Origin of the sequence: Peribacillus sp. Hz7, assembly GCF_042136355.1 — a bacterium.
Lineage (GTDB): Bacteria > Bacillota > Bacilli > Bacillales > DSM-1321 > Peribacillus > Peribacillus asahii_A.
This window is the reverse complement of the sequence record NZ_JBHHJV010000018.1, coordinates 1-56,901: the sequence shown is the minus strand read 5'-3', so window position 1 is coordinate 56,901 and position 56,901 is coordinate 1. Positions and strand designations below refer to the sequence as shown.

Below are 56,901 nucleotides of genomic sequence, written 5' to 3'. Positions count from 1 at the left end.
AGCTCATTATTGTGGTTGGGGCCAACCCAGCAGAATCTCACCCTGTGTTAGCTACTCGTATCAAACGTGCTCATAAATTGCATGGACAGAAATTAATTGTCGCAGACTTAAGGGAGCATGAATTAGCGCAACGAGCTGATTTCCTTGTTCATCCAAAACCAAGCACGGATTTAATTTGGCTTTCTGCAGTGACGAAGTACATTCTTGATCAAGGCTGGGAAGATAAAGAATTTTTAAAAAATCGGGTGAACGGTTTTGATTCATACGTTGCAAGTCTTGAAAAATATACGTTACCTTACGCCGCAGAGAAAACAGGATTAACAGAAGATGAATTAATTAAACTAGCTACGATGATTCATGAAGCGAAATCCGCTTGCATTCTATGGGCAATGGGTGTCACACAGCATAAAGGTGCTACAGATACAAGCACAGCGATCTCTAATTTACTCCTGATTACAGGAAACTATGGCCGTACTGGTACGGGTGCCTACCCATTAAGAGGACATAACAATGTACAAGGAGCATGTGATTTTGGAACGATGCCAGCTTGGATGCCTGGTTATGAACCTGTTCAAGACAAAGAAGTACGAGAGCGTTATGAAACGGCTTGGGGTGTGAAGCTTCCTGAAGAACCAGGTATGGATAATCACCATATGGTAGAAGGAATGGATAAAGGAAAACTCAAAGCCCTTTACTTATTTGGTGAAGATATGTCTCTTGTTGATGCAAATTCCAATCATGTTAATGCGGCATTTGAACGATTAGAGTTTTTTGTTGTACAAGATGTTTTCTTTAGCAAAACAGCTCAGTTTGCTGATGTAGTATTACCTGCAGCACCAAGTCTTGAAAAGGACGGAACGTTTACTAACACTGAGCGAAGAATTCAGCGCTTTCATAAGGTCTTTGAGCCGCTAGGTGATTCAAAGCCTGACTGGGAAATCTTCCAGGAAGTAGCCAACCGTTTTGGAGCCAACTGGAATTATAAACACCCTAGCGAAATAATGGCTGAGGCAGCAAGTCTTGCCCCATTGTTTGCCGGTGTCAGCTATGAACGTTTGGAGGAATGGAATAGTCAAGTTTGGCCAGTATTAAAAGATGGAACAAGCACTCCACTTTTATATAAAAACCGCTTCGCACTACCTGATGGCAAAGCAAGATTAGTACCTGTTGAATGGACGCCGCCATTTGTAGCAGGAGAAGAATTTGATCTACATTTAAACAACGGCCGTTTACTAGAACATTTCCATGAAGGAAACATGACCTATCGATCTGAAGGCTTAACACATAAGGTTCCACATCCTTGGTTAGAGGTTTCATTAGAACTCGCAAAAGAACGGAACTTAGAAGATGGTACTTTAGTTGAACTCACTTCTCCATATGGACAAGTTCAAGTAAGAGTGATCGTCACAGATCGAGTAAAAGGAAACGAACTTTACTTGACTATGAATACGAGGGAAGATACAGAAGCAGTAAACAGATTGACAAGCAGTTATCACGATACAATCACCCATACTCCTGCCTATAAAGAAGCAGGTGTGAAAATGGAAGTGATTGAACCAAAAGGCGAATCTCCATTGCCGAGACATAATCATCGCTTTGGAAATAGAGTACCGCAGCTAAGCGTCAGAGTAGAAGATAAATGGAGACGTTCAGATTTCACTTCAATCCCAGAACTCATTCAATTAAGGGGGGACGAATATGGCGAAAGCAATCACGCAAATTAAAAAAGAGGTACCCAATCAAGAGCTCGAGCAGTCACAGGCGGTTTCTGAAATCATTCAGGAACTGGCCGCTAATAAAGAAGCCATTTTACAAACCATTAGCATCATAAAAGGTCTGCATGAGACAAAGGTTTTGGAAGCTGTCACTTCTATGATTGAGCAGAGAACAGAAATTGGGGCAATTGCTATTCAACAAATTAACCAGCCTTCTATGCACAATGTTATCAAAAACGGAATGAGTGCTTTTTCCTTTTTAGGGTCATTGCAGCCAGAACAGCTGAACACTCTTCTAGATGGATTCGGCCACGGGGTCAAGAATCTTTCTAACACTGAACAAGATGCTGAAAAACAAAGTCTTTGGAAATTAAGAAAGAGACTTGGCAGCCCCGAAATACGCATAGCCATGACAACGATGTTTGATTTTATGGATGGAATGGGAGAAGCGCTTTTACGGAACAAGCGAGGCAATTCATAAAGGAAGGATGATTATCTTGGAAACCAGTATTGTAACAGTTCAAAACATGGTTAACCAGCAAGATGCCGATAAGGTTCTTCAAGCTATCGAGGATGTATGGGGAATAAGTAAGGCTGAAATCAAACTTTCTAAGAAACAAGCCATCTTCACATATGACGAGAGGATGGCCGCACAACAAGATTTTGAACAAGCCATTAAGGAGTTAGGATTTAACATCACTCATTAACGTTTTCTTGATAAGGAGGAGCACCTATGAAAATGTGTGAAGTATGCGGTTCAAAAGAAGAAATCGAGAATAAAGAAGAGATAGCAATGGAGTCCGTTAGCCTTCATGTCTGTGAAAGTTGCCGAGAAGACCGGAAATGGCATACATTCGACAACTTCTCATAATATCGCTTCTTACATTCAATCTCTCAACTGAGGTTGGAAAACATGAACACCGGTTACTCGTATTCAGCAGACGTATTTCAACGAAAATCGGCTGTAAGATGATACTATCAAATCACCCCTGATGAACTGACATTACGTCTAGCGAAACAGGTAGAGCTTCCTACTTAAGTTTTAGCGGTAATAAGACATTAAAATGGGTATAGACTAGAAATCATCTAACAGGACTTATAGACAGGCTGGTTCAACTTTTTATTGAATCAGCCTGTTTGTATTTTGTGATATAGCGGAAACGCTTGATGATTCCTAGTGCCCTATTTTACTTTTATATGGATGTCATCGCACTTAGAAGCTACCAAACGCCCTCCTCCCTTTTTTCAATTCCTGCACAAAACAAATTAATCCTCTAGATGTATATCTAGCACACGCAACAAATATATTAAAAGAGCTGAGTATAGAACATCTAAATTGATATATAGCTATACGTTTCTTCATAAGCATTTTAAAAGCATAAAAAAGACCCCCAAGCCAAAAGCTTGAGAGCCTTGAAACGTAAAATTAACGTTTTGAGAACTGAGGAGCACGACGTGCACCTTTAAGACCGTATTTTTTACGTTCTTTCATACGTGGGTCACGTGTTAATAATCCAGCAGATTTAAGAGCTGGACGGAATTCTGGATCTACTTGAAGCAATGCACGAGCGATACCGTGACGGATTGCGCCAGCTTGACCAGTGTATCCTCCACCACTAACGTTTACAAGAACGTCGTAGCTTCCAGTAGTTTCAGTAGCAACTAGTGGTTGGTTAACAACTAAACGTAGTGCTGCGAATGGGATGTATTCATTAATGTCACGACCGTTGATTACGATGCGACCTTCGCCTGGTACTAAACGTACACGAGCAACTGAGCTCTTACGGCGACCAGTACCATAATATTGAACTTGTGCCAAGATAGTAACCTCCTTAATAATTATCCGCGTAATTCATATACTTCTGGTTGTTGAGCAGCATGTTTGTGCTCTGGACCAGCGTATACGTGTAATTTTTTGAATTGTTGACGACCAAGAGAATTCTTTGGAAGCATACCTTTGATTGCTAATTCAAGCATTTTCTCTGGGTAGTTTGTACGCATCTCAAGAGCAGTTCTTGTTTTAAGACCGCCTGGGTGCATACTGTGACGGTAATAAATTTTGTCAGTTAATTTTTTACCAGTCAATTCGATTTTTTCTACATTGATTAGAATTACATGATCACCAGTATCAACGTTTGGTGTAAATGTTGGTTTGTGTTTACCACGTAGAATGGAAGCTACTTCTGCAGCTAGACGACCTAAAGTTTGACCTTCAGCATCGATCACATACCATTTACGTTCCACTTCGTTAGCTTTCGCCATAAATGTCGTACGCATGGTTATCCTCCTAAAAACAGTTAAATTTTTAATATTTATCTTCATCACAATAAACTTCCGGGGCTTATCGCGGGATTAAAATACATACCATATTATATTAAACTCTTCCATAAGCCTTGTCAAGCGAATGTTACACCAGGGCTAGTTGTCTTGGTGAATAACAAATCCCTTTATGAAGCCATTTCTAGAAGAAATCATCAAAATTAGGAAAAAAAATTAATTTTCGGGATAGTATACTTCCCATAAATATAGCCCATGACCTGGTGCTGTCTTCCCCGCAGCCTGACGATCACACTTGGCTAAAATGTGCGGCAAATCAGTCGCCTTCTTCTTGCCGCTTCCGACCTCAAGCAATGTGCCAACAAGAATTCGAACCATATTATATAAAAATCCCGTGCCGAAAAAGCGAAACACCAGCGAATCGCCTTGCTCCTTCACTTCAATCTCATGAATCGTTCGAACTTTATCGACAACACTCGTATTCGAGGCACAAAAACTCGTAAAATCATGGGTACCTACTAGATATGAAGCAGCTTCTCTCATTGCCTCCAAATCCAATGGATGTGGATAATGATACGCATAGTGACGTTGAAATGGATCACGCAGCGGACTGCGTTCCACCCTATAACGGTATTCCTTGCCGATTGGATTAAATCGTGCATGAAAGTCATCAGCGACCTGCTCAACCGCTAATACGACGATATCGCCCGGTAATAAGGCATTGAGCGCCTTCTGCCAATTTTCAGCAGGCAAAGCATTCGTAGAGTCAAAGTGAATAACCTGCCCCTTGGCGTGCACCCCAGCATCTGTTCTTCCTGATGCCGTTACTTTTACATGGGTACCCTTATGCATTTTCCCAAGTGCAGCCTCAAGCTCACTTTGAACCGTTCGTTTTTCCGGCTGCACCTGATATCCTGCAAACGCTGTACCATCATACGAAATAATACATTTATATCTTGGCATTATTTTTCCCTCTTATGAACGTAATAGAACTAATACACCCGTTAAAATGACAAGCCCAATCATACACAAACTATCTATCATACCCCAGTGAAGCTGACGATATTTCGTTCGCCCTTCTCCGCCTTGGTAGCCGCGTGCTTCCATCGCTGTTGCCAATTCCTCAGCCCGCTTAAAAGCACTAACAAACAAGGGTACTAACAGAGGAACAATCGCTTTAATACGATTCTTAATCGGCCCAGAAGAAAAATCGACTCCCCTAGCAATTTGTGCTTTCATAATTTTATCCGTTTCTTCCATCAAAGTTGGAATAAAGCGGAGAGCAATGGACATCATTAACGCCAACTCATGCACAGGTACCTTCCACTGTTTCAATGGATTTAACAATTCCTCCATTCCATCTGTAATCGAAATAGGAGTAGTCGTTAACGTTAATAAAGACGTTACCAAAATTAAAAATGTAAAACGTAAAGAGATAAATATCCCTTGTCGCAAGCCGCCTTCATAAATTTCCAGCCAGCCCAGTTGATACAGCACTTCGCCTTCTTTTGTAAACAAGATATGAACTAGAAACGTAAAGATAATTAATAACAAAACCGGCTTTAACCCACTAATTAAGAAACGAATCTTAATTTTTGAGAGTAAGATAATCCCTAGCGTAACTAAACCAAGAAGGCTATATGTTACTAGATTATTAGCCAAAAAAACGATACATACAAAAAAGAAAACGAGCAAGAGCTTTGCACGCGGGTCCATTCTATGCATCACAGAGTTCGCCGGAACATAACGCCCGAAAATCATTTTATCTAGCATTAGCGGTTCCCTCTTTTCATTGCTTTATCTATTTCAATTGCTAAATCATCAATATTTAAACAAGGCTTATCAAAACGAACACCGAGCTCTTTTTGCAGCTTCAATTGAAAGCGCACCGTATCAGGCACATCTAAGCCTAATTCAAGCAATTGCACAGGATCTGAAAAAATTTCTTGTGGGGAGCCTTTTTTAAAGACAGACCCTTGATGCATAATAACGATTTCATCGGCATACTTCGCCGCATCTTCCATACTATGTGTTACAAGTATCGTCGAAATGCCTCGCTTTTTATGCAAGTCATAAAACATGTCCATAATTTCTTTGCGACCACGCGGATCAAGCCCTGCCGTTGGCTCATCTAAAACGAGTACATCCGGTTCCATCGCAAGCACACCTGCAATGGCCACCCGCCTCATTTGTCCTCCTGATAAATCAAACGGTGACTTCTCTAAGATATCTTCTGCTAAGCCTACATGCTGAATCGCCTTTCGGGCAAGTACTTTGGCATCCGCTTCCGACACCCCAAAATTCATCGGTCCAAAACAAATATCCTTCTCCACCGTTTCATCAAACAATTGATGCTCAGGAAATTGAAACACAATCCCTACTTTTTGACGAATCGAACGTAATTGCTTCTCTTTACGCCCCGCTTCAATGGTTCGATCCCCAATGATAATCCGCCCTTTAGTAGGCTTTAATAGCGCATTCAAATGCTGAAGAAGCGTTGATTTTCCGGAACCAGTATGTCCAATAATAGCCGTATATGAGCCGGAATCAATAGAAAGATTCACATCATGCAAAGCAAGATGCTCAAACGGAGTATTCGCTTGATAGCGATATTCTACATCTTCGAGTGTAATTCGCATAAATCCTTCACCAACTCTTCCTCTGTCAAATGCCCATATTCAATCGCTACGCCATTCTTTTGTAGAGCTTTGCTTAGTTTAATAGAAAACGGAATATCAAGTCCTAGCTCAATAAGCTCTTTTTCCATTTTAAAAATATCACTAGGCGTGCCTTCTCGATATAATTGTCCTTTATTCATGACAATTATACGATCCGCTTTCGCAGCCTCCTCTAGATCATGCGTAATGGAAATAACAGTAAGTTCCTTCTCCTGCATCAATTCCCTCACTGTCTCCAATACTTCTTCACGCCCTCTTGGATCAAGCATCGAAGTCGCTTCATCCAAAATAATAATATTGGGCTGCAGTGCTACCACTCCTGCAATCGCGATTCTTTGCTTCTGTCCGCCAGAAAGATGGTGCGGCTCTTGATTGAGAAATTTACTCATTTTCACCTTCGATAACGCGTTTTGTACACGCTCCACCATCACTTCTTGGGGGACACCGACATTTTCTAAACCAAAAGCCACATCATCTTGAACAGTGGTACCTACAAACTGATTATCAGGATTTTGAAACACCATGCCGATTTGCCGACGCACATCCCACACTGTTTCTTCTGTTAACACTTTATCATTCACTGTAATTGTCCCAGTCTGTGCAAATTGAAGGCCGTTTAATAATTTTGCTAATGTTGACTTTCCGGATCCGTTATGACCAACAATCGCCAACCATTCGCCCTCATATATATCAAACGATACATCATTTAAAGCAAAGTTCTTTTGTCCCTCATATTTGAACTTAATATTCTCTAAGGAAACCAGTTTCTTTCTCATTGTGGCCCTCCTTCCCCTCAAACTACGTCTACACTTAGCTCAACTCAATTACAAATAAAAAGTATTAATTTTGAATATAAAAAAACGCTGCACCCCTTCCACCGAAATATCTTTCGGTAAATTAAGAGCAGCTTGGTTTTACAATCTATTTCGACAAATAGATTAATCTTATATACACTTTATTGATTAAAGTGGGAAGGGGTGCTTGAGCTAGACGAGAAGGCTCCTGTAAAGCAGGTACACCAGCCATCGTAACACTCAATGCGTATTTCATATATAAAGCAACATTGCATCATTCAACTCGTAAAGAAAATAGACAACATCCCCATTATCTTTACGGAGCTAAACACGAGTATAAATCAAAAAGAACTTAAATTTTTATATATAAAAAGAAAAAGGGCAAAGAACAAGTGAGTTTATTCATCATCTGTCCTGCCCTTTTTCATCGAAAGTTATTAAACTAATTCAATAACCACGACTGGTGCACCGTCACCGCGGCGTGGACCCATTTTTAAAATACGAGTGTAGCCACCTTGGCGTTCTTCATAACGTGGAGCGATGTCTGCGAATAATTTTTGAACAGCATCTTGTCCTTTTTCGGCATCAGCTACTTCATTACGAATAAATGCTGAAGCTTGACGACGTGCATGTAAGTCACCACGTTTACCAAGAGTGATCATTTTTTCTACAACAGAACGTAATTCTTTTGCACGTGCTTCTGTAGTTTCAATGCGCTCATGGATGATAAGATCCGTAGCTAAATCACGAAGTAATGCTTTACGTTGTGCGCTAGTGCGCCCTAACTTTCTGTAACCCATTAGAGATTCCCTCCTTTGTTGAAATTCTATATTATGTCATGTAATAGATATTAGTCGTCTTTACGAAGACCTAAACCTAATTCTTCTAGTTTCGCTTTCACTTCTTCAAGTGATTTACGACCCAAGTTACGAACCTTCATCATATCTTCTTCCGTTTTATGAGCAAGCTCTTGAACGGTATTGATTCCAGCACGTTTTAAACAGTTGTAAGAACGAACAGAAAGATCTAATTCCTCGATTGTCATCTCCAGAACTTTTTCTTTTTGATCTTCTTCTTTTTCAACCATGATTTCAGCATTTTGTGCTTCGTCTGTCAAACCAACAAAGATATTTAAATGCTCCGTTAAAATTTTTGCTCCAAGGGCAATCGCTTCCTGAGGTCCTGTACTGCCATCTGTCCAAACATCCAACGTTAGTTTATCAAAATTAGATAATTGTCCAACGCGTGTGTTTTCTACTTGATAAGAAACACGGGAAACAGGAGTGTAGATTGAATCAATTGGAATTACACCAATTGGTTGATCTTCTCTCTTATTTTGAACAGCCGGAGTATAACCACGACCACGTTTCGCTGTTAGGCGCATACGCATATGACCGTTTTTACCGATTGTTGCGATATATAAATCCGGGTTAAGAATTTCTACATCACTATCATGGGTAATATCAGCCGCTGTAATGACACCTTCACCTTGAACATCAATTTCAAGCGTCTTTTCTTCATCGGAGTAAATCTTTAGAGCAAGCTTTTTCACATTTAGAATGATAGAAGTCACATCTTCTACGACGCCTTCAATTGTTGAGAACTCATGCAAAACTCCATCAATTTGTATAGCTGTGACAGCAGCACCTGGGAGTGAGGATAATAGAATACGACGTAAGGAGTTACCCAAAGTTGTACCATACCCACGCTCTAGTGGCTCTACGACGAATTTACCGTATTTGGTATCGTCGTTGATTTCAACCGTTTCGATTTTTGGTTTTTCTATTTCGATCATTAATAAACCCTCCTTCAAAACGTCAAAACCCCGGCTAGTGGGATTAATCACTATAACCGAAATTCCCCATGTATACGTTCCCGCTGTGCGCAACAACTGAAAATTTAATAATTCTGTAAGAACGCAAACCTAGTATTATATCCCATTATAGACAGGAATACAAAATCTATACAGAAAGATTAAACACGGCGACGTTTTGGTGGACGGCATCCGTTATGTGGAACTGGAGTTACGTCTTTGATAGCTGTTACTTCTAGACCAGCAGCTTGAAGTGCACGAATAGCAGCTTCACGTCCAGCACCAGGTCCTTTAACAGTAACTTCTAGAGTTTTCATACCATGTTCGATTGATGTTTTAGCAGCTGTTTCAGCAGCCATTTGTGCAGCAAATGGAGTAGATTTACGTGAACCACGGAATCCTAAAGCTCCTGCACTTGACCAAGAAATAGCGTTACCATGAGAATCAGTAATCGTAACGATAGTGTTGTTGAAAGTAGAGCGAATATGCGCAATACCAGTTTCTATATTCTTTTTCACACGACGTTTACGTGTATTAGTTTTACGTGCCATGAAAAGTAACCTCCTTTTCTAATTATTTTTTCTTGTTAGCTACTGTACGACGAGGTCCTTTACGCGTACGAGCATTATTTTTAGTGTTTTGTCCACGAACAGGAAGACCACGACGGTGGCGAAGACCACGGTACGCGCCGATTTCCATTAGACGCTTGATGTTAAGAGAGATTTCACGACGAAGGTCGCCTTCTACTTTTAACTTGTCAATGATGTCACGAATTTTGTTTAATTCGTCTTCTGTTAAGTCACGAACGCGAGTATCTTCAGAAACACCTGCTTCTGCAAGAACTTTGATCGCAGTTTGTTTACCAATACCATAAATATATGTTAATGAGATAACAATACGTTTGTCACGGGGAATATCTACTCCAGCAATACGTGCCATGCTTGAGTGCACCTCCTTCTAATTAGCCTTGTTTTTGTTTATGTTTAGGGTTTTCGCAAATAACCATTACTTTACCTTTTCTGCGGATAACTTTACATTTCTCACAGATTGGTTTGACTGATGGTCTAACTTTCATTGCTATCTAACCTCCTTATACAGATCGGAGCGTAACCAGATTTATTTAAATCGGTATGTGATTCTGCCGCGAGTTAGATCATACGGGGAAAGCTCAACCGTAACTTTATCTCCAGGCAAAATACGAATAAAGTGCATACGAATTTTACCGGATACATGAGCTAAAACAGTATGACCATTTTCTAATTCTACCTTAAACATTGCATTTGGCAAAGTCTCTTGTACTGTGCCTTCTACTTCAATTACATCGTCTTTCGCCATTAAAGTGATTCTCCCTTCTCTATGGGTGAACTCTAAAAGAGTACACATCTTTCCGTCAACCGTTACTACAGTCCAATCATCCTCTAAAGTCAGTGCATATCTGCATATAGTATTCACTTATTACAACAGCGTTTACCAAACCAGGCTTTAACTGAGGACCTTTATCAGGTGGACCGAAATGAGGAACTTAACTATGGGTCCTCATGTAAGTCTTGACCGATTCCGTGGAAGCCATACTCTCTAAACTCAAGAGAAATAGTGAACCACGACATAGGTTTGAATAGCATGGGAGATATTTGAAAGACGCACGCCTGGCAAGCTTCTTTCAACCCTCTATATAATGACTCTTTAAACCCTTTAGAGTCGCTCTAGTTTCTTCAGTAATTTTGTAGATTTTGAAAAAATCAAAAGCTAGATATTTTGAAGTACTGCGTTGACGCCCGCGAAATTCATTATACCTTTTATCGAAAAAAATTGCATACTTTTTCGCAAATTCCACAAGATTTGTAGAATCAGATGGCTAATCCTTCAAGAAGTGCATCAACATCTTCAAATACCTTATTAATATCTTGCTGGCCGTTAATGTTTTGCAAGTATCCTTTTTCCCCGTAGAAATCAAGGAGTGGCTGCGTTTGTTTCAAATTCACATCTAAGCGATTTTGAACCGTTTCTGCATTATCGTCAGCACGTTGGTAAAGTTCTCCGCCACAGCGATCGCATGTGTCTTCTTTTGCTGGAGGATTAAAAACAAGGTGATATGTCGAACCACAAGATTTACAAATGCGGCGACCTGTTAATCTTTCCATCAAAATCTCTTTATCCACGTCAATATTAATAACAAAATTGATTTGACGATCTAAATCTGTAAGAATATTTTCTAATGCTTCAGCTTGAGCCACAGTACGTGGAAAACCATCAAGCAAGAAACCTTTCTTACAATCATCTTTACTTAATCTTTCACGGACAATCCCGATTGTAACTTCATCTGGTACAAGCGCACCTTGATCCATGAATGATTTTGCTTGTATACCAAGCTTTGTTCCATCTTTGATAGCTGTTCGGAACATATCTCCAGTAGAGATATGAGGGATGTTATATTTTTCTACAATCTTTTCAGCTTGAGTACCTTTACCAGCGCCTGGAAGTCCCATTAATACTAGATTCATTTGTATTCCCCCTCAAACTCTATAATGGGCATTGGGAACAATCCGTTCCCAAAACTCATTACTTTATAAAACCTTTATAATGGCGTTTCACTAATTGCGCTTCAAGTTGTTTCATCGTATCAAGAGCTACCCCAACCACGATAAGAAGACTTGTTCCACCAATCTGTGCAGATTGAGGAAGATCAGCAATTTTAATGAAGAATACCGGTAAAACGGCAATGACTGCTAAAAATATAGAGCCAACAAACGTTAAACGATATAATACGCTCGTTAAATAATCTTGTGTATTCTGACCAGGACGAATCCCAGGTACATATCCACCTTGCTTTTTCAAATTATCAGCCATTTGTTCAGGATTAACCTGAATAAAGGCATAAAAATAAGCAAAAGCAATAATAAGAGCCACATAAATAATCATACCGATTGGTTCCGTATAATTAAATGACTTTTGAATCCATTCTGTTACACTATTCTGTTCAAAGAATGTAACAATGGTTGTAGGTGTAATAAGAAATGCCATCGCAAAGATTACCGGAATAACCCCTGCAGCATTCACCTTTAATGGTAGGTGAGTAGATTGCCCACCCATTTGTGTACGACCTGCCGCAGCGCGCTTCGCATATTGGATCGGAATTTTACGTAGTGCTTGTTGAATAAAGATAACAGCCACTATGATTGCTAATACTGCTAAAGCTATAAGAACCATGGTTACGATTCGTAAGAAAAGTTGTTCTCCAGCATCTTCAAACTGCTGAGCATAAATTTGATTAATTGTCGTAGGAAAACTCGCGACAATCCCAGCAAAGATAATGATAGAAATACCGTTACCTACACCTTTAGACGTGATCAGCTCTCCTAACCACAAAAGAAAAGCCGTACCCGCGGTTAAAACAGTCGCAATAAGCAAATACGTTCCAATGCTAGGGTCTTCTACTAAACCACTATACATACTATTGAATCCATAAGACATTCCTAATGCCTGAATAAATCCAAGAATAATGGTAAAGTAACGAGTGAATTGAGCTAGTTTACGACGACCAGCTTCCCCTTGCTTAGACCATTCAGTAAACTTTGGAACAACGTCCATTTGAAGCAACTGAACAATAATAGATGCCGTAATATACGGCATAATACCCATCGCTAAGATGGAGAAATTTTGCAAGGCACCGCCGCCAAAGGTATTTAATAAACCAATGACGCCTAACTCTTCCTGCGCTGTGAAAACATCGGCATTCACATTCGGTACAGGAATAAATGTACCGATGCGATAGACGATTAGCATTAGCAGGGTAAAGAAAATTTTATTTCTTATTTCACCCACACGCATAAAATTGGAGATCGTACGAAACATCAGATCACCTCTGCAGTACCGCCAGCAGCTTCGATAGCTTCTTTAGCAGCTGAAGAGAATTTGTTAGCTTTAACAGTAAGCTTTTTCTCGATGTTCCCTTTTGCAAGAATTTTGATTCCTGCTTTTTCTTTACTTACAATACCTGTCTCGATTAATAGAGCAGGTGTTACTTCTGTACCGTCTTCGAAACGATTCAACGTATCAAGATTCACGATAGCATAGTCTTTACGGTTGATGTTTGTAAATCCACGTTTTGGTAAACGTCTGAATAATGGTGTTTGACCACCTTCAAATCCAAGACGAACGCCACCGCCTGAACGAGCGTTTTGTCCTTTATGACCTTTACCAGCAGTTTTACCGTTACCAGATCCGATACCGCGACCTTTACGTTTACGTTCTTTACGAGCACCTTCTGCAGGTTTTAACTCATGAAGTTTCATTGTTGGCACCTCCTTGTTATGAGTTATGTTTTTATTGTTCCTTTACAGTAACAAGATGAGCAACTTTGGTAATCATACCGCGAATCGCAGGGTTATCATCATGAACAACTGTTTGATGCATTTTACGTAAACCCAGTGTGTTAACTGTAACGCGTTGATCTTCAGGGCGACCAATCAAGCTACGAGTAAGGGTAATTTCTAATTTAGCCATTTGAATTCCCCCCTTATCCTAACAGTTCTTCTACTGATTTACCACGTAACTTAGCTACGTCCTCAGCACGTTTCAATTGCTTTAATCCTTCGATTGTTGCACGAACCATGTTAATTGGTGTACTTGTACCTAGAGATTTAGAAAGAATATCTTGGATACCACCTAATTCTAAGACTGCACGAACTGGTCCACCAGCGATAACTCCAGTACCGGCAGAAGCAGGTTTTAATAATACGTGACCTGCACCGAAACGTCCGTTAACAAGGTGCGGAATAGTTGTTCCAACCATTGGTAACGTAATTAAGTTTTTCTTAGCATCCTCGATAGCTTTGCGGATCGCATCTGGAACTTCTTGAGCTTTACCAGTACCGAATCCAACGTGACCGTTTTTATCACCAACAACTACAAGTGCAGTGAAACGGAAACGACGTCCGCCTTTTACAACTTTAGCTACACGGTTAACGGTAACTACGCGTTCTTCAAGTTCTAATTTATTAGGATCAATACGACGCATCTGTTTTGTCCCTCCTTATCCATTAAAATTCTAAGCCGTTTTCACGAGCAGCGTCAGCTAATGCTTTTACGCGGCCATGGAAAAGGTAACCCCCGCGGTCAAATACCACAGTTGTATAACCTTTTTCTACAGCACGTTTCGCAATAAGTTCGCCAACTTTTTGAGCTGCTTCAGCATTGCTAGTAGCTTCTGTACCGATCTCTTTATCAAGAGTAGAAGCACTTGCTAGAGTTACGCCTTTTACATCGTCAATTAATTGTGCGTAAATGTGTTTGTTTGAACGGAACACATTTAAACGAGGACGAGCTTCCGTACCAGAAAGTTTCGCACGGACACGCGCGTGTCTTTTCTGACGAGTAGCGTTTTTATCAAGCTTCGTAATCATTTACGTCACTCCTTTCGTTTACTTATGCGACATTACTTACCAGTTTTACCTTCTTTACGACGAACATATTCACCTTCGTAACGAATACCTTTACCTTTATAAGGCTCTGGCGGGCGAACATCACGGATATCAGCTGCAAGAGCGCCTACACGTTCTTTGCTAATACCTTTAACAATAATCTTTGTATTTGAAGGAACTTCAATTTCAAGTCCTTGTTCAGCTTCAAATTCAACAGGGTGAGAGTACCCAACATTAAGAACTAGCTTGCTACCTTGCTTTTGAGCACGGTAACCAACCCCGATAAGTTCTAATGATTTTTCGAATCCTTTAGAAACACCTTCAACCATGTTTGAAAGTACAGCACGAGTTGTACCATGGATAGTACGGTGCTCTTTTGAATCAGAAGGACGTGTTACTGTAACTACGTTCTCTTCTTGAGCGATTGTAAGATCCGCATGAAATGATCTAGATAATTCACCTTTAGGACCTTTTACAGTTACATCACTACCGTTGATTGTAACTGTAACGCCAGCAGGAATTTCAATAGGTTTTTTACCTACACGTGACATTTAGTGCACCTCCATTCTTGTAACAATGTATTACCAAACGTATGCTAATACTTCTCCGCCTACTTGTTTAGCGCGAGCTTCTTTATCAGTGAAAACTCCTTGAGAAGTTGAAACAATTGCGATACCTAATCCATTAAGAACGCGTGGTACTTCACCAGTTTTTGCGTATACACGTAAACCAGGTTTACTAATACGTTTTAATCCAGTAATTACACGCTCGTTGTTTCCACCGTATTTTAAGAAGATACGGATGATACCTTGTTTATTGTCTTCGATAAACTCAACGTCACGTACGAAGCCCTCTTTTTTCAAGATCTCAGCAATATCTCTTTTGATCTTAGAAGCAGGAACTTCTAATTTTTCGTGACGTACCATGTTCGCATTACGGATGCGAGTAAGCATATCTGCAATAGGATCTGTCATGACCATTTTATTTTACCTCCTTCCCAAACTCGGGTTTTACCAGCTAGCTTTTTTCACGCCAGGAATTTGTCCTTTATATGCAAGTTCGCGGAAACAAATACGGCAAAGTTTAAATTTACGGTATACAGAATGTGGACGTCCGCAACGTTCGCAACGTGTATATTCTTGTACTTTAAACTTAGGTCCGCGCTTTTGTTTTACGACCATAGACTTTTTAGCCACGTTATAGCCTCCCTTTTTTGATTACTTTTGGAACGGCATTCCGATTTGAGTAAGTAGTTCACGAGCTTCTTCATCTGTATTAGCAGTCGTTACAATAACGATGTCCATACCACGAACTTTGCTCACTTTATCGTAGTCAATCTCAGGGAAGATTAGCTGTTCTTTTACACCTAATGTGTAGTTTCCACGACCATCAAATGATTTTTTTGAAACGCCGCGGAAGTCACGTACACGTGGTAAAGAAACAGAAACTAGCTTATCAAGGAATTGATACATACGCTCTCCACGTAGTGTAACCTTCGCACCGATAGGCATACCTTCACGTAAACGGAAGCCTGCGATTGATTTTTTTGCTTTTGTTACTACAGGTTTTTGACCAGCGATTTGTTGTAATTCTTCAACAGCAACATCTAGTGCTTTTGAGTTAGCAACAGCATCACCCACACCCATATTAATAACAACCTTTTCGATCTTTGGTACTTGCATTACTGATTGATAGTTGAATTTACCCATTAAAGATGGAGTAATTTCGCTTTGGTATTTTTCTCTAAGGCGGCTCATTATTTAGTTACCTCCCTTCATTTATGACTTATTTATCTAAAGTTTCACCTGATATTTTAGCTACGCGTACTTTTTTGCCGTTTTCAATCTTGTATCCAACACGAGTTGGTTTACCTGATTTTGGATCAAGCGGCATAACATTAGAAACGTGAATAGCAGCTTCTAGACTAATAATTCCACCTTGTGGATTAGCTTGTGATGGCTTAGAATGCTTTTTCACGATGTTTACTCCCTCAACAAGCACACGATTTTTCTTTGGGTATGCTGCAAGGATTGTACCTTGTTTGCCTTTGTCCTTACCAGAGATAACTACGACTTTGTCACCTTTTTTAACATGCATTAGCTTCGCACCTCCTTGAAAGGCTTTTACGATATTTATCAATTATAGAACTTCTGGAGCAAGAGAAACGATCTTCATGAAATTGTTGTCACGTAATTCACGAGCAACTGGTCCAAAGATACGTGTTCCACGCGGGCTCTTATCGTCACGGATAATTACACAAGCATTCTCATCGAATTTAATGTAAGATCCATCAGGACGACGTACACCGCTTTTTGTACGTACGACAACTGCTCTAACTACATCACCTTTTTTAACAACGCCACCTGGTGTTGCTTGTTTAACTGTAACAACGATGATATCACCGATATTTGCAGTTTTACGACCAGAACCACCAAGAACTTTAATTGTTAAAACCTCACGAGCACCAGAGTTGTCTGCTACTTTTAAACGAGATTCTTGTTGAATCATGTACGGTACCTCCCTTCGGAATTAGCTTAATCCGAACATAGATTAAATAATAACTGCTTTTTCTACTACTTCTACTAAACGGAAGCGTTTTGTCGCTGAAAGTGGACGAGTTTCCATAATACGTACTACATCGCCAATTTTCGCTTCATTCAGCTCGTCATGAGCTTTGAATTTCTTCGAGTACTTTACGCGCTTACCGTATAAAGAATGCTTTTTATACGTTTCTACAAGGACTGTTACTGTTTTATCCATTTTGTCGGATACAACGCGGCCAGTGTAGACTTTACGTTGGTTGCGTTCGCTCATTCTGCAAACCTCCATTCAATTATCGATTATTGACACCGATCTCTCTTTCACGAACAACTGTTTTCATACGAGCGATCGATTTGCGCACTTCGCGGATGCGAGCTGTATTTTCAAGTTGTCCAGTAGCTAACTGGAAACGAAGATTAAATAGTTCTTCTTTAAGAGATTTTACTTTTTGTTCAATTTCGGCAGTGGTTAATTCTTTGATTTCATTAGCTTTCACTTGATTCACCACCAATTTCTTCTCGTTTTACAAACTTACATTTAACTGGAAGTTTGTGCATTGCAAGACGTAATGCTTCACGTGCAATCTCTTCAGATACACCAGAGATTTCAAACATTACTTTACCTGGTTTAACAACTGCAACCCATCCTTCAGGAGCCCCTTTACCAGAACCCATTCGGACTTCAAGTGGTTTAGCAGTGTAAGGCTTGCTTGGGAAAATTTTGATCCAAACTTTACCGCCACGTTTCATGTAACGTGTCATTGCAATACGTGCAGCTTCGATTTGACGGTTTGTGATCCAAGAAGCTTCAAGTGCTTGAAGGCCATATTCTCCGAAATGTACTTCAGTACCACCTTTAGCATTCCCTCTCATTTTACCGCGGTGTTCACGACGATATTTTACGCGTTTTGGCAATAACATATTATTTTCCTCCTTCCTCAGATTTCTTCTTAGTAGGAAGAACTTCTCCACGGTAGATCCAAACTTTTACGCCTAATTTACCGTAAGTAGTGTCTGCTTCTGCATGAGCATAATCAATGTCAGCACGAAGTGTGTGAAGAGGAACTGTTCCTTCACTATAGTGTTCAGCACGAGCGATATCAGCACCGCCAAGACGACCAGAAACTTGCGTTTTGATTCCTTGAGCACCAGCGCGCATAGTACGTTGAATAGCTTGCTTTTGAGCACGACGGAATGAAACACGATTTTCTAATTGACGAGCAATGTTTTCTGCAACTAATTTCGCATCAAGATCTGCTCTTTTGATTTCAATGATGTTGATATGAACTCTTTTACCTGTTAATTGGTTTAATGCTTTACGAAGCGCTTCAACTTCTGTACCACCTTTACCAATAACCATACCTGGCTTAGCTGTGTGTACAGAAATGTTAATGCGGTTAGCAGCACGTTCAATTTCAACTTTTGATACAGAAGCATCACTTAAACGTTTCGTGATATATTCACGAACTTTAAGGTCTTCATGTAAAAGTTCTGCATAGTCTTTATCAGCGTACCACTTGGACTCCCAATCTCGGATGATCCCAATACGCATACCGATTGGATTTACCTTTTGACCCACAGATTATCCCTCCTTCTTTTCTGATACAACGATTGTAATATGACTAGTACGTTTGTTAATCGCACTCGCACGACCTTGAGCGCGAGGACGGAAACGTTTTAAAGTTGGTCCTTCATTAACGTATGCTTCTGAAATAACTAGGTTATTGATATCCATTTCGTAGTTATGTTCTGCGTTTGCGATAGCAGACTTAAGAACTTTTTCTACAACTGGAGATGCAGCTTTTGGAGTTAAACGAAGAATCGCAACTGCCTCACCTACTTGTTTCCCTCGGATTAAATCCGTAACTAAACGGACTTTACGAGCTGCAATACGAACTGTTTTAGCGACAGCTTTTGCTTGCATGAGATGCCCTCCTCTCATTAACGTCTTGTTTTCTTATCGTCACTTGCATGACCTTTATAAGTTCGTGTTGGCGCGAATTCGCCTAGTTTGTGACCTACCATATCTTCAGTTACATAAACCGGCACATGTTTACGACCATCATAAACTGCGATTGTGTGTCCGATGAATTGTGGGAAGATTGTTGAACGACGAGACCAAGTTTTTACAACCTGCTTCTTATCTGCTTCATTTAACTTTTCAATTTTAACGATTAAATGATCATCAACAAAAGGCCCCTTTTTTAAGCTACGACCCATGCGAGTACCTCCCTTCGTGATCGTTCTACGGTTCTTTGAATGAACCGTAGTTCAATCCCGTTATTTTTTACGACGACGTACGATAAATTTATCGGATTTGTTCTTTTTCTTACGTGTTTTGTATCCAAGAGTTGGTTTACCCCATGGAGACATTGGTGATTTACGTCCGATTGGTGAACGACCTTCACCACCACCGTGTGGGTGATCATTCGGGTTCATTACAGATCCACGAACTGTTGGGCGTTTACCTAACCAACGTGAACGACCTGCTTTACCGATGTGGATAAGTTCATGTTGTTCGTTACCTACTTGACCGATTGAAGCACGGCATGTAGCAAGAATCATACGAACTTCACCAGAGTTTAAACGTACAAGTACATAACGACCTTCTTTACCAAGTACTTGAGCAGATGTACCTGCTGAACGGACTAATTGTCCACCTTTTCCTGGTTTAAGTTCGATGTTATGGATTACTGTACCAACTGGGATGTTGATTAATGGAAGAGCGTTACCTACTTTAATATCAGCTTCAGGACCTGACATGATCTCCATACCTACTTCTAGGTTTTTAGGAGCTAGGATATAACGTTTTTCTCCATCTACATAGTTAATTAATGCAATGTTTGCAGAACGATTTGGATCGTACTCAATTGTAGCAACGCGTCCTGGTATACCATCTTTATTTCGTTTGAAATCGATGATACGGTATTGACGCTTGTGACCGCCACCTTGATGACGAACTGTTAACTTACCTTGGTTGTTACGGCCGCCTTTACTATGAAGGGGAGCAAGTAATGATTTTTCTGGTTTGTCTGTAGTAATCTCAGCAAAATCAGAAGTTGTCATGTTGCGTCGACCGTTAGAGGTAGGTTTATACTTTTTAATCGCCATTGTATTTCCCTCCTTCTCTTATGAATTAAGCTTCAAATAGCTCGATTTCTTTGCTATCAGCAGTTAGTTTAACAATAGCTTTACGGCGCTTGTTAGTGTAGCCTGCATGTTTACCCATGCGTTTGAATTTCCCTTTGTAGTTCATGATGTTTACTTTCTCAACTTGTACGCCAAAGATTTCTTGAACAGCATCTTTAACTTGAGTTTTGTTAGCTTTCACATCAACTTCAAAAGTGTACTTCTTCTCAGCCATTGCATCTGAAGAAGCTTCAGTGATTACGGGGCGCTTAATGATATCGCGTGCGTCCATTATGCAAGCACCTCCTCTACTTTTTCGACAGCTGATTTAGTCAAGATCAATTTGTTGTGTGATACAACATCAAGAACGTTAAGACCATCAGCTTCCACTACAGTAACACCTGGGATGTTACGTGCAGAAAGAGCAACTTTCTCATCTACTCCATTAGTAACGACTAATGCTTTAGTATCAACAGAAAGGTTATTTAGAACTGCTACAAATTCTTTCGTTTTTGGAGCTTCGAAAGATAAGCTTTCAAGAACTAAGATGTTCTCTTCTAATGCTTTAGCAGATAATGCAGATTTAATCGCTAAACGACGTACCTTTTTCGGTAATTTGTAAGCGTAAGATCTTGGAGTTGGTCCAAATACAGTACCACCACCACGCCATTGTGGTGAACGGATAGAACCTTGACGTGCGCGTCCAGTTCCTTTTTGTTTCCAAGGTTTACGTCCGCCGCCTGCAACTTCAGAACGGTTTTTTACTTTATGAGTTCCTTGACGTAAGGAAGCTCGTTGCATAATGATTGCTTCAAATAATACGTGATTATTAGGCTCAATACCAAATACAGAATCGTTAAGTTCGATATCTCCAACTTGTGATCCAGCTTGGTTGAACAGAGTAACTTTTGGCATTCTAATGCTCCTCCTTTCTTAAATATTACTTCGCTTTAATAGCGTTAGTTACTTTGATTAAAGCTTTTCTCGCACCTGGTACGTTACCTTTAATCAATAGTAAATTACGTTCAACGTCAACTTTAACGATAGCTAAGTTTTGAACAGTGATTTGTTCTCCACCCATGCGTCCTGGTAATAATTTACCTTTGAATACACGGTTTGGAGCAACAGGACCCATTGAACCCGGGCGACGGTGGTAACGAGAACCGTGTGCCATTGGTCCGCGAGATTGTCCGTGGCGCTTGATAGAACCTTGGAAACCTTTACCTTTTGAAATTCCTGTTACATCAACTAGTTCGCCTTCAGCGAAAATATCAACTTTGACTTCCTGACCGATCTCGTATTCACCAAGATTAGCTCCGCGGAATTCACGGATGAAGCGCTTAGGAGCAGTGTTTGCTTTTTCAACGTGCCCTTTTTCAGGTTTGTTTGAAAGCTTTTCACGCTTTGTTTCGAAACCGATTTGAATTGCTTCATAACCGTCTGTTTCAACCGTTTTCTTTTGTAGAACAACGTTTTCCGCAGCTTCGATAACTGTTACTGGAATAAGCTCACCGTTTTCAGCGAAAACTTGAGTCATACCGATTTTTCTTCCTAAGATTCCTTTGGTCATTAGTCACACCTCCTAGAGTAATTGTTCATTTTTATATGAATTATAATTTAATTTCAATATCAACGCCTGATGGTAAATCTAAACGCATCAATGAATCAACTGTTTGCGGAGTTGGATTAACGATGTCGATTAGACGTTTATGCGTACGCATTTCGAATTGCTCACGAGAATCTTTGTATTTATGAACCGCACGAAGGATTGTATAAACAGATCTTTCAGTTGGCAATGGGATCGGACCAGATACAGCCGCACCAGAGCGTTTTGCAGTTTCAACAATTTTCTCAGCAGATTGATCAAGGATTCTGTGATCATATGCTTTTAAACGGATACGAATTTTTTGTTTTGCCATTATTTTCCCTCCTTTTCGCCTATTTTAAAATAGACCTTCTCAATGGAAATTTCCCACTCACTCGCCATGGCAAAGCGGCCGGGTGTGTCAGCAACCTTCCATATCATCGCAGTCAAAGACCAACATTGTCTATTATACACAAAGCACAAAGAATAAGCAAGAAAAACTTACAACAAACTTTGTGTAACACACTTTTACTATTATACATAGATATAGTCCTCTTATCAAGTGTTAGTTCACAACAACTTTGAAACTAGTTTCTTCTATTAATAAATAAAACTTTTTATGTAAAGTTATTTATATAGATATAAAGGAAGAGAAGACACATATAAGAAAAGAGGAACTAGAAGGGAAGTTACTCTTTACCTTTATCTATTGAACAGAGTATAAATCGATAAGCTAGACTATACACAATACAGCCGCACTTCATTTTAACTCATAGCTTCTAAGTACTTATACTAGTTTCCTATACAATAAAAAAAGCCAGACAGCGTCCTGTCTGGCCCTTTCAGAAGGCGTCCCTTCCTATTTATAAACCGTCAGTTATAATTACTCAGTGATTGTAGCAACTACACCAGCGCCTACAGTACGTCCACCCTCACGGATAGAGAATTTAGTACCTTCTTCGATAGCGATTGGAGCGATCAATTCAACAGTCATTTCGATGTTGTCACCAGGCATAACCATTTCTACGCCTTCAGGTAAGTTACAGATACCAGTTACGTCAGTTGTACGGAAGTAGAACTGAGGACGGTAGTTAGAGAAGAATGGAGTGTGACGTCCACCTTCTTCTTTTGAAAGAACATAAACTTCAGCTTTAAATTTAGTGTGTGGAGTGATTGAACCTGGTTTAGCAAGTACTTGTCCACGTTGGATATCTTCACGAGCTACACCACGAAGAAGTGCACCGATGTTGTCACCAGCTTCAGCATAGTCAAGAAGTTTACGGAACATTTCAACACCTGTTACAGTAGTTGATTTTGGCTCTTCAGAAAGACCGATGATTTCGATTACGTCACCGACTTTAATTTGTCCACGCTCAACACGTCCAGTAGCAACTGTTCCACGTCCAGTGATTGAGAATACGTCCTCAACTGGCATCATGAAGTCTTTATCAGTATCACGAGTTGGTGTTGGGATGTACTCATCAACAGCGTTCATTAATTCGTGAATTTTTTCTTCCCAAGCAGCGTCTCCTTCAAGAGCTTTAAGAGCAGAACCTTTGATAACTGGGATATCATCACCAGGGAAATCGTATTCAGAAAGAAGATCACGGATCTCCATTTCTACTAATTCAAGAAGTTCTTCATCGTCTACCATGTCACATTTGTTCATGAATACAACAAGGTAAGGTACACCTACTTGACGAGAAAGAAGGATGTGCTCACGAGTTTGTGGCATTGGGCCATCAGCAGCAGATACTACTAAGATACCGCCGTCCATTTGAGCAGCACCAGTGATCATGTTTTTAACATAGTCAGCATGTCCTGGGCAGTCAACGTGTGCGTAGTGACGGTTAGCAGTTTCGTACTCAACGTGTGCAGTAGAGATTGTGATACCACGTTCTCTTTCTTCTGGAGCACCATCAATTTGGTCATAAGCGCGTGCTTCTGCACCACCTGATTTTGCAAGTACAGTTGTGATAGCAGCTGTTAAAGTAGTTTTACCATGGTCAACGTGACCAATTGTTCCAACGTTAACGTGGGGTTTTGAACGATCAAATTTTTCTTTAGCCATTAGGGAATTCCTCCTTAAATTTACGAATAATATTAAGTATATAGTTCTGTGACAGAAGAAAAATTCTTCCATCACAGCTTACATAAGTAGTTATACTTTAATAAAGTATGAAAATCAATTATTCACCTTTATTTTTTTTGATAATTTCTTCAGAAATGCTCTTTGGTACTTCTTCATAGTGATCGAAGTGCATAGAGAATGTTCCGCGTCCTTGTGTATTAGAACGTAGAGATGTTGCATATCCGAACATTTCAGATAGTGGAACCATCGCTTTAACAACTTGCGTGTTACCGCGAGCTTCCATACCTTCTACACGGCCACGACGTGATGTAACATCACCCATGATATCTCCCATGTATTCTTCTGGAATAACAACTTCTACTTTCATAATCGGTTCAAGGATAACCGGTTGACATTTAGATACTGCATTTTTAAGTGCCATAGATGCAGCAATTTTAAACGCCATTTCGTTGGAGTCAACATCATGGTATGATCCGTCGAAAAGTTTTGCTTTAATATCGATAAGAGGGTATCCAGCAAGTACACCGCGATCAAGAGAGTCTTCTAGACCAGCTTGAACTGCAGGGATGTATTCACGTGGTACAACACCACCGACGATAGCATTTTCAAATTCGAAGCCTTTTCCTTCTTCGTTAGGAGAAAACTCGATCCATACGTGACCGAATTGTCCACGACCACCAGATTGACGTACGAATTTACCTTCAACTTGTGCTGATGCACGGAATGTTTCACGGTAAGCTACTTGAGGAGCACCTACGTTCGCTTCTACCTTAAATTCACGACGCATACGGTCAACAAGGATATCTAAGTGAAGTTCACCCATACCAGCGATAATTGTTTGACCTGTTTCTTGGTCAGTATGCGCACGGAATGTTGGATCTTCATCTTGTAGTTTTTGTAAAGCTTGAGACATTTTGTCTTGGTCAGCTTTTGATTTTGGTTCAACAGAAAGCGAGATAACTGGCTCTGGGAAGACCATAGACTCAAGAATAACTTGGTTTTTGTCATCACATAGAGTGTCACCTGTTGTAGTATCTTTCAAACCTACTGCAGCTGCGATATCTCCTGCGTATACTTGAGAAATTTCTTCACGGCTGTTTGCATGCATTTGTAGGATACGTCCAACACGCTCACGTTTACCTTTTGTAGAGTTTATTACGTAAGAACCAGATTGCAATGTACCTGAGTATACACGGAAGAATGTAAGTTTCCCTACATATGGATCCGTCATTACTTTAAATGCAAGTGCTGAGAATGGCTCTTCATCGCTTGAATGACGCTCAACTTCTTCTTCGCTATCAGGAAGAGTACCTTTAATAGAAGGTACATCAGTTGGAGCTGGAAGATAGTCGATAACCGCATCTAGCATTGGTTGTACACCTTTATGCTTGAAAGCAGTACCACAGATTACTGGATAGAATTCAACAGCGATTGTCGCTTTACGGATTGCCGCTTTAAGCTCTTCAACTGAAATTTCTTCTCCACCTAGGTATTTTTCCATTAAATCTTCGTCAACTTCAGCAACACCTTCGATTAATTTCTCGCGGTATTCTTGAGCTAATTCAAGATGTTCTGCAGGAATTTCACCTTCTGTGATATCAGTACCTTGGTCATTACCGTAGAAAGTTGCTTTCATTTCTACTAAGTCAATGATTGCTGAGAAGTTATCTTCAGCACCAATTGGTAATTGGATTGGGTGAGCGTTCGCTTGAAGGCGATCGTGTAGAGTTCCTACAGAATATAAGAAATCTGCACCCATTTTATCCATTTTGTTTACGAATACAATACGTGGTACTCCGTAAGTTGTTGCTTGACGCCAAACTGTTTCAGTTTGAGGCTCAACACCTGATTGCGCATCAAGAACAGCTACAGCTCCATCAAGAACACGTAGAGAACGCTCAACTTCAACAGTGAAGTCAACGTGACCTGGAGTATCGATAATGTTGATACGGTTACCGTTCCATTGTGCAGTTGTTGCAGCAGATGTAATTGTAATTCCGCGTTCTTGCTCTTGTTCCATCCAGTCCATTTGTGAAGCACCTTCGTGCGTTTCACCAATTTTATGGATTTTACCAGTGTAATAAAGAATACGTTCTGTAGTTGTCGTTTTACCAGCATCAATGTGAGCCATGATCCCGATATTACGAGTATTTGCTAAGGAGAACTCTCTTGCCATTTGTCTTTCTCCTTCCTTCTATGAATTTAATTTTATAGTATTTAATCTTACCAACGGTAGTGAGCGAATGCTTTGTTCGCTTCTGCCATTTTGTGTGTATCTTCACGTTTCTTAACTGATGCACCAGTGTTGTTAGCTGCATCCATGATTTCAGAAGCTAAACGCTCTTCCATCGTTTTTTCTCCACGAAGACGAGAGTAGTTTACTAACCAACGAAGACCTAGAGTTGAACGGCGGTCTGGACGCACCTCAACTGGTACTTGGTAGTTAGCACCACCTACACGGCGTGCTCTAACTTCTAATACAGGCATGATGTTTTTAAGTGCTTGTTCAAACACTTCGATTGGTTCATTGCCAGTACGTTCTTTAATAAGATCGAATGCAGAGTAAAGAATTTTTTGTGATTTACCTCTTTGTCCATCAACCATCATTTTGTTGATTAAACGAGTCACAAGTTTTGAATTATAAATTGGATCTGGTAATACATCTCTTTTTGAAACAGGTCCTTTACGAGGCATTAATTTTTCCTCCTTTCAAAGAAAATCATATTTTAAGTTTTAGATTATTTTTTTGCAGCTTTTGGACGCTTCGTACCGTATTTAGAACGGCCTTGCATACGGTTGTTAACACCAGCAGTGTCAAGTGCACCACGAACGATGTGATAACGTACCCCTGGTAAATCTTTTACACGACCACCGCGGATAAGTACCACGCTGTGTTCTTGTAAGTTGTGACCGATACCTGGGATATAAGCTGTTACCTCGATACCGTTTGTTAAACGTACACGCGCATATTTACGTAACGCAGAGTTTGGTTTTTTCGGTGTCATTGTACCAACACGCGTACAAACACCACGTTTTTGCGGAGATGATACGTTAGTTTGTGCTTTCTTGAAGCTGTTGTAGCCTTTGTTTAGCGCTGGTGATTTTGAATTAATTTCTTTTGATTCGCGACCTTTGCGCACTAATTGGTTAATAGTAGGCATTCTATTTTTCCTCCCTTCACTTTTTCATTCCTAGTACCACACATCCAGGTGGTTCATAAATGGGTAAAAACAAAGTTCTTGCAATTGTTATGCAAAAACGAGTTTACTTTTTTAGGGCAACAGTTGCTGCTCCGACATCTATACCGCATGCTTTTCCAAGCATTTTCATCGAATCAACATATGTGATCGGAACATTCAACTCAGTAGCAGTTTCAACAACGCGCGCTGTCAAGTAAATATCCGCATCTCGAGCAATGATAATCTCTTGAATCAAATTGTGTTTCAGAGCTCTCACTGTTTGTTTCGTTCCTATAATCACAGACTTTGCCTGCATTACTTTTTCATAAGACATGGTCTATATCCTCCAGAGTTACAAGGTAACGTAGGAGCACCTTTGCTATATTATCACCTTTTAACAATAGGTGTCAACTTCTTTTGAAAAGTTTTTTAGCAAATGTTTTCCTTATTTTAAAGACTATGCTATATGACTCTTCATTTTCGACCTATTTGAACTATCATTCCATGAAATACTCACGTTTGACATAACCTTTAAAAAGCTGACTCAATAAAGTCTGCTAAGTCATTCTACTTTATTTTAAAGTGAATGATCTTGCCTTCCTTTATTGAGCCAACCTCAATGGTTATTAGTCTACTGTAACTGTTTCTTCATCCTCAGCAACTACAGGCTGTGCTTTGCGGTAACGAAGCATACCTGTACCCGCAGGGATTAACTTACCGATAATAACATTTTCTTTCAAGCCTAATAATTCATCGCGTTTCCCTTTAATTGCAGCGTCTGTTAAGACTCTTGTTGTTTCTTGGAACGATGCTGCAGACAAGAAAGAATCCGTTTCAAGAGATGCCTTTGTAATACCTAACAGAACTGGACGTCCCGTTGCTGGTAATTTACCGTTCATTAACGCTTCTGTATTGGCAAGCGTAAATTGATGTACATCTAGTAATGTTCCTGGAAGAACCTCTGTTTCACCCGCATCTAAGACACGAACTTTGCGAAGCATCTGTCTAACCATTACTTCGATATGTTTGTCACCAATTTCTACCCCTTGCATACGATATACTTTTTGTACTTCATGCAATAGATATTCTTGAACAGTTAACACATCTGTGACTTTCAACAATTCTTTTGGATCGATGGAACCTTCTGTTAGCTCTTCGCCTCGACGTACATGTGAATCGACTTTCACTCTTAGACGTGCTGTATATGGCGCCGTATACGTACGAGACTCGACAGCCCCTTGAATCACAATTTCCTGTTGTTTATCACGAATCTCGTTGATTGAAACAACTGTACCTTCAATCTCAGAGATAATCGCTTGACCTTTTGGATTTCTCGCTTCAAAAATCTCCTGAATACGAGGTAAACCTTGAGTAATATCGTCTCCGGCAACCCCACCTGTATGGAATGTACGCATCGTTAACTGAGTACCTGGTTCACCAATTGATTGTGCGGCAATTGTACCAACTGCCTCCCCGACTTCAACTGCTTGACCCGTTGCTAAGTTACGACCATAACATTTTTTACATACACCATGGCTTGTGTTACACGTAAAGGCAGAACGAATCCATACCGTTTCAATACCTAGAGATTCAATATAGTCTGCAAGATCTTCTGTGATTAAACCATTCTCTGGAACAATAACTTCATCCGTTTCTGGGTGTTTAATCGCTTTTCTTGCATAACGTCCAACTAAACGCTCTTCAAGTGCTTCAATAATTTCTGTGCCTTCTCTTAAAGCAGAAATTTTCAAGCCGCGATCTGTACCACAATCGTCATCACGAATGATAACATCTTGCGCTACGTCTACTAAACGACGAGTTAAGTAACCAGAATCGGCAGTTTTTAGTGCTGTATCGGCAAGACCTTTACGCGCACCGTGAGTAGAGATGAAGTATTCTAATACCGTTAAACCTTCACGGAAACTTGACTTAATCGGTAACTCAATAATTCGACCAGCCGGGTTGGCCATCAATCCACGCATACCCGCAAGCTGCGTAAAGTTAGAGGCGTTACCACGGGCACCGGAATCACTCATCATAAAGATTGGGTTACGACGGTCTAAGGAATCCATCAGTTTAGATTGGATTGTATCTTTTGCCGCACTCCAAATCGCAATAACGCGGTCATAACGCTCATCTTCTGTGATTAAACCACGTCTGAATTGTTTTAATACGTTATCCACTTTTTGTTGTGCTTCATCAATAATTCCTTGCTTTTCACCTAATACAACGATATCTGCTACACCAACCGTAATACCGGCTTTTGTAGAATATTTGAATCCAAGATCTTTCATGCGATCAAGCATTTTAGATGTTTCTGTAATTTTGAAACGTTTAAATACTTCCGCAATGATATTTCCAAGATATTTTTTCTTAAATGGATCAATCACTGGCTGTGCTTTAATCAATTCTAGAATATTAGCACCTTTGTCCACGAAATATTTTTCCGGTGTTTTCGTTTCTAAGTTATAACGAGTTGGCTCGTTAATGTATGGGAACGAATTCGGTAAAATTTCATTAAATACTAATTTCCCAACTGTTGTTAATAACAGCTGATTATTTTGCTCTTCTGTAAACGTTTGGTTGTTTAAAGAAGAAGCTTGCACTGCACAACGAGAATGCAGGTGGACATAACCATTTTGGTAAGCAAGTAACGCCTCATTTGTATCTTTAAAGACCATTCCCTCGCCCATTGCACCTTCTCGTTCTAATGTTAGGTAGTAGTTCCCTAATACCATATCCTGAGATGGCGTTACGACTGGTTTTCCGTCTTTTGGATTCAAGATGTTTTGAGCAGCTAACATTAGCATACGTGCTTCTGCTTGCGCTTCTGAAGACAATGGTACGTGAACGGCCATTTGGTCACCATCGAAATCGGCGTTGTATGCTGTACATACAAGTGGATGCAGGCGAATCGCACGACCTTCTACTAGCGTTGGTTCAAACGCTTGAATACCAAGTCTGTGCAGCGTTGGGGCACGGTTCAGCAATACAGGATGTTCTCTGATTACTTCTTCTAATACGTCCCAAATTTCAGGAGAGAAACGTTCAATCTTACGTTTAGCTGATTTAATATTATGTGCTAAACCTTTTTGAACAAGCTCCTTCATAACGAATGGCTTGAATAATTCAATCGCCATTTCTTTCGGTAAACCACATTGATACATTTTCAAGTTAGGCCCTACAACGATAACTGAACGACCAGAGTAGTCTACACGTTTACCAAGAAGGTTTTGACGGAATCGTCCTTGTTTACCCTTTAACATGTGAGATAATGATTTCAATGGACGATTACCCGGTCCTGTTACTGGACGACCACGACGGCCATTATCGATCAATGCATCAACAGCTTCTTGCAGCATACGTTTTTCGTTTTGAACGATAATGCTTGGTGCTCCAAGATCTAATAATCGTTTCAAACGATTATTTCGGTTAATTACACGACGATATAAATCATTTAAATCAGATGTCGCAAAACGACCACCATCTAGTTGAACCATTGGGCGAAGCTCTGGCGGAATCACCGGCAGAACATCTAAAATCATCCATGAAGGTTCATTTCCAGAATTACGGAACGCTTCTAACACTTCTAATCGTTTAATCGCACGAGTTCTACGTTGTCCTTGAGCCGTTTTTAACTCTTCCTTCAACGCCTCTACTTCTTTTTCCGTATCAATATCTTGAAGAAGCTTCTTAATAGCTTCAGCACCCATAGCAGCTTGGAATTTCTTCCCATACTTCTCACGGTATGCACGATACTCTTTTTCAGAAAGCAGCTGTTTCTTTTCTAAAGTTGTATCGCCTGTTTCTGTTACAACATAAGAAGCAAAGTAAATAACTTCTTCTAGTGCACGAGGAGACATATCTAATACAAGTCCCATACGGCTTGGAATACCTTTGAAATACCAAATATGTGATACAGGAGCAGCTAGTTCAATATGACCCATACGTTCACGACGAACTTTTGATCGAGTTACTTCTACGCCACAACGATCACAGACTACACCTTTATAACGAACACGTTTGTATTTACCACAGTGACATTCCCAGTCTTTCTGTGGACCAAAGATTCTTTCGCAGAATAAACCATCTTTTTCTGGCTTTAATGTACGATAGTTAATTGTTTCAGGTTTTTTCACTTCTCCATGTGACCAAGAACGAATCTTGTCTGGTGAAGAAAGACCAATCTTCATATACTCAAAATTATTAACGTCTAGCAAGGGGCCTACCTCCCTTTTAATCTCCAGGTTTTACCCTTATTGCTTATCTACATAAACAATCATAACGCAAGATTTCTCTCACGATCATCAACCATTATATGAATGAGGCTTTAACAGGCAGCACGATATGGCTACCTGTTAAAGTCATTATCTGTTCATTAATCTGTAGTAACTGAGCTAGATTGTGCTCCTACTTCAGAAGCAACCATCTCTTTTGTATCAGATTCCATGTTTAATACGTCTGATTGATTAGCGTCATCCTCATCCTCTAAATCTCGCATCTCAATTTCTCGATCTTCAGAGTTCATGATTTTAACATCTAATCCTAAGCTTTGAAGTTCCTTAATCAATACTTTGAACGATTCAGGTACACCTGGTTCTGGAACATTCTCGCCTTTAACAATTGCTTCGTATGTTTTCACACGACCAACAACATCATCCGATTTAACAGTAAGAATTTCTTGAAGTGTATAAGCGGCACCATATGCTTCAAGTGCCCAAACCTCCATCTCACCGAAACGCTGTCCACCGAATTGTGCTTTACCACCAAGCGGTTGCTGCGTAACAAGAGAGTATGGTCCAGTTGAACGAGCATGAAGCTTATCGTCAACCATGTGCGCAAGTTTAATCATATACATGACACCTACGGATACACGATTATCGAATGGTTCTCCTGAACGTCCGTCATATAATACGGTTTTCGCATCACGAGCCATACCAGCTTCTTCAATTGTTTCCCAAACATCATCTTCAGTTGCTCCATCGAATACAGGAGAAGCAACGTGAATATTAAGAGCACGAGCGGCCATACCTAAGTGTAGCTCAAGTACTTGACCAATGTTCATACGTGAAGGTACGCCCAGTGGATTTAACATGATGTCAACTGGTGTGCCATCCGGTAAATACGGCATATCTTCTTCAGGAAGGATTCGGGAGATAACCCCTTTATTACCATGGCGACCGGCCATTTTATCCCCTTCATGAATTTTACGTTTTTGTACGATATACACACGCGCTAGTTGGTTTACACCCGGTGGAAGTTCGTCACCATCTTCTCTGTTAAATACTTTAACATCCAAGACGATTCCGCCGCCGCCGTGAGGCACACGAAGAGATGTATCTCGAACTTCACGAGCTTTTTCACCAAAAATTGCATGAAGTAAGCGTTCTTCTGCTGTTAGTTCTGTAACCCCTTTAGGTGTTACTTTCCCTACTAGTAGATCTCCGTCTTTTACTTCTGCACCAACACGGATAATTCCACGCTCATCAAGGTTACGAAGGGCATCTTCCCCAACGTTCGGAATATCACGTGTAATTTCTTCCGGTCCTAATTTTGTATCACGAGACTCTGATTCATACTCTTCAATATGAATCGATGTATACACATCATCTTTTACTAAACGTTCACTCATGATGATGGCATCCTCATAGTTATATCCATCCCATGTCATGAAGGCAACAAGTACGTTGCGTCCAAGCGCTAACTCACCTTTTTCCATTGAAGGACCATCAGCAAGGATTTCACCTTTTACAACTTTGTCTCCTATGCTAACAATTGGGCGTTGGTTATAGCACGTTCCTTGGTTAGAACGAATAAATTTCAATAAACGGTATTTATCAAGGTTCCCCTTCACTTCTTGACCGTCTACTTCTGATACACGTCGAACCCAAATTTCGCGAGCCTCTACGTGTTCAACGATACCAGGGTGTTTACAAATAACAGCTGCACCAGAGTCTTTAGCTGATACGTACTCCATACCTGTACCTACTCGCGGCGCTTCAGGCTGCATTAATGGAACAGCTTGACGTTGCATGTTCGCTCCCATTAAAGCACGGTTGGAGTCATCGTTTTCTAAGAACGGAATACATGCTGTCGCAGCTGATACAACTTGCTTAGGAGATACGTCCATGTAATCGACACGATCGCGCGGAACTACAGTGTTTTCACCACGGAAACGAGCTACAATGCCTTCATCAAGGAATGACCCATCATCAGATAGACGTACATTCGCTTGAGCGACTACATAGTTATCTTCTTCATCTGCTGTTAAGTAATCAATTTGATTTGTGATTTTCCCTGTTTCTGGATCCACTCGACGATATGGCGTTTCAATGAAACCATATGGATTCACTTTCGCATAACTAGACAATGAGTTAATCAACCCAATGTTTGGACCCTCAGGCGTTTCAATTGGACACATACGACCATAGTGAGAGTAGTGAACGTCACGCACTTCAAAACCAGCGCGTTCACGCGTCAAACCACCAGGTCCTAGTGCAGAAAGACGACGTTTGTGTGTCAATTCAGCAAGCGGATTCGTTTGGTCCATGAATTGAGAAAGCTGAGAACTACCAAAAAATTCTTTAATTGACGCAATAACTGGACGAATATTAATTAGCTGCTGTGGTGTAATCGTGTTTGTATCTTGGATAGACATTCTCTCACGAACAACACGCTCCATACGAGATAATCCAATTCTAAATTGGTTCTGTAGAAGTTCACCAACAGAGCGTAAACGACGATTTCCTAAGTGGTCAATATCATCTGTAATCCCTACACCATGTAATAAGTTAAAGAAATAACTAATAGAAGAAAGAATATCAGCAGGTGTAATATGCTTCACTTCTTCCGTTACATAAGCATTACCAATTACATTAATAACTTTTTCACCATCAGGATCATTTGGTGCGTATATTTTAATTGGTTGAAGCAATGTTTCATCTTCTACTACGCCACCAGTTGGGTGATATGTTTTAAAACCAATGCCTTTTTCAAGATGAGGCAAGATTTTATCTAAAATACGTCGATCTAACATCGTGCCTTTTTCAACGATAATTTCTCCTGTTTCCGGATCAATTAACGTTTCGGCAATACGTTGTCCGAATAGACGATTTTTAATGTGTAGCTTTTTGTTTATTTTATAACGACCTACGTTCGCTAAATCATATCGTTTTGGGTCAAAGAAGCGAGAAATCAACAGACTTTTAGCATTTTCGACTGTCGGTGGTTCACCTGGACGAAGACGCTCATAAATCTCAAGCAAAGCTTTTTCTACACTTTCTGTATTGTCCTTTTCAAGCGTGTTGCGTAAATATTCATTGTCACCGATTAAATCAATAATTTCTTGATCAGTACCAAAGCCTAGCGCACGCATCAATACCGTAACTGGTAATTTTCGCGTACGATCGATTCTTACATACACAACATCTTTTGCATCTGTTTCATATTCAAGCCATGCACCACGGTTTGGAATAACCGTTGCTGTAAAGCCACGCTTCCCGTTTTTATCCATTTTCCCACTGTAATACACACTTGGAGAGCGTACTAACTGAGAAACGATAACACGTTCAGCACCATTAATAATGAATGTTCCTGTTTCTGTCATCAATGGGAAGTCACCCATGAAAACATCTTGGTCTTTTACTTCACCTGTATCTTTATTAACAAGGCGTACCTTTACACGAAGAGGTGCTGAATACGTAACATCACGCTCTTTTGATTCTTCTACTGGATACTTAGGTTCAGCCAAGCTGTAATCAATAAATTCAAGTGATAAGTTACCTGTAAAGTCCTCGATTGGAGAAATATCTTGAAACATTTCTCGAAGTCCTTCATCTAGAAACCATTGGTAAGAAGCTGTTTGAATCTCAATAAGATTTGGAAGCTCTAAAACTTCGCTGATTCTTGCATAACTTCTACGTTGGCGGTGTCGTCCATACTGAACTAGTTGACCTGTCAACTGATTCACCCCTTAAATCAAGCGTTATAAGGTTCAATTTGCCACAGAAAGTTGTTACTTTCCATAGACAAAAAGAAAATGGTTTTTGCTTTAAAAACCACTATTTCTCATAAAACGAACTATTATTTATATATTTTTTCCATTTCATACAATTATTATACACGATTGGTATAAAAATTGCATAGTAACGGAATTATATATATGCATTGTATAATACTAACATAGTGAAATTTGAGAGTCAATTTTTTTTAGAAACTAAGATATAATAACCTTTCTTCTTTTCAACTACTTCTACATTTCCAAATAATTGTTCCAGCTTCTCCATAGCAGATGGCGCCCCTTGTTTCTTTTGAATAACCACCCACAGACACCCACCTTCATTGAGTCGATTGAAGCTTTGCTCAAAAATTTCATGTACAACTGTTTTGCCAGCTCGAATGGGCGGATTCGTCAAAACAGCAGCAAATTGAGTGGAAGTAACTTGTTGAAAGCGATCACTTTCGTGAATTTCTACATTATGAATCCCATTCGACGAAGCATTTTCTTTCGCTAATTCCACAGCGCGACTATTTATATCAATCATTTCAATCGTTCTCTCCGGATAGGATGCTGCAATTGAAAGGCCGATTGGGCCATAGCCACATCCAACATCAAGGATTTTACCTTCAACATCTTCCTCTAGATGAAAACTTTCAATTAATAGTCGCGACCCAAAGTCGATATCACTTTTCGAAAAAACACCGTTATCACTTTTAAAGCGAAAAGAACGCCCTCTTAATGTATAATCCCAGAACTTCGGATTACTTTCAACACCCGGTTTATTTGAATAATAATGTTCTGTCAGAGTCGTCTCCTCCTATCAGAAAAGGAATGTTTGAAGATTATAAAAGAGAAGATTAGTTGAAGGTGATAGACTTGCTACTCTTTACCATAAAGATAATTATTCGTTTGTGGTAAAAGAGAAAAAAGCCCGCCAAATTAGCGAGCTTTTTTGTTTATGCAAGATTACTTAACTTCAACGTTAGCTCCAACTTCTTCAAGTTTAGCTTTGATTTCTTCAGCTTCTTCTTTAGATACGCCTTCTTTAAGTGCTTTTGGAGCGTTATCAACAACTTCTTTCGCTTCTTTAAGGCCAAGACCTGTAAGTTCACGAACAACTTTGATAACTTTGATTTTTTGGTCTCCAGCAGAAGCAAGAACCACATCAAACTCAGTTTGTTCTTCAACAGCAGCACCAGCAGCGCCACCAACTACAGCTACAGGAGCAGCAGCAGTTACACCAAATTCTTCTTCGATAGCTTTTACAAGGTCATTTAATTCTAAAACAGTCATGTTTTTAACTGCTTCAATGATTTGATCTTTAGTCATTGTATATTTCCTCCTAAGATATGTTTTATTGTTTACTAGTTAAGGCCGAAGATTAACTTACGCGCCTTGTTCTTCTTTTTGATCGGCAACTGCTTTTGCAGCAAGAGCAAGATTGCGGATAGGTGCTTGTAGCACAGAAAGAAGCATTGAAAGCAAGCCTTCGCGTGATGGTAGTTCTGCAAGTGCTTTAATTTCTTCAGCAGTTGCAACGTTCCCTTCAATAACACCCGCTTTAATTTCTAGTGCTTCATGCTTTTTAGCAAAATCGTTAAGGATTTTAGCTGGTGCAACAACATCTTCAGTAGAGAATGCAATTGCATTTGGACCTGTTAGAGATTCGTTTAAACCAGCGATTTCAGCAGCTTCAGCAGCACGACGAGTTAAAGAGTTCTTGTATACTTTGAACTCGATACCAGCGTCACGAAGTTGTTTACGTAGTTCTGTTACTTCAGCAACAGTTAAGCCACGGTAATCAACAACAACAGCTGTTTGGCTCGCTTTGAATTTATCAGCAATCTCAACAACGATTTGTTTCTTTTGTTCAATAATTGCGCTCATTCTTACACCTCCTATGAGATTTGCTTGAAAACATTTATACCGTTCATAGAAAAAGCCTTCATTTCTTTGCAGACATGAAGGCAGTAATTTCAAAAATCATAGTCAGTGACTAGTTTTATCTAATTACCTCGGTAGGGCATTAAGCTTGAGATCAAGCACCTACTGTCTACGGTACAAAAGTTATTCATTTATTCACAACAAGATACATTATAACATTAACTACCTTGTAATGTCAATTAATTATTTTGCATTGAATGTAGAAGCGTCAACTTTTACACCAGGGCCCATTGTAGTTGTTACAGAAATGTTTTTCATGTAAGTTCCTTTAGCAGCCGCAGGTTTTACTTTTTGTAAAGTGTCGTAAATAGTTGTGAAGTTTTCTACTAGTTTAGCATCTTCGAAAGAAACTTTACCGATTGGAGCATGAATGTTTCCTGCTTTATCAACACGGTATTCTACTTTACCAGCTTTGATTTCGTTAACAGCTTTCGTTACGTCGAATGTAACTGTACCTGTTTTTGGGTTTGGCATTAAACCTTTTGGTCCTAACACGCGACCAAGTTTACCAACTTCACCCATCATGTCTGGAGTTGCAACGATTACGTCGAAGTCAAACCATCCTTGTTGAATTTTGTTGATGTAGTCAGCATCACCTACGAAATCAGCACCAGCAGCTTCAGCTTCTTTTGCTTTTTCACCTTTAGCGAATACTAATACACGTTGAGTTTTACCAGTTCCGTTTGGAAGCACAACTGCTCCACGGATTTGTTGGTCAGCTTTCTTAGGGTCTACACCTAGACGGAAAGCAACTTCAACTGTAGCATCGAATTTAGAAAAATTCGCTTTTTTTGCTAATTCAACAGCTTCAACTACTGAATAAGCTTTTGTGCGGTCGATTAATTGTGCCGCTTCAAGATATTTTTTACCTTTTTTAGCCATGATATATAATCCTCCTATATTGTGGTTTTAACGGAATGACCTCCCACTAATAAAGGTTGCGAGTAAATCGCAACCCCGTAGAAAACCGATAACCTTTACATGGATTAGTCTTCGATGACAATACCCATGCTGCGCGCTGTACCTTCAACCATACGCATTGCAGACTCAACGTTTGCAGCGTTTAGATCAGGCATTTTTGTTTCAGCAATCTCGCGTACTTTATCACGCTTGACTGTAGCAACTTTATTACGGTTAGGCTCTCCAGAACCAGACTCGATACCAGCTGCTTTCTTAAGCAATACTGCAGCGGGTGGAGTTTTCGTAATGAATGTAAATGAACGGTCTTCAAACACCGTAATTTCAACAGGAATAATTAGACCAGCTTGATCTGCTGTACGAGCGTTAAACTCCTTACAGAATCCCATGATGTTAACACCAGCTTGACCTAGTGCAGGACCAACTGGCGGTGCCGGATTCGCTTTACCAGCAGGAATTTGCAATTTAACCATTTTGATTACTTTTTTAGCCACGAGACACACCTCCTTATAAGTCCGTGATGTGGTAATAGGGAATCTATAGAAACCCTCCCACTCATCTGAAATTCTTTATTAGCATAATAATAAAGAATGTTTGTAACATATAGGTCTCGAAATTGAAACATACTGACCTTTGAAATTTTACCACTTTCAAAATACTATTTCAAGTTTTTTTCCGTTTATAATTTTTCCACTTGATCAAAATCTAGTTCAACCGGAGTATCTCGACCAAACATATTTACAAGCACGCGAACTTTGCTCTTATCTGTATCTAGTTCTTCGATAGTTCCTCCAAAGTTTGCAAACGGCCCTTCCTTCACTGTTACAGAATCACCTACTTCAAAGTCCACTTCCACTCGGCCTTCTTCAACACCCATGCGTTTTAACACAACTTCAATCTCTTCTGGAAGAAGAGGCGTTGGCTTTGATCCTGCTCCAGAAGAACCGACGAAACCTGTGACACCCGGCGTATTTCTGACTACATACCAAGAATCATCTGTCATGATGATTTCTACTAGTACATATCCAGGGAATACCTTCTTCTTCAACACTTTCTTTTTACCATCTTTAATTTCTGTTTCTTCTTCTTCAGGCACAATCACTCGGAAAATCTTATCTTGCATCCCCATGGACTCTACACGCTTCTCAAGGTTCGCTTTTACTTTATTCTCATATCCCGAATAGGTGTGAACTACATACCAATTCTTTTCCATTCAGTAGGACTATAACGTCCTTCCCTCCCTGCACTCACTATATTTTGAGCCTATGAAACAATATCATTAATAAAATAAGCAAAAATCAACAATTTCATCTCATGTAGACTTACAAGCGTAAGCCAAGGCCATTCTTTCTCTAAATAAAGACAAATTAAAAAACCCGTAACCGGGCTTTTCTCTCATACTTACTTATTCTATCACTATTATACCTTATTTTCGAACCTCTTATTCAACAACTAAACGAATTAATTCAGAAATTCCTAAGTCCACAACAGTAAAGAATAATGACATAATAATAACCGTCGCTAAAACAACAATTGTATATTTCGTTAATTCTTTTCGCTTTGGCCAGCTCACTTTTCGCATTTCGCGAGCTACACCGCGGAAAAATTCAGTCAGGCGTTTCATGAATGTAACCTCCAAGCATAGGTAACTACTGTCTATCTATTTAAAAAAACCTTACTTTGTTTCCTTATGTGCCGTATGAGCATTACATGTCTTACAGAACTTCTTAATTTCAAGACGTTCAACATTCAATGCTTTGTTACTTTCCGAGCTATAATTTCTAGAACCACAGTCTGTACAAGCTAAGATAATTTTTTTACGCATATTATACACCTATCCTATCTACTACATCCATAAAAACTTATCATGACTGTTTTTTATTGTCAACGTGATTTCATTTAACTGCATCTAGCAATTCGTTCAATCCATGCAAGGTAAGGAGTTTTAAACCCATTTGCGGTGAATAATCGTGCCACTTTCTTAGGAAGAGAGGATTCATTTTGACATTTTAAGTCAATCGATACAATGTGGAGATTCAGTAGAAAAAACGAAGAAACTATAAGTTAATCTCTCTAACTTCTAGATAGCGCTCTAGTTTTCTTTTCACACGTTGTAATGCATTATCGATAGACTTGACATGCCTATTTAGCTCTTCTGAAATTTCCTGGTACGTTTGTCCATCCAAATACAAAGAAAGTACTTTCCGTTCTAAATCGCTTAGCAGTTCTGCCATCTTCACTTCAATATCATCGAATTCTTCTTTATTAATCATAAGCTCTTCCGGGTCTAACACTTTCGCTCCCGAAATAACGTCCATAAGAGTGCGATCAGATTCATCATCATAAATAGGCTTGTCCAGAGAAACATAGGAATTAAGCGGTATATGTTTTTGACGAGTTGCTGTCTTAATGGCCGTAATAATCTGCCTTGTAATACATAGCTCAGCAAACGCCTTAAAAGAAGATAACTTATCACCTTTAAAATCACGAATCGCTTTATACAAACCAATCATACCTTCTTGAACGATATCTTCCTTGTCCGCACCAATTAGAAAATACGTTCTAGCTTTTGCCCTTACAAAGTTACGGTACTTTTGAATTAAATAATCTAGCGCTTCACTATCACCTTTGTGTACTAAACCCACTAGCTCATCGTCATCAAGCTGTATATACTCTTCATTCAGCTTCATTCCGGATTTAACGCCCATCTCTCATCCTCCTGACCGTACTCAGATAGAAATATTATACAGTAGGTAAATTTTAGTCGTCAATCTTTCATAGCTTTCCTCTTCGCCATTTTTCAAAAGTTTCAGCCACTTTATCACTTAAGGGAATTTTGGAAGCCGGCTTTTTCTTCGTTGTCTTCGATACATCCTTCTTAATTGCACCACGGACTTGCTCCATTTCAATCAATAGCTCGCGCGCTGATTTCCGGAGGGCTCCCTGTCCAAAAATGACCCATTGCTCCGTATAATCTGATGTTGCTACTTGAATTTGCGTTTTAATATTATTTAATTCAATGGCCATTTTCTCAATCCGCTCATCAGCTGTTTCATTCTCTCTCGTAAAAATGACTTCTACTTTATGATTTTTAAATGTACGAGAAACTCCTTGAACATAGTAAGCATCAAAAACAATAATGACACGATATCCCGTAAACGCTTGGTATTCCGCCATCAATTCAATTAAACGGTCTCTAGCTGCAGAAAGATCTCGTTGCTTTAATTCTCTTAGTTCCGGCCATGCTCCAATAATATTGTAACCGTCGACCAACAGAATGTTCATCGCATTATTCCCCTAAAGGGTTGCGTTTACGATAAACTTCATACATCAATAAACTAGCAGCAACTGAAGCATTCAATGAAGTAACCTTCCCTACCATTGGCAGGCGAATGAGAAAGTCACACTTCTCTTTCGTTAATCGTCCCATTCCTTTTCCTTCACTGCCAATTACAAGACCAATCGGCATCTTCCCATCTAGGTTACGGTAGTCATCGCTTCCTTTAGCATCCGTACCTACAATCCAAACTCCGCGTTCTTTCAACTCTTCAATTGCACGAGCTAAATTCGTGACACGCGCTACTGGAATATATTCAATTGCACCTGTTGAAGATTTTGCCACCGTTGCCGTTAAACCGACCGCACGACGCTTCGGAATAATAATACCATGAGCACCTGCTGCATCAGCTGTTCTCATAATCGAACCAAGGTTATGCGGATCTTCAATTTCATCTAAAATCATAAAAAATGGAGCCTCGCCGCGCTCTTCTGCTCTAGCAAATAAATCATCTACCTCTGCATATTCATAAGCAGCTACTTTAGCGACAACGCCTTGATGAATTCCTTCGACCATTTGATCAATTTTCTTCTTCGGAACGATTTGTACAAATACTTTTTTCTCTTTCGCAATTCCTATCACTTGTTGCATAGAGCCCTTTTGTGAGCCTTCAGCAATCCAAATTTTACTAACCTCCCGCTCAGAACGCAGCGCTTCTAGCACGGGGTTTCTTCCAATAATAAATTCTTCACTCATCGGATAGCCGTCCCTTCTTCAATAAATTGAATCGACCGTTTTATAATTTCTTCCATTCTCTCTTGCCGCTTCAATAAATACAGGTAACCGATTAAGGCTTCAAACGCTGTACTATAACGATACGTTTGAACATCCGTATTTTTCGGAACCGTGCCCGATTTTGCGTTTCGTCCCCGACGGACAACCGCCGCCTCTTCTTCTGTTAAGTAATTCTCTTCTAAGAAAAAATGAATAATCGTATTCTGTGCTTTTGCTGATACAAAAGCGGTCGCTTTTTTATGAAGAAGATGGGGTTTTACCGAGCCTTTTTGAATGAGGTGATACCGAATATACGTTTCGTATACGGCATCACCCATATAAGCAAGAGCTAAACTATTTAACATTTTCGCATCAATTTCCTGTTCATAATAGAGCATACATTACCCTCTTTTCCAGCGTGTACCTTGAGGAGTGTCTTCTAGAATAATATTCATGCTTTTTAATTGATCACGAATTTCGTCAGATCGTTGAAAATTACGGTCTTTTCGCGCTTGAATTCTTTCTTGAATTAAACGCTCAACGTCCTCATCCAGCAATCCTTCTTCTTCTAAGCTTAAACCAAGAACAGAGAATAATACTTCATATTCGTGTATAAATGCTTCAATGACTTCCTTGTCTGTATTCTTCTCCATTAAGTAATAATTCGCTTGCTTCGATAATTCAAATAAAATCGAAATGGCATTAGCTGTATTAAAATCATCGTCCATTTCTTGAATAAATTGCTCATGAAGCTCCTTCACTTTTTGAAGCCAACTATCTTTGTTATCCGTCAAACCATTACTTACTTGCAAACGATGTTTTAAGTTTTGATACGACGTTTTTAACCGTTCAAAGGCCGCTGTCGTATTCTCAATCACTTCTTGACTATAGTTAATCGGATGACGATAGTGTACAGACAGCATAAAGAAACGCAGTACTTGTGGATCATGTTGTTGGATAATATCATGCACCAGAACGAAATTACCTAGCGACTTTGACATTTTTTCATTATCAATATTGATGTATCCATTATGCATCCAATATCTAGCGAATGTTTTTCCCGTTAATGCTTCTGATTGAGCAATTTCATTTTCGTGGTGAGGGAACGTTAAATCTTGACCGCCTGCATGGATATCAATGGTGTCTCCAAGATATTTACGAACCATCGCCGAGCACTCAATATGCCAACCCGGGCGGCCTTTTCCCCAAGGACTATCCCAAGAAATTTCGCCTTCTTTTGCCGCTTTCCAAAGAGCAAAATCAAGAGCATCCTGTTTCTTGTCGCCAACTTCAATTCTGGCACCGACTCGAAGCTCGTCAATCGATTGTTGGGAAAGTTTACCGTATTCTTTAAATTTACGGGTACGATAGTACACATCTCCTTCTGATTCATACGCATAGCCTTTCTCGATTAACGCTTCGACAAACTCAATAATAGCATCCATGTTTTCCATAACTGTTGGATGAACATCGGCTTTTTTACAACCTAAAGCTGAAACATCTTCGAAATAAGCTTGAATAAAGCGCTCAGAAATCGTTGGTACATCTTCACCTAATTCCTTAGCAGCACGAATTAGCTTATCATCAACATCGGTAAAGTTTGAAACAAACGTTACATCATATCCACGGTATTGCAAATAATTGCGAACCGTATCAAAAACAATTGCAGGTCTTGCATTCCCAATATGAATGTAATTGTAAACGGTCGGCCCGCATACATACATTTTGACCTTTCCCTCTTCCATTGGAACAAACGTTTCCTTCTGGCGCGTTACACTGTTATAAATCTTAATAGCCATTTTATAAACTCCTTTCTTCCTGCTTTCGAGCCAATTCCAATTCCACTTTCAATTGTTTAATTTCTGTTTCCAGCTCTTTAAAGCGGTCTGCAATAGGATCAGGAAGATCTGAATGATTGAGGTCTTTCCCCACCTTAACACCGTCTTGGATGACGACTTTCCCCGGAATCCCCACAACCGTTGAATTAGGCGGCACTTCTTTCAACACCACAGAACCTGCCCCAATCTTTGAATTTTCTCCTACTGTAATCGACCCCAGCACTTTCGCACCTGTTGCAATTAACACATTATCTTCAATCGTCGGATGACGCTTCCCTTTTTCTTTTCCTGTTCCACCAAGTGTAACTCCTTGGAAAACGGATACATTATCTCCAATTTCACATGTTTCTCCAATCACAATCCCCATCCCATGATCAATAAAGAAACGACGGCCAATTTTTGCCCCCGGATGAATTTCAATTCCTGTGAAAAAGCGGCTAATCTGTGAAATAGATCTGGCAATAAAATATAGCTTTCTTTTATAAAATGCATGAGCAATTCGATGGTTCCAAATAGCATGAAGACCTGAATACGTTAAGATAACTTCTAAATAACTACGCGCTGCTGGATCTTGATCAAAAATGACTTCAACATCCTCTTTAAACATTTTAAACAATGTAATCCCCCCATAGTTCGACACTTACTTATCTCTACAACTCAAAACACTTCTTTACTTCCTCAACTGGATATACCCCTACAATCACAGTTAACTATAATAAATAACACGCCCCCTTGTTCATATAAAGATAGACTTTTTATATGCCGTTATTACATAGCTCAATTCATATATGTAATAAAGCCTTAAAAAGAACAAACATACAAGCGGCTTGCTCAGTCCTTACCAGCATGAGAAAGCCAGAAGATACAGCCGTTTATATTTTCCCCTGTAAAAAACAAAAAGCGCCCCTGTCTAAATAGACAGAGACGCTAATAGAAAGCGCGGTTCCACTCTGTTTGGAATGATAAACATAGGTTAAACATTCATTTTATCATCCCCAACTTTTATCCTGATAACGGAGGACGGCCGCCTTTGCCTACTATTCATTCAGCAAAGTACTCAAGGGTGCATTTCAAAAAACGAGGGGCCTGAACCACTTTCAGCAGGTTATGGTTCTCTCTATTAAAGCATCGTTTTCCTACTTCTCCCTATCAACGCGTTTAACTTGTAAGATTATTTAATACTATATTATATTTTTGGCAAATTGTTAATATAAAATACTTTGCAAGCGTTGTTTAATTTTTTCTTTGCCTAACAGGGCAATCGCTTTTGGTAAATCCGGACCATGCGTTTGACCTGTTGCTGCTGCACGAATCGGCATAAATAGCTTCTTCCCTTTATGTCCTGTGCTTTTTTGAACAGCTTTAATGGATTTCTTAATTTCTTCCGCTGTAAAGGCTTCTAATGCTTCCACTTCTTGAAGAAAAGCTTGCATGACTTCCGGTACTTGCTCTTCCGCTAATACCTCTTTCGCTTCCTCTTCATATTCCAATTCTTCTTTAAAGAACAATTGAGATAAATCAACAATCTCTGCTCCGTAACTCATTTGCTCTTGATATAGACCAATTAAATCACGAACCCATTCATCCTGCTCGGCTGTACGCACCTCTGCTACTTTTCCTGCTTTAATCAAATGTGGTAAAGAAATTTCAACCGCACGATCCAGGTCAAGCTGCTTCACGTATTGATTGTTTAACCAAGTTAATTTTTGCTGATCGAAAAGCGCTGGTGACTTCGATAACCGCTCTGCATCAAACAGTTTAATAAACTCTTCTTTTGAGAAAATTTCTTCTTCGCCGCCTGGATGCCAGCCTAAAAGCGCGATAAAGTTAAACAATGCTTGCGGTACATATCCTAATGCCTCATACTGCTCAATAAATTGAATAATGGACTCATCACGTTTACTTAATTTCTTTCGGCTCTCATTCACAATTAACGTCATATGACCGAAAATTGGCGGTTCCCAACCAAATGCTTCATAAATCATCAATTGCTTTGGTGTATTAGAAATATGATCATCCCCACGTAAAACATGAGAAATCTTCATCAAGTGATCATCCACAGCTACAGCAAAGTTATAAGTAGGAATTCCGTCCTTCTTTACGATAACCCAATCACCGATGCCCTCTGATTCAAAGGATACTTCATCCTTCACCATATCCTGGAATGTATATACTTTACCTGCAGGAACGACAAAGCGAATGCTCGGCTTTCTACCTTCTGCCTCTAACTTCGCTTGCTCCTCAGCCGTTAAATGACGACACTTTCCAGAATACTTCGGCGTCTCGTTCTTTGCCTGCTGTGCTTCGCGTTCCGCTTCCAGCTCTTCTTCTGTACAGTAGCATTTATACGCTAACCCTTTATCTAACAGTTCTTCGTACAATTTTTTATAAAGGTCATTTCGCTCTGACTGACGGTACGGTCCATACTCACCGCCAACATCAATGCTTTCATCCCAATCCATACCTAGCCATTTTAAATATTTCAGTTGGCTTTCTTCGCCGCCCTCAATATTACGCTTCGTATCTGTATCTTCAATACGAATAATAAATTTACCGCCTTTGTTGCGTGCATATAAATAATTAAATAAAGCCGTACGGGCATTTCCTATATGTAAATGTCCAGTTGGACTCGGTGCATAGCGAACTCGGATTTCGCTGCTCATGTCTAACTCCTCCTAAATACTCACGAATTTACCGTTATATATTTTATCATTTAAACAGACTTGAATAAAGGAAACTTCGATTCACAGATGAACGACTTTTAATTTGACTTCACCAATAGTACAACAGCTTGAGCAGCAATCCCTTCCTTGCGCCCTGTGAAGCCTAACTTCTCTGTTGTTGTTGCTTTGACGTTTACTTGCTCCACCGTCGCCTCTAATAGCTGAGCAATCCGCTCACGCATTGCTTCAATATAAGGTGCCATTTTGGGGCTTTGGGCAATAATCGTACAATCAATATTTCCTAGCTTGTAGCCTTCTTGTTTCACTAGATTCCAAACATGCTCAAGAAGCTTGGCAGAGTCCGCATCTTTAAACTCAGGATCTGTATCAGGAAAATGCTTTCCGATATCGCCAGCACCAATCGCTCCAAGTACAGCATCAGCTACAGTATGAAGCAAGACGTCCGCATCCGAGTGACCAAGCAGCCCTTTTTCATAAGGGATCGTAATGCCGCCAATAATTAACGGTCTTCCTTCTACCAACTGATGAACATCGAATCCTTGTCCAATTCGAAACATTCTATTCACTCCTTCTCTTTCTCCATCTTCCTCTTCGCCTGCTTATGTAAAATAGCTTCGGCAAAATAAAGATCTTCTTGTGTCGTAATTTTTATATTATCATAATCCCCTTCAATAATAACCACTTGTTCGCCCATCCGCTCTAAAAGACTAGCATCATCTGTACCAAGAAATTCATCCGCTTCTGCCTGTTTATGTGCTTTATATAAAATAGGCACACGAAAAGCTTGTGGCGTTTGTACCGCCCACAAGCTTGATCGTTCAACGGTCTCCACTACAGATCGTTCTTTCACCCTTTTAATCGTATCCTTAACTGGTACAGCAACGATTGCTCCAGCATGAAGGGAAGCGGCTTCCGTTAATGAATGAATCAACGCCTGATCAATAAACGGACGCGCTCCATCATGTACAAGTACAATTTCCTCATTTGTATGCTTTAGACCGTTAAAAACACTTTGTTGACGTTCCGCCCCGCCAGCTACTAATTTCTTCACTTTCTTCAATCCATAAGCATCCATTAATTCAGTAAAATAAGCCTCTTCTGCTGGATTAATGACTAAAATGATACCTTGACAATGGCGGTCCGCCTCAAATACTCGCAGCGTATAAATAATAATGGGAATCCCTGAAAGTTCAATAAATAGCTTGTTCTTCCCCGCCTTCATCCTTTTCCCTTGTCCCGCTGCGGGAATCACCACTTCATACAACATAACCGTTTCTCCTCTATAATGCTTTCTCTAACTGCTTCGGTTTCGCAAAGATCATTCGTCCGGCAGACGTTTGCAATACACTCGTAACAAGTACATCCAGTCGCTTTCCAATATGATCTCTTCCACCTTCGACTACAATCATCGTCCCATCATCTAAATAGGCTACACCTTGATTCTGCTCTTTCCCATCCTTAATTACTTGCACGCTCATTTCTTCACCTGGAAGAACGACCGGCTTTACCGCATTGGCCAAATCATTAATATTTAATACAGCTACCTTTTGAAATTCACACACTTTATTTAAATTAAAATCATTGGTCACCACAATGCCGCCTGTTACTTTAGCAAGCTTTACTAGCTTACTATCTACTTCCTGAATATCTTCAAAGTCTCCTTCATACATTTCCACCTTAATCGGCACATCTTTTTGAATACGATTTAAAATATCCAAACCTCGGCGACCGCGGTTTCTTTTTAACGCATCAGAAGAGTCTGCAATATGTTGGAGTTCATTCAATACAAACTGCGGAATGACAATCGTCCCTTCTAAAAAGCCTGTTTGACAAATGTCCGCAATTCGGCCATCAATAATAACACTAGTATCTAGGATTTTTAATTTATGATTTGACTCTTCTTCACTTTCTTCACTAGTTACATGTTTCTTTTTATTTGCTTTTAAAAATAGATTCAATAATTCATCGCGCTTTTTCACACCTACTTGAAAACCAAAATAACCAAATAACAACGTTAAAATAATTGGCACAATAGTATCTAGTATCGGTACGCGAATCGCATTAAACGCTGAACTAATAAGGTAAGCCACGACTAGACCGACCAGCAGCCCCAAACTACCAAAAATAATATCTGTAATTGGGACTTTAACAAGCTGCTCTTCTAACCACTTCATAAAGTTTAAAACATAATCCAATAACCAAAACGTAAGAAGATAAAAAATAATAGCTCCTAGGAGTACACTTGCATAAGGATTATTTAAAATAGCTACATCATCGGCACGTAACACCACTAATAATTCCGGAATAAGAAACATACCGAGTGTTCCACCAATTATTAAAAAGCAGGCCTGTATAATCCGCTTTAACATCATTTCACCTCCCTCTCTCCATTATGAACAATTTTATACAAATACAATCATATATACTTCAGTTAAACGAGATAAAAGATAAAAAGGATTTCTTTTTAAGCCTAGCACCGTACGAATTACGTGTCAAAAAGGAAGTACCTCTCACTTTTTGGGGGAATTTGAGAAGAATAGACCCATTTATCTACATCCTTCTGTCTGTCACAAGTTGGTTTTTTAAAATACGAAGCCCTTCTTTAATCTTATTGGCACGCACTTCCCCAATTCCCTCGACATCATCCAATTCCGCAACAGAAGCTTTATGAATATCAGCAAAGCTGCCAAACCGTTGCACTAGATTTTCAATAATTAACCCAGGGAGACGAGAAATTTTATGCAGCATGCGATAGCCTCTAGCATGTACTAATTCATCAAGATGAATATAGCCATTATATCCCAAAATTTTCAATAGAGCACCCTCATCTAAATTCTCCTGCATGGCTAATTCTTGGAGTTTAGCCACAACAAAGTCAGGGTTTTCATCGTTTTTACATGCATAGTCTTTAATAAGCCATTTTCCTTCAATTTCGATATCAGCAAGAATTTCATTCATTTGTAAACGAATAAGGCGTCCTTCTGTACCTAATTCATGTAAATACGCGACAAGTTCTGCTTTAATACGTAATACCATCACATATCGATGAAACACTTGAAGCAGGTCCGCAAACGTGACGATTTCCTCATATTCTAAAACACCTAAAACGGCAATACTTTGCTGCAACACGACTTTATATTTCTCTAACGTTTGAATCGCTAAATTAGCCTTTGCCAAAATGACACCAATATCTTTTAACGCGTAACGAAAATTCCCCTGGTATAAGGTAATGACATTACGTCGCTGAGAAATGGCAATAACAAGCGATTTTGTCTCCCGTGCAACCCGCTCCGCTGTTCGGTGGCGCATGCCTGTTTCTGTAGAAGAAACACTAATATCAGGGACAAGCTGGGCATTCGCAAGCAAAATCGTATCTGCTTTTTCATTTAAAATAATCCCGCCATCCATTTTAGCTAGTTCATATAATGTACTGGACGTACAAGGACAATTAATTTTAAATCCGCCATCGACAATCGAACGAACTTTTTCATTGTACCCAACGACTATTAAACCACCTGTATTGGCCCGGAGTACATTCTCAATCCCTTCACGTAATGGAGTCCCTGGCGCAACAAGTTGCAAAATGTCTAACTTTATTTTTTCATAAAGTTTTTTATCATTCATATTTTACCCCCCTAATGCGTATTGAAGCGCTTCTGCCACGGATGAAACGCCTATAACCTCAACCTCTTTTGGTACCGTCCAACCAACCATATTATTGGACGGAAGAAGCACCCGTTCAAATCCAAGTTTTGCAGCTTCTTGAACACGTTGCTCAATTCTAGATACCCGTCTAACTTCCCCTGTTAAGCCTACTTCACCGATAAAGCAATCTGTTGGTCTTGTTGGTTTATCTCGAAAGCTGGAAGCAATACTAATCGCAACCGCTAAATCAATTGCCGGCTCATCCAGCTTCACACCGCCAGCTACCTTCAAATAAGCATCTTGATTTTGCAGCAGTAAACCGACACGCTTCTCTAATACTGCCATTAACAATGACACTCGATTATGATCAAGGCCTGTAGCCATACGACGCGGATTCCCAAAGCTTGTTGGTGAAATTAAAGCTTGAATTTCAACGAGGACTGGTCTCGTTCCTTCCATCGAGGCAACAACAGTCGAACCCGAGGCTCCCTGAGACCGTTCCTCTAGAAAAATCTCAGATGGATTGGCTACTTCTTCTAAGCCATCTTCTTTCATTTCAAAAATCCCCATCTCGTTTGTCGAACCGAAACGATTTTTCACTGCTCGAATAATTCGATATGTATGATGTCGCTCTCCTTCAAAATATAACACCGTATCGACCATATGTTCGAGCAAGCGTGGACCGGCAATCGCTCCTTCTTTCGTAACATGCCCGACAATAAAAATGGCAATGCCCTTTGTCTTTCCAATTCGCATTAATGCAGCTGTACATTCACGTACCTGGGAAACACTTCCTGGTGCAGATGTAACTTCGGATTGATAAACTGTTTGAATCGAATCGATAATCACTAAATCAGGATTCACTTCACTAATAGCGTGTTGAATATAATCCATATCTGTTTCAGAATAAACAAATAGATTCTCAGATGCCACACCAAGGCGGTCTGCTCTTAACTTCGTTTGCTTCACCGATTCTTCTCCAGAAATATAGAGCACTTTCTTTCCTTTGCGAGCAAGCTGCGAAGATACTTGGAGAAGCAAAGTTGATTTCCCAATTCCAGGGTCACCGCCAATTAACACAAGCGAACCTTGCACAATCCCGCCGCCAAGAGCACGGTTTAATTCTGCTAAATCTGTTGCGATACGCGGCTCTTGCTCTGTTTGAATCGTCGTAATCGGAGCAGCTTTAATTCTTTCTCCTGTCCCAATCTGTGTATCAGAGTGAGCAAACGCTCCCCTTCTCCCGGGCTTTACAATTTCGACTTCCTCCACCATTTTGTTCCACTCGCCGCACCCTGGACATTTCCCCATCCATTTCGGTGATTCATATCCACATGACTGACACATAAATTTTGTTTTCTTTTTAGCCACTCTACTTGCTCCCTCTACCCTAAACTGGGTATTAATAAAAGATATTACACATAGACTCTATTTAATCCTTTTTGGAAACGCCTTCACACGTATATTTTAGAAAAATTAACCTAAGGCTAGTTTTTTATTGTATATAAAAACAGAGGTACACTGCAATAAATGCATGTACCTCGATGTTTTTTCGTTCTTTAATTATTCATGCGGAACAGCTTCAGGTTGTTTAATGGCTAATGCCCCATCTACAAGATCTAGTACAACCTTTTGTCCTTTTTGAACATTTCCTTTTAATAGTTCTTCAGAAAGGAAGTCTTCCACATGTTTTTGTAAAGCTCGACGGATTGGACGTGCGCCGTATTCTGGATCGAATCCTTCCTTGGCGATTTTCTCCTTCGCCGCCTCTGTTAGCTCTAGGAAAATCTCTTGCTCTTTTAAACGGTTAATTAATTGATCAGCCATTAATGAAACAATCTCTGTTAAATGCTTTTTCTCTAATGAGTGGAACACAATTGTTTCATCGATACGGTTTAGGAATTCAGGACGGAAAGCACGTTTTAATTCTTCCATCACTTTTCCTTTCATATCTTTGTAATCTTGGCCTTCATCTTGAATATTAAATCCGACATATTTATTCGTTTTTAACGCCGCCGCACCAACATTCGATGTCAAAATTAAAATCGTGTTACGGAAATCAACGGTACGACCTTTTGAGTCTGTTAATCTTCCGTCTTCCAATACTTGGAGTAAAATATTAAACACATCTGGATGTGCTTTTTCAATTTCATCTAGCAACACGACAGAGTATGGTTTACGACGAACTTTTTCCGTTAATTGACCGCCTTCTTCATATCCAACATAACCTGGAGGTGAACCGACTAGACGAGATGTTGAATGCTTCTCCATGTATTCTGACATATCAATGCGAATCATGGCATCTTCATCACCAAAGATTGATTCAGCTAGGGCACGGGCAAGTTCCGTTTTCCCCACCCCTGTAGGACCTAAGAAAATGAATGAACCAATCGGACGCTTCGGATCTTTTAATCCTGCTCTTGCACGACGAACTGCTTTTGAAACGGCGATGACTGCTTCTTCTTGACCAATTACACGATCATGAAGAATCGATTCCATATTTAGCAGTTTATCAGATTCTGTTTGAGCCAATCTTGTTACTGGTACACCTGTCCAGCTAGATACAACATGAGCGATATCTTCAACGGTTACTTCACTATTCTCTTGACCTTGTTTCTCCTTCCACGTTTTCTTTGTTTCTTCCAGTTGTTCACGTAAACGTTGTTCTGTATCACGAAGAGAAGCTGCTTTTTCAAATTCTTGACTTTGAACAGAAGCATCCTTTTCTTTACGCACCTCTTCTAATTTCACTTCCAACTCTTTTAAATTTGGCGGCGTTGTATAAGAACGCAAACGTACTTTTGAACCTGCTTCATCAATTAAGTCAATCGCCTTATCTGGTAAGAATCGATCAGAAATATAACGATCTGATAATTTAACCGCCGCATCAATTGCTTCATCTGTAATCGATACACGGTGATGTGCTTCATAACGGTCACGTAACCCTTTTAAAATTTGAATGGACTCTTCAATCGTTGGCTCATCCACTTGAATTGGTTGGAAACGGCGCTCAAGTGCTGCATCTTTTTCAATATATTTACGATACTCATCAAGCGTCGTTGCCCCGATACATTGAAGCTCTCCACGTGCTAATGAAGGTTTTAAAATATTAGAAGCATCAATAGCACCTTCTGCTCCGCCTGCACCGATTAACGTATGCAATTCATCGATAAATAGAATAATGTTTCCAGCTTGGCGAATCTCATCCATGACTTTTTTCAAGCGGTCCTCAAATTCACCACGATATTTGGTACCAGCCACGACTGTACCCATATCAAGCGTCATGACTCGCTTATCCCGTAAAATTTCTGGGACTTCATTGTTAATAATTTGCTGGGCTAACCCTTCTGCAATCGCTGTTTTACCAACACCAGGTTCTCCAATAAGAACAGGGTTGTTTTTTGTACGGCGACTTAACACTTCAATAACACGTTGGATTTCTTTACTGCGCCCAATAACAGGATCTAGACTGCCTTCACGAGCAATTGCTGTTAAATCACGTGCTAAGCTATCTAATGTTGGTGTGCTAGCATTCGCTGCGGCTGATCCTTGATGCCCGCCAGACTCATTACTTCCTAGCAACTGAAGAACTTGCTGACGTGCCTTGTTCAAGCTAACACCTAGATTGTTTAACACACGAGCCGCTACTCCCTCACCTTCACGAATAAGCCCTAATAGGACATGCTCCGTGCCCACATATGAGTGTCCTAGCTTTCTTGCTTCATCCATAGAAAGTTCAATGACTTTCTTAGCTCTTGGTGTATAGTGAATCGTTTGAGACGTATCCTGACCACGCCCAATCAGATTTTCCACTTCTTTTTGAATTTTATCTGCACCTAGGCCAAGGGCATATAACGCTTTAGCTGCAATCCCTTCCCCTTCACGTACTAAGCCTAGAAGGATATGTTCTGTACCAATATTATTATGACCTAAACGAATTGCTTCTTCTTGAGCCAGTGCTAATACCTTTTGAGCTCTCTCAGTAAAACGACCAAACATCATAGTGAATTCCTCCTTAAGAATGTTCTTTTGTATCTAAGTTTAAACGCTCTCGGATGAGGGCCGCGCGACGCATATCCCTTTCATAGGGTCTTAATGGTCCACCGGCATATTTTTGTAGAAAGCCTGGTTGCGTTAAAATCATTAATTCATTGAGGATGCTCTCTGAAATATTTTGAATGTATCCTAAATCTATTCCTAACCTCACATCAGAAATGCAAGTAGACGCTTCCTTCGTTTCGATAATCCTTGCGTTTGACAAAATTCCGTAAGAACGGAAAACTCTATCTTCTAATTGTATGTTTGAGGTTTTCACTAATGCTTCTCTTGCTGCTCTTTCTTGGGCAATAATTTGTTGAACAACACTTGTTAAATCTTCAACGATGTCTTTTTCAGACTTACCAAGCGTAATTTGATTAGATATTTGAAAGATATTCCCTAACGCTTGACTGCCTTCACCATACATCCCTCGAACAACAAGACCAAGCTGATTGATGGCTGGGATGATTTTATTAATTTGCTGAGTCAAGACTAACCCTGGTAAATGCATCATAACTGAAGCACGTAAGCCTGTGCCAACATTCGTCGGGCAGCTCGTTAAGTATCCTCTCTCTTCATCATATGCATAGTCGATTGCTTCTTCTAACCAATCATCCAATATATTTGCTAATTGTAAAGCTTTTGTTAGCTGCAGGCCTGACATTAAACACTGGATTCTTACATGGTCTTCTTCATTAATCATCACACTAATGACTTCATCGTCTGATAATAAACAAGCTCCGTGTGTAGATTCATCAACGAGTTTAGGGCTGATTAAATGTTTTTCAACAAGCACACGTTTTTCTAATGCCTGAAGTTGCTCCATTTCTATCATCTCTAATTGACCAATCTCTGAATTCACTTCTGATTCCAAACGTTTTTTGATCAATTCAAGAATGGATTTTGCCTCTTCATTTGAAAATAATGTTGGAAAGGTATACTCTTTAAAATTTCTAGCAAGTCGAACGCGGGAACTTAAGACGATATCGGATTCAGGTCCTTCATGATTCATCCAAGAACTGAGGGCATTTTGTAAAAATTTCTCTAAACTCATGACTCATCCCCCTCACCCTGTGCATGAACCCGTTTTTCCAAAGCCCTAATTTTATCTCGAATCTCCGCAGCTTTTTCGAATTCTTCTTGGTCGATATAAGTTTTTAACGTATCTTTCATCTCGGCCAGTTGTTTTTTTAGATGAAGCGCACCACCAATTCTTTTAGGAATTTTACCTATATGAGCAGTATTACCGCTATGCACTCTCTTTAAAATAGGATTAAGCTGTTTATTGAAAGTTTCACAGCAGATCGCACATCCAAATTTACCGATACGAACAAATTCCCTGAAAGAAAGCTGACAGTGCGGACAACGTACTTCCTCTGTCTTTGGGAAAGAATTCGCCTTAGGGTGTTGAAAATTAGACTCTATATTCAATAGCCCTGCTAATAAGTTATTAATTGAAAAACCAGATCCTTCATTATCCATAAACAGATCGCTTTTTCCCTGGGCACATTTTTCGCAAATATGCACTTCAGTTGTTTCACCATTTACAATTTTCGTAAAATGAAGGGCAGCCGGCCTCTGATTACATTCTTGGCATATCATGTACTCTCACCTCTGCAAGACTCATTTATATTTGAACGTAGTAAGCATCGCAGTTAAAATTCTTGCCCTTAATTCATCTCGATCAGGTAAATCTATATAAATAACCGATCGATCAATAACACTCATCATAATCTTTGCTTCTCGATGATTGATAATGTCTTCATTAATGAGCCTATCAATAATTCCTTCAGCAGTTGATTGTGAGACTCTAGAGCCGATAATAGAGATTAACTGATCAATAAGATGGGCGTGTTCTTGTGATTTGATTTTCATAATCCGAATATAACCGCCGCCACCACGTTTACTTTCTACCAGAAATCCTCTTTCAATTGTAAATCTTGTATTAATAACATAATTAATTTGAGAAGGAACACATTGAAATTTATCTGCAATTTCACTTCTTTTAATTTCTAAAATTTCTTTTTGACTCATTTCCAATATTTTCTTTAAATAAATTTCAATAATATCGGATATGTTTCTCACTCAACCTCCTCCATCCTGACTTTGACTATATTTGACTAATATTATACAACGAAAATTATAATTTGCAAATTAAATGGTTTATATTTTGTATTTTTTTGTATGATATAGAATAAGTTTCCCCTAATATATATGTGATTACACGTGAATAGAAAAAATTTTATATAAAAAAAAATCAGCTTTTCAGCTGATTTCATGTATGCTTGGCGACGTCCTACTCTCACAGGGGGAAACCCCCAACTACCATCGGCGCTGAAGAGCTTAACTTCCGTGTTCGGAATGGGAACGGGTGTGACCTCTTCGCTATCGTCACCAAACAATTATAAGGAACGTTGTTCCTTCAAAACTAGATAATAAGAAAGCATTGCGTGTTATCAAAACAATAGGTTAAGTCCTCGACCGATTAGTATCAGTCAGCTCCATGTGTCGCCACACTTCCACCTCTGACCTATCAACCTGATCATCTTTCAGGGGTCTTAC

General features: G+C 39.7%; 70 protein-coding genes, 2 rRNA genes, 1 pseudogene and 2 other annotated features (1 of these 75 only partly in view). Of the genes and pseudogenes, 4 read left to right on the top strand and 69 right to left on the bottom strand.

Annotated features, from left to right (window positions below; all coding sequences use genetic code 11):
• The 4 genes in view from fdhF to ACE199_RS18760 are tightly spaced (at most 26 nt apart) and all read left to right on the top strand, a layout consistent with a single transcriptional unit that may run on beyond the window.
• Nucleotides 1–1,724: the 3' portion of a formate dehydrogenase subunit alpha gene (fdhF, locus tag ACE199_RS18775; RefSeq protein WP_375351123.1), read on the top strand. Its footprint begins 1,258 nt before the window's first position; the window shows 1,724 of its 2,982 coding nt (coding positions 1,259–2,982); the start codon falls outside the window, past its left edge; the stop codon is at nt 1,722–1,724.
• Entirely contained in the window at nt 1,699–2,196 is a 498-nt protein-coding gene (locus ACE199_RS18770; RefSeq protein WP_375351122.1) for a helical membrane plugin domain-containing protein, read from the top strand. The genes fdhF and ACE199_RS18770 overlap by 26 nt, the downstream gene beginning before the upstream one ends.
• A 16-nt stretch (nt 2,197–2,212) precedes the next feature.
• Complete coding sequence (locus tag ACE199_RS18765) at nt 2,213–2,422, top strand: heavy-metal-associated domain-containing protein (RefSeq protein ID WP_375351121.1); 210 nt, start codon at nt 2,213–2,215, stop codon at nt 2,420–2,422.
• A 26-nt stretch (nt 2,423–2,448) separates the two neighbouring features.
• Nucleotides 2,449–2,586, top strand: a complete 138-nt coding sequence (locus tag ACE199_RS18760; protein ID WP_375351120.1) for a hypothetical protein — start codon at nt 2,449–2,451, stop codon at nt 2,584–2,586.
• A gap of 555 nt (nt 2,587–3,141) precedes the next feature.
• Here the strand turns inward: ACE199_RS18760 and rpsI are convergent.
• From rpsI to ACE199_RS18415, 69 genes and pseudogenes are all read right to left on the bottom strand, one after another.
• The gene (gene rpsI / locus ACE199_RS18755; protein ID WP_119118237.1) at nt 3,142–3,534 is read right to left on the bottom strand and encodes a 30S ribosomal protein S9; all 393 of its coding nucleotides are present in this window, start codon (nt 3,532–3,534) and stop codon (nt 3,142–3,144) included.
• Between the two features lie 20 nt (nt 3,535–3,554).
• The gene (rplM, locus tag ACE199_RS18750) at nt 3,555–3,992 is read right to left on the bottom strand and encodes a 50S ribosomal protein L13 (RefSeq protein WP_252292558.1); all 438 of its coding nucleotides are present in this window, start codon (nt 3,990–3,992) and stop codon (nt 3,555–3,557) included.
• A gap of 216 nt (nt 3,993–4,208) precedes the next feature.
• On the bottom strand, nt 4,209–4,955 hold the full coding sequence (gene truA, locus ACE199_RS18745) for a tRNA pseudouridine(38-40) synthase TruA (protein ID WP_375351119.1): 747 nt from the start codon (nt 4,953–4,955) through the stop codon (nt 4,209–4,211).
• 12 nt (nt 4,956–4,967) lie between these two features.
• Nucleotides 4,968–5,765 (bottom strand): energy-coupling factor transporter transmembrane component T family protein, encoded by a 798-nt coding sequence (locus ACE199_RS18740; protein WP_375351118.1) that lies wholly within the window; start codon nt 5,763–5,765, stop codon nt 4,968–4,970.
• The gene (locus tag ACE199_RS18735; protein WP_127758679.1) at nt 5,765–6,631 is read right to left on the bottom strand and encodes an energy-coupling factor ABC transporter ATP-binding protein; all 867 of its coding nucleotides are present in this window, start codon (nt 6,629–6,631) and stop codon (nt 5,765–5,767) included. Before ACE199_RS18735 ends, ACE199_RS18740 begins: the two co-directional genes overlap by 1 nt.
• Nucleotides 6,607–7,446: an energy-coupling factor ABC transporter ATP-binding protein gene (locus tag ACE199_RS18730; protein WP_375351117.1), complete on the bottom strand. Its 840-nt coding sequence runs from the start codon at nt 7,444–7,446 to the stop codon at nt 6,607–6,609. The genes ACE199_RS18735 and ACE199_RS18730 overlap by 25 nt, the downstream gene beginning before the upstream one ends.
• Before the next feature lie 455 nt (nt 7,447–7,901).
• Nucleotides 7,902–8,264, bottom strand: a complete 363-nt coding sequence (gene rplQ, locus ACE199_RS18725; RefSeq protein WP_127758677.1) for a 50S ribosomal protein L17 — start codon at nt 8,262–8,264, stop codon at nt 7,902–7,904.
• Between the two features lie 50 nt (nt 8,265–8,314).
• Nucleotides 8,315–9,259 (bottom strand): DNA-directed RNA polymerase subunit alpha, encoded by a 945-nt coding sequence (locus tag ACE199_RS18720; RefSeq protein WP_119118230.1) that lies wholly within the window; start codon nt 9,257–9,259, stop codon nt 8,315–8,317.
• Between the two features lie 179 nt (nt 9,260–9,438).
• Complete coding sequence (gene rpsK / locus ACE199_RS18715) at nt 9,439–9,828, bottom strand: 30S ribosomal protein S11 (RefSeq protein WP_028390438.1); 390 nt, start codon at nt 9,826–9,828, stop codon at nt 9,439–9,441.
• A gap of 22 nt (nt 9,829–9,850) precedes the next feature.
• Nucleotides 9,851–10,216: a 30S ribosomal protein S13 gene (gene rpsM, locus ACE199_RS18710; RefSeq protein ID WP_127758676.1), complete on the bottom strand. Its 366-nt coding sequence runs from the start codon at nt 10,214–10,216 to the stop codon at nt 9,851–9,853.
• Between the two features lie 22 nt (nt 10,217–10,238).
• A complete protein-coding gene (rpmJ, locus tag ACE199_RS18705) occupies nt 10,239–10,352 on the bottom strand; it encodes a 50S ribosomal protein L36 (protein WP_003156543.1) in 114 nt (37 codons plus the stop codon).
• 41 nt (nt 10,353–10,393) lie between these two features.
• A complete protein-coding gene (gene infA / locus ACE199_RS18700) occupies nt 10,394–10,612 on the bottom strand; it encodes a translation initiation factor IF-1 (protein ID WP_028390440.1) in 219 nt (72 codons plus the stop codon).
• A 24-nt stretch (nt 10,613–10,636) separates the two neighbouring features.
• Nucleotides 10,637–10,962, bottom strand: a pseudogene (locus ACE199_RS18695) (M24 family metallopeptidase); the annotation flags it as partial.
• A gap of 162 nt (nt 10,963–11,124) precedes the next feature.
• Nucleotides 11,125–11,778 carry an adenylate kinase gene (locus ACE199_RS18690; RefSeq protein ID WP_375351116.1) on the bottom strand — a complete coding sequence of 218 codons (654 nt, stop codon included), beginning with the start codon at nt 11,776–11,778 and terminating at the stop codon, nt 11,125–11,127.
• Between the two features lie 58 nt (nt 11,779–11,836).
• Nucleotides 11,837–13,129: a preprotein translocase subunit SecY gene (secY, locus tag ACE199_RS18685; protein WP_127758674.1), complete on the bottom strand. Its 1,293-nt coding sequence runs from the start codon at nt 13,127–13,129 to the stop codon at nt 11,837–11,839.
• Nucleotides 13,129–13,569: a 50S ribosomal protein L15 gene (gene rplO / locus ACE199_RS18680; RefSeq protein WP_119118226.1), complete on the bottom strand. Its 441-nt coding sequence runs from the start codon at nt 13,567–13,569 to the stop codon at nt 13,129–13,131. Before rplO ends, secY begins: the two co-directional genes overlap by 1 nt.
• Nucleotides 13,570–13,600: 31 nt before the next feature.
• Entirely contained in the window at nt 13,601–13,780 is a 180-nt protein-coding gene (gene rpmD / locus ACE199_RS18675) for a 50S ribosomal protein L30 (protein WP_119118225.1), read from the bottom strand.
• Nucleotides 13,781–13,793: 13 nt separating this feature from the next.
• The gene (rpsE, locus tag ACE199_RS18670) at nt 13,794–14,294 is read right to left on the bottom strand and encodes a 30S ribosomal protein S5 (protein ID WP_119118224.1); all 501 of its coding nucleotides are present in this window, start codon (nt 14,292–14,294) and stop codon (nt 13,794–13,796) included.
• A gap of 22 nt (nt 14,295–14,316) precedes the next feature.
• Nucleotides 14,317–14,679 carry a 50S ribosomal protein L18 gene (gene rplR, locus ACE199_RS18665; protein WP_119118223.1) on the bottom strand — a complete coding sequence of 121 codons (363 nt, stop codon included), beginning with the start codon at nt 14,677–14,679 and terminating at the stop codon, nt 14,317–14,319.
• A gap of 32 nt (nt 14,680–14,711) precedes the next feature.
• The gene (gene rplF, locus ACE199_RS18660; protein WP_127758673.1) at nt 14,712–15,248 is read right to left on the bottom strand and encodes a 50S ribosomal protein L6; all 537 of its coding nucleotides are present in this window, start codon (nt 15,246–15,248) and stop codon (nt 14,712–14,714) included.
• 30 nt (nt 15,249–15,278) lie between these two features.
• The gene (rpsH, locus tag ACE199_RS18655; RefSeq protein WP_127758672.1) at nt 15,279–15,677 is read right to left on the bottom strand and encodes a 30S ribosomal protein S8; all 399 of its coding nucleotides are present in this window, start codon (nt 15,675–15,677) and stop codon (nt 15,279–15,281) included.
• Between the two features lie 30 nt (nt 15,678–15,707).
• On the bottom strand, nt 15,708–15,893 hold the full coding sequence (locus ACE199_RS18650; RefSeq protein WP_050613643.1) for a type Z 30S ribosomal protein S14: 186 nt from the start codon (nt 15,891–15,893) through the stop codon (nt 15,708–15,710).
• A 21-nt stretch (nt 15,894–15,914) separates the two neighbouring features.
• Nucleotides 15,915–16,454, bottom strand: a complete 540-nt coding sequence (rplE, locus tag ACE199_RS18645) for a 50S ribosomal protein L5 (RefSeq protein ID WP_127758671.1) — start codon at nt 16,452–16,454, stop codon at nt 15,915–15,917.
• A 28-nt stretch (nt 16,455–16,482) separates the two neighbouring features.
• Nucleotides 16,483–16,794: a 50S ribosomal protein L24 gene (gene rplX / locus ACE199_RS18640; RefSeq protein ID WP_127758670.1), complete on the bottom strand. Its 312-nt coding sequence runs from the start codon at nt 16,792–16,794 to the stop codon at nt 16,483–16,485.
• A gap of 42 nt (nt 16,795–16,836) precedes the next feature.
• Nucleotides 16,837–17,205: a 50S ribosomal protein L14 gene (gene rplN / locus ACE199_RS18635; RefSeq protein ID WP_119118219.1), complete on the bottom strand. Its 369-nt coding sequence runs from the start codon at nt 17,203–17,205 to the stop codon at nt 16,837–16,839.
• A gap of 42 nt (nt 17,206–17,247) precedes the next feature.
• Entirely contained in the window at nt 17,248–17,511 is a 264-nt protein-coding gene (gene rpsQ / locus ACE199_RS18630) for a 30S ribosomal protein S17 (RefSeq protein ID WP_041101764.1), read from the bottom strand.
• A 19-nt stretch (nt 17,512–17,530) separates the two neighbouring features.
• Nucleotides 17,531–17,734, bottom strand: coding sequence for a 50S ribosomal protein L29 (gene rpmC / locus ACE199_RS18625; protein WP_028390454.1), 204 nt, complete (start codon nt 17,732–17,734; stop codon nt 17,531–17,533).
• Entirely contained in the window at nt 17,724–18,158 is a 435-nt protein-coding gene (rplP, locus tag ACE199_RS18620; RefSeq protein WP_252292547.1) for a 50S ribosomal protein L16, read from the bottom strand. Before rplP ends, rpmC begins: the two co-directional genes overlap by 11 nt.
• Before the next feature lies 1 nt (nt 18,159).
• The gene (gene rpsC, locus ACE199_RS18615) at nt 18,160–18,816 is read right to left on the bottom strand and encodes a 30S ribosomal protein S3 (RefSeq protein ID WP_119118217.1); all 657 of its coding nucleotides are present in this window, start codon (nt 18,814–18,816) and stop codon (nt 18,160–18,162) included.
• A 3-nt stretch (nt 18,817–18,819) separates the two neighbouring features.
• Entirely contained in the window at nt 18,820–19,161 is a 342-nt protein-coding gene (rplV, locus tag ACE199_RS18610; RefSeq protein WP_127758668.1) for a 50S ribosomal protein L22, read from the bottom strand.
• A gap of 17 nt (nt 19,162–19,178) precedes the next feature.
• Entirely contained in the window at nt 19,179–19,457 is a 279-nt protein-coding gene (gene rpsS, locus ACE199_RS18605; protein ID WP_375351115.1) for a 30S ribosomal protein S19, read from the bottom strand.
• A gap of 60 nt (nt 19,458–19,517) precedes the next feature.
• Nucleotides 19,518–20,348 carry a 50S ribosomal protein L2 gene (rplB, locus tag ACE199_RS18600; protein WP_127758666.1) on the bottom strand — a complete coding sequence of 277 codons (831 nt, stop codon included), beginning with the start codon at nt 20,346–20,348 and terminating at the stop codon, nt 19,518–19,520.
• A 25-nt stretch (nt 20,349–20,373) separates the two neighbouring features.
• A complete protein-coding gene (rplW, locus tag ACE199_RS18595; protein ID WP_127758665.1) occupies nt 20,374–20,658 on the bottom strand; it encodes a 50S ribosomal protein L23 in 285 nt (94 codons plus the stop codon).
• Nucleotides 20,658–21,281 carry a 50S ribosomal protein L4 gene (gene rplD / locus ACE199_RS18590; RefSeq protein WP_375351114.1) on the bottom strand — a complete coding sequence of 208 codons (624 nt, stop codon included), beginning with the start codon at nt 21,279–21,281 and terminating at the stop codon, nt 20,658–20,660. The genes rplW and rplD overlap by 1 nt, the downstream gene beginning before the upstream one ends.
• Nucleotides 21,282–21,306: 25 nt before the next feature.
• Nucleotides 21,307–21,936 carry a 50S ribosomal protein L3 gene (gene rplC, locus ACE199_RS18585; protein ID WP_375351113.1) on the bottom strand — a complete coding sequence of 210 codons (630 nt, stop codon included), beginning with the start codon at nt 21,934–21,936 and terminating at the stop codon, nt 21,307–21,309.
• Nucleotides 21,937–21,976: 40 nt separating this feature from the next.
• On the bottom strand, nt 21,977–22,285 hold the full coding sequence (gene rpsJ, locus ACE199_RS18580) for a 30S ribosomal protein S10 (RefSeq protein ID WP_019244375.1): 309 nt from the start codon (nt 22,283–22,285) through the stop codon (nt 21,977–21,979).
• 549 nt (nt 22,286–22,834) lie between these two features.
• A complete protein-coding gene (gene tuf / locus ACE199_RS18575; protein ID WP_127758662.1) occupies nt 22,835–24,022 on the bottom strand; it encodes an elongation factor Tu in 1,188 nt (395 codons plus the stop codon).
• A gap of 118 nt (nt 24,023–24,140) precedes the next feature.
• On the bottom strand, nt 24,141–26,219 hold the full coding sequence (gene fusA / locus ACE199_RS18570; RefSeq protein ID WP_375351112.1) for an elongation factor G: 2,079 nt from the start codon (nt 26,217–26,219) through the stop codon (nt 24,141–24,143).
• Nucleotides 26,220–26,266: 47 nt separating this feature from the next.
• Complete coding sequence (gene rpsG / locus ACE199_RS18565) at nt 26,267–26,737, bottom strand: 30S ribosomal protein S7 (RefSeq protein WP_127758660.1); 471 nt, start codon at nt 26,735–26,737, stop codon at nt 26,267–26,269.
• Between the two features lie 44 nt (nt 26,738–26,781).
• Entirely contained in the window at nt 26,782–27,204 is a 423-nt protein-coding gene (gene rpsL / locus ACE199_RS18560; protein ID WP_127758659.1) for a 30S ribosomal protein S12, read from the bottom strand.
• A 103-nt stretch (nt 27,205–27,307) separates the two neighbouring features.
• Nucleotides 27,308–27,556 (bottom strand): 50S ribosomal protein L7ae-like protein, encoded by a 249-nt coding sequence (locus ACE199_RS18555; RefSeq protein ID WP_375351111.1) that lies wholly within the window; start codon nt 27,554–27,556, stop codon nt 27,308–27,310.
• 292 nt (nt 27,557–27,848) lie between these two features.
• Complete coding sequence (gene rpoC, locus ACE199_RS18550; protein WP_375351110.1) at nt 27,849–31,442, bottom strand: DNA-directed RNA polymerase subunit beta'; 3,594 nt, start codon at nt 31,440–31,442, stop codon at nt 27,849–27,851.
• 158 nt (nt 31,443–31,600) lie between these two features.
• Nucleotides 31,601–35,182, bottom strand: a complete 3,582-nt coding sequence (rpoB, locus tag ACE199_RS18545; RefSeq protein WP_375351109.1) for a DNA-directed RNA polymerase subunit beta — start codon at nt 35,180–35,182, stop codon at nt 31,601–31,603.
• Nucleotides 35,183–35,420: 238 nt separating this feature from the next.
• Entirely contained in the window at nt 35,421–36,026 is a 606-nt protein-coding gene (locus ACE199_RS18540; protein WP_375351132.1) for a class I SAM-dependent methyltransferase, read from the bottom strand.
• A gap of 161 nt (nt 36,027–36,187) precedes the next feature.
• The gene (rplL, locus tag ACE199_RS18535; RefSeq protein ID WP_127758654.1) at nt 36,188–36,550 is read right to left on the bottom strand and encodes a 50S ribosomal protein L7/L12; all 363 of its coding nucleotides are present in this window, start codon (nt 36,548–36,550) and stop codon (nt 36,188–36,190) included.
• A gap of 57 nt (nt 36,551–36,607) precedes the next feature.
• Nucleotides 36,608–37,108, bottom strand: a complete 501-nt coding sequence (gene rplJ / locus ACE199_RS18530; protein WP_252292535.1) for a 50S ribosomal protein L10 — start codon at nt 37,106–37,108, stop codon at nt 36,608–36,610.
• A 39-nt stretch (nt 37,109–37,147) separates the two neighbouring features.
• Nucleotides 37,148–37,298: a sequence feature (ribosomal protein L10 leader region), on the bottom strand.
• A gap of 50 nt (nt 37,299–37,348) precedes the next feature.
• Nucleotides 37,349–38,047, bottom strand: a complete 699-nt coding sequence (rplA, locus tag ACE199_RS18525) for a 50S ribosomal protein L1 (RefSeq protein ID WP_375351108.1) — start codon at nt 38,045–38,047, stop codon at nt 37,349–37,351.
• A gap of 104 nt (nt 38,048–38,151) precedes the next feature.
• A complete protein-coding gene (gene rplK / locus ACE199_RS18520; RefSeq protein ID WP_029282857.1) occupies nt 38,152–38,577 on the bottom strand; it encodes a 50S ribosomal protein L11 in 426 nt (141 codons plus the stop codon).
• Nucleotides 38,578–38,762: 185 nt separating this feature from the next.
• Nucleotides 38,763–39,296: a transcription termination/antitermination protein NusG gene (gene nusG, locus ACE199_RS18515; protein ID WP_127758651.1), complete on the bottom strand. Its 534-nt coding sequence runs from the start codon at nt 39,294–39,296 to the stop codon at nt 38,763–38,765.
• Between the two features lie 228 nt (nt 39,297–39,524).
• The gene (gene secE / locus ACE199_RS18510; RefSeq protein ID WP_375351107.1) at nt 39,525–39,707 is read right to left on the bottom strand and encodes a preprotein translocase subunit SecE; all 183 of its coding nucleotides are present in this window, start codon (nt 39,705–39,707) and stop codon (nt 39,525–39,527) included.
• 51 nt (nt 39,708–39,758) lie between these two features.
• The gene (gene rpmG / locus ACE199_RS18505) at nt 39,759–39,908 is read right to left on the bottom strand and encodes a 50S ribosomal protein L33 (RefSeq protein WP_119118197.1); all 150 of its coding nucleotides are present in this window, start codon (nt 39,906–39,908) and stop codon (nt 39,759–39,761) included.
• Nucleotides 39,909–40,140: 232 nt separating this feature from the next.
• On the bottom strand, nt 40,141–40,791 hold the full coding sequence (gene sigH, locus ACE199_RS18500; protein ID WP_119118196.1) for an RNA polymerase sporulation sigma factor SigH: 651 nt from the start codon (nt 40,789–40,791) through the stop codon (nt 40,141–40,143).
• A gap of 67 nt (nt 40,792–40,858) precedes the next feature.
• The gene (locus ACE199_RS18495) at nt 40,859–41,368 is read right to left on the bottom strand and encodes an NYN domain-containing protein (protein ID WP_252288251.1); all 510 of its coding nucleotides are present in this window, start codon (nt 41,366–41,368) and stop codon (nt 40,859–40,861) included.
• Nucleotides 41,369–41,372: 4 nt separating this feature from the next.
• Nucleotides 41,373–42,116, bottom strand: coding sequence for a 23S rRNA (guanosine(2251)-2'-O)-methyltransferase RlmB (gene rlmB, locus ACE199_RS18490; RefSeq protein WP_375351106.1), 744 nt, complete (start codon nt 42,114–42,116; stop codon nt 41,373–41,375).
• Nucleotides 42,113–42,532: a Mini-ribonuclease 3 gene (locus tag ACE199_RS18485; RefSeq protein ID WP_375351105.1), complete on the bottom strand. Its 420-nt coding sequence runs from the start codon at nt 42,530–42,532 to the stop codon at nt 42,113–42,115. The genes rlmB and ACE199_RS18485 overlap by 4 nt, the downstream gene beginning before the upstream one ends.
• 3 nt (nt 42,533–42,535) lie before the next feature.
• On the bottom strand, nt 42,536–43,933 hold the full coding sequence (cysS, locus tag ACE199_RS18480) for a cysteine--tRNA ligase (protein ID WP_375351104.1): 1,398 nt from the start codon (nt 43,931–43,933) through the stop codon (nt 42,536–42,538).
• Nucleotide 43,934: 1 nt separating this feature from the next.
• Nucleotides 43,935–44,588, bottom strand: a complete 654-nt coding sequence (gene cysE, locus ACE199_RS18475; protein ID WP_127758646.1) for a serine O-acetyltransferase — start codon at nt 44,586–44,588, stop codon at nt 43,935–43,937.
• 301 nt (nt 44,589–44,889) lie between these two features.
• Nucleotides 44,890–45,134: a binding site (T-box leader), on the bottom strand.
• A 43-nt stretch (nt 45,135–45,177) separates the two neighbouring features.
• The gene (gltX, locus tag ACE199_RS18470) at nt 45,178–46,635 is read right to left on the bottom strand and encodes a glutamate--tRNA ligase (protein WP_127758645.1); all 1,458 of its coding nucleotides are present in this window, start codon (nt 46,633–46,635) and stop codon (nt 45,178–45,180) included.
• 98 nt (nt 46,636–46,733) lie between these two features.
• Nucleotides 46,734–47,213, bottom strand: a complete 480-nt coding sequence (ispF, locus tag ACE199_RS18465) for a 2-C-methyl-D-erythritol 2,4-cyclodiphosphate synthase (RefSeq protein WP_127758644.1) — start codon at nt 47,211–47,213, stop codon at nt 46,734–46,736.
• A 5-nt stretch (nt 47,214–47,218) separates the two neighbouring features.
• Nucleotides 47,219–47,923, bottom strand: coding sequence for a 2-C-methyl-D-erythritol 4-phosphate cytidylyltransferase (ispD, locus tag ACE199_RS18460; RefSeq protein WP_375351103.1), 705 nt, complete (start codon nt 47,921–47,923; stop codon nt 47,219–47,221).
• 13 nt (nt 47,924–47,936) lie between these two features.
• Nucleotides 47,937–49,025 (bottom strand): PIN/TRAM domain-containing protein, encoded by a 1,089-nt coding sequence (locus ACE199_RS18455; protein WP_375351102.1) that lies wholly within the window; start codon nt 49,023–49,025, stop codon nt 47,937–47,939.
• A 181-nt stretch (nt 49,026–49,206) separates the two neighbouring features.
• Nucleotides 49,207–50,280, bottom strand: coding sequence for a DNA integrity scanning diadenylate cyclase DisA (disA, locus tag ACE199_RS18450; protein WP_375351101.1), 1,074 nt, complete (start codon nt 50,278–50,280; stop codon nt 49,207–49,209).
• Nucleotides 50,281–50,283: 3 nt separating this feature from the next.
• Nucleotides 50,284–51,672 (bottom strand): DNA repair protein RadA, encoded by a 1,389-nt coding sequence (gene radA / locus ACE199_RS18445; RefSeq protein WP_375351100.1) that lies wholly within the window; start codon nt 51,670–51,672, stop codon nt 50,284–50,286.
• A gap of 192 nt (nt 51,673–51,864) precedes the next feature.
• Entirely contained in the window at nt 51,865–54,303 is a 2,439-nt protein-coding gene (clpC, locus tag ACE199_RS18440; RefSeq protein ID WP_375351099.1) for an ATP-dependent protease ATP-binding subunit ClpC, read from the bottom strand.
• A gap of 13 nt (nt 54,304–54,316) precedes the next feature.
• On the bottom strand, nt 54,317–55,393 hold the full coding sequence (gene mcsB / locus ACE199_RS18435; RefSeq protein WP_375351098.1) for a protein-arginine kinase McsB: 1,077 nt from the start codon (nt 55,391–55,393) through the stop codon (nt 54,317–54,319).
• Nucleotides 55,390–55,941 carry a protein-arginine kinase activator protein McsA gene (mcsA, locus tag ACE199_RS18430; RefSeq protein ID WP_375351097.1) on the bottom strand — a complete coding sequence of 184 codons (552 nt, stop codon included), beginning with the start codon at nt 55,939–55,941 and terminating at the stop codon, nt 55,390–55,392. The genes mcsB and mcsA overlap by 4 nt, the downstream gene beginning before the upstream one ends.
• A gap of 21 nt (nt 55,942–55,962) precedes the next feature.
• On the bottom strand, nt 55,963–56,424 hold the full coding sequence (locus tag ACE199_RS18425) for a CtsR family transcriptional regulator (RefSeq protein ID WP_375351096.1): 462 nt from the start codon (nt 56,422–56,424) through the stop codon (nt 55,963–55,965).
• 198 nt (nt 56,425–56,622) lie between these two features.
• Nucleotides 56,623–56,738 (bottom strand): 5S ribosomal RNA (rrf, locus tag ACE199_RS18420).
• A gap of 66 nt (nt 56,739–56,804) precedes the next feature.
• Nucleotides 56,805–56,901, bottom strand: a 23S ribosomal RNA gene (locus ACE199_RS18415); the annotation flags it as partial.

Bases quoted from the DNA above. Each gene is read 5' to 3' on its own strand.
- ACE199_RS18770 (WP_375351122.1), top strand. From the start codon at position 1,699: ATGGCGAAAGCAATCACGCAAATTAAAAAAGAGGTACCCAATCAAGAG.
- ACE199_RS18760 (WP_375351120.1), top strand. From the start codon at position 2,449: ATGAAAATGTGTGAAGTATGCGGTTCAAAAGAAGAAATCGAGAATAAA.
- rplM (WP_252292558.1), bottom strand. From the start codon at position 3,992: ATGCGTACGACATTTATGGCGAAAGCTAACGAAGTGGAACGTAAATGG.
- truA (WP_375351119.1), bottom strand. From the start codon at position 4,955: ATGCCAAGATATAAATGTATTATTTCGTATGATGGTACAGCGTTTGCA.
- ACE199_RS18740 (WP_375351118.1), bottom strand. From the start codon at position 5,765: ATGCTAGATAAAATGATTTTCGGGCGTTATGTTCCGGCGAACTCTGTG.
- ACE199_RS18735 (WP_127758679.1), bottom strand. From the start codon at position 6,631: ATGCGAATTACACTCGAAGATGTAGAATATCGCTATCAAGCGAATACT.
- ACE199_RS18730 (WP_375351117.1), bottom strand. From the start codon at position 7,446: ATGAGAAAGAAACTGGTTTCCTTAGAGAATATTAAGTTCAAATATGAG.
- rplQ (WP_127758677.1), bottom strand. From the start codon at position 8,264: ATGGGTTACAGAAAGTTAGGGCGCACTAGCGCACAACGTAAAGCATTA.
- ACE199_RS18720 (WP_119118230.1), bottom strand. From the start codon at position 9,259: ATGATCGAAATAGAAAAACCAAAAATCGAAACGGTTGAAATCAACGAC.
- rpsK (WP_028390438.1), bottom strand. From the start codon at position 9,828: ATGGCACGTAAAACTAATACACGTAAACGTCGTGTGAAAAAGAATATA.
- rpsM (WP_127758676.1), bottom strand. From the start codon at position 10,216: ATGGCACGTATTGCTGGAGTAGATATTCCCCGTGACAAACGTATTGTT.
- rpmJ (WP_003156543.1), bottom strand. From the start codon at position 10,352: ATGAAAGTTAGACCATCAGTCAAACCAATCTGTGAGAAATGTAAAGTT.
- infA (WP_028390440.1), bottom strand. From the start codon at position 10,612: ATGGCGAAAGACGATGTAATTGAAGTAGAAGGCACAGTACAAGAGACT.
- ACE199_RS18690 (WP_375351116.1), bottom strand. From the start codon at position 11,778: ATGAATCTAGTATTAATGGGACTTCCAGGCGCTGGTAAAGGTACTCAA.
- secY (WP_127758674.1), bottom strand. From the start codon at position 13,129: ATGTTTCGTACGATCTCCAATTTTATGCGTGTGGGTGAAATAAGAAAT.
- rplO (WP_119118226.1), bottom strand. From the start codon at position 13,569: ATGAAACTTCATGAGTTAAAACCTGCAGAAGGTGCTCGTAAAGAACGT.
- rpmD (WP_119118225.1), bottom strand. From the start codon at position 13,780: ATGGCTAAATTAGAAATTACCCTTACTCGTAGCTTGATTGGTCGCCCT.
- rpsE (WP_119118224.1), bottom strand. From the start codon at position 14,294: ATGCGTCGTATTGATCCTAATAAATTAGAACTTGAAGAACGCGTAGTT.
- rplR (WP_119118223.1), bottom strand. From the start codon at position 14,679: ATGATTACGAAGCTTGATAAAAACGCTACTCGTCAGAAAAGACACGCG.
- rplF (WP_127758673.1), bottom strand. From the start codon at position 15,248: ATGTCACGTGTAGGTAAAAAACCTATTGAAATTCCTGCTGGCGTTACA.
- rpsH (WP_127758672.1), bottom strand. From the start codon at position 15,677: ATGGTCATGACAGATCCTATTGCAGATATGCTTACTCGCATCCGTAAT.
- rplE (WP_127758671.1), bottom strand. From the start codon at position 16,454: ATGAGCCGCCTTAGAGAAAAATACCAAAGCGAAATTACTCCATCTTTA.
- rplX (WP_127758670.1), bottom strand. From the start codon at position 16,794: ATGCATGTTAAAAAAGGTGACAAAGTCGTAGTTATCTCTGGTAAGGAC.
- rplN (WP_119118219.1), bottom strand. From the start codon at position 17,205: ATGATTCAACAAGAATCTCGTTTAAAAGTAGCAGACAACTCTGGTGCT.
- rpsQ (WP_041101764.1), bottom strand. From the start codon at position 17,511: ATGAGCGAACGCAACCAACGTAAAGTCTACACTGGCCGCGTTGTATCC.
- rplP (WP_252292547.1), bottom strand. From the start codon at position 18,158: ATGTTATTGCCAAAACGCGTAAAATATCGTCGTGAACACCGCGGTAAA.
- rplV (WP_127758668.1), bottom strand. From the start codon at position 19,161: ATGCAAGCAAAAGCTGTCGCTAAAACAGTTCGTATTGCAGCTCGTAAA.
- rpsS (WP_375351115.1), bottom strand. From the start codon at position 19,457: ATGGGTCGTAGCTTAAAAAAGGGGCCTTTTGTTGATGATCATTTAATC.
- rplB (WP_127758666.1), bottom strand. From the start codon at position 20,348: ATGGCGATTAAAAAGTATAAACCTACCTCTAACGGTCGACGCAACATG.
- rplW (WP_127758665.1), bottom strand. From the start codon at position 20,658: ATGGACGCACGCGATATCATTAAGCGCCCCGTAATCACTGAAGCTTCT.
- rplD (WP_375351114.1), bottom strand. From the start codon at position 21,281: ATGCCAAAAGTTACTCTGTTCAACCAAGCTGGATCACAAGTTGGAGAT.
- rplC (WP_375351113.1), bottom strand. From the start codon at position 21,936: ATGACCAAAGGAATCTTAGGAAGAAAAATCGGTATGACTCAAGTTTTC.
- rpsJ (WP_019244375.1), bottom strand. From the start codon at position 22,285: ATGGCAAAACAAAAAATTCGTATCCGTTTAAAAGCATATGATCACAGA.
- tuf (WP_127758662.1), bottom strand. From the start codon at position 24,022: ATGGCTAAAGAAAAATTTGATCGTTCAAAACCCCACGTTAACGTTGGA.
- fusA (WP_375351112.1), bottom strand. From the start codon at position 26,219: ATGGCAAGAGAGTTCTCCTTAGCAAATACTCGTAATATCGGGATCATG.
- rpsG (WP_127758660.1), bottom strand. From the start codon at position 26,737: ATGCCTCGTAAAGGACCTGTTTCAAAAAGAGATGTATTACCAGATCCA.
- rpsL (WP_127758659.1), bottom strand. From the start codon at position 27,204: ATGCCTACTATTAACCAATTAGTGCGCAAAGGTCGCGAATCAAAAGAA.
- ACE199_RS18555 (WP_375351111.1), bottom strand. From the start codon at position 27,556: ATGTCTTATGAAAAAGTAATGCAGGCAAAGTCTGTGATTATAGGAACG.
- rplL (WP_127758654.1), bottom strand. From the start codon at position 36,550: ATGACTAAAGATCAAATCATTGAAGCAGTTAAAAACATGACTGTTTTA.
- rplJ (WP_252292535.1), bottom strand. From the start codon at position 37,108: ATGAGCGCAATTATTGAACAAAAGAAACAAATCGTTGTTGAGATTGCT.
- rplA (WP_375351108.1), bottom strand. From the start codon at position 38,047: ATGGCTAAAAAAGGTAAAAAATATCTTGAAGCGGCACAATTAATCGAC.
- nusG (WP_127758651.1), bottom strand. From the start codon at position 39,296: ATGGAAAAGAATTGGTATGTAGTTCACACCTATTCGGGATATGAGAAT.
- secE (WP_375351107.1), bottom strand. From the start codon at position 39,707: ATGAAACGCCTGACTGAATTTTTCCGCGGTGTAGCTCGCGAAATGCGA.
- rpmG (WP_119118197.1), bottom strand. From the start codon at position 39,908: ATGCGTAAAAAAATTATCTTAGCTTGTACAGACTGTGGTTCTAGAAAT.
- sigH (WP_119118196.1), bottom strand. From the start codon at position 40,791: ATGGGCGTTAAATCCGGAATGAAGCTGAATGAAGAGTATATACAGCTT.
- ACE199_RS18495 (WP_252288251.1), bottom strand. From the start codon at position 41,368: ATGAACATTCTGTTGGTCGACGGTTACAATATTATTGGAGCATGGCCG.
- rlmB (WP_375351106.1), bottom strand. From the start codon at position 42,116: ATGAGTGAAGAATTTATTATTGGAAGAAACCCCGTGCTAGAAGCGCTG.
- ACE199_RS18485 (WP_375351105.1), bottom strand. From the start codon at position 42,532: ATGCTCTATTATGAACAGGAAATTGATGCGAAAATGTTAAATAGTTTA.
- cysS (WP_375351104.1), bottom strand. From the start codon at position 43,933: ATGGCTATTAAGATTTATAACAGTGTAACGCGCCAGAAGGAAACGTTT.
- gltX (WP_127758645.1), bottom strand. From the start codon at position 46,635: ATGAGCAGCGAAATCCGAGTTCGCTATGCACCGAGTCCAACTGGACAT.
- ispF (WP_127758644.1), bottom strand. From the start codon at position 47,213: ATGTTTCGAATTGGACAAGGATTCGATGTTCATCAGTTGGTAGAAGGA.
- ispD (WP_375351103.1), bottom strand. From the start codon at position 47,923: ATGTTGTATGAAGTGGTGATTCCCGCAGCGGGACAAGGGAAAAGGATG.
- ACE199_RS18455 (WP_375351102.1), bottom strand. From the start codon at position 49,025: ATGTTAAAGCGGATTATACAGGCCTGCTTTTTAATAATTGGTGGAACA.
- disA (WP_375351101.1), bottom strand. From the start codon at position 50,280: ATGAATGATAAAAAACTTTATGAAAAAATAAAGTTAGACATTTTGCAA.
- clpC (WP_375351099.1), bottom strand. From the start codon at position 54,303: ATGATGTTTGGTCGTTTTACTGAGAGAGCTCAAAAGGTATTAGCACTG.
- mcsB (WP_375351098.1), bottom strand. From the start codon at position 55,393: ATGAGTTTAGAGAAATTTTTACAAAATGCCCTCAGTTCTTGGATGAAT.
- mcsA (WP_375351097.1), bottom strand. From the start codon at position 55,941: ATGATATGCCAAGAATGTAATCAGAGGCCGGCTGCCCTTCATTTTACG.